Source organism: Pseudoflavitalea sp. G-6-1-2, assembly GCF_012927185.1.
In the GTDB taxonomy this organism is placed as follows: domain Bacteria; phylum Bacteroidota; class Bacteroidia; order Chitinophagales; family Chitinophagaceae; genus Pseudobacter.
Genome location: NZ_JABBGB010000003.1, coordinates 1671510 through 1719030 on the forward strand (window position 1 = coordinate 1671510; position 47521 = coordinate 1719030).

Here is a 47521-nt window from a genome sequence, read left to right on the forward strand (position 1 = left end):
AACTTCTGGTGAGCTGGGTAATGATGGCCAGTGGCCTTATTCCCAGCGTAAATGCAGGCAGAATCAGGTTCTGCATGCTCCAGTATCTTTCGCCTGTTACTTCATCGATGTCGAACCAGCTGCCGGTCATATGCAGTCCGGTATAATCACTGAGCAGAAAGCCGAAAACATACGCCACCACAATGCCCATGAAAAACGATGGAGCGGATATGCCGAGAACACTCGTGAAGATGGCGCTGGTATCCATCCACGTATTCTTTTTCACAGCTGCCAGTATGCCGAGCGGAATGCCGAGCAGTATGGCCAATACCATCGCTGCAATGGCGAGAATGATGGTGCCGGGAAGGGCTTCCATCAAAAGCGTCCATACATCTTTCTTGGTTTGATAAGATCTTCGGAGATATGGAACCTTCAGTGCAAATTTGGTTTCTCCTCCGATAAAGATGCCTCTCAGATTCTTTTGTTGGATGCTTTCTTTCGAGTGTATGGCGATGGGAGAAATATCATTGAGATAAAGCACAAACTGTTTCCATTTAGGCTGATCGAGATACAGTTCTTTACGGATGTTCTCCTGCGTGGATGCATCTGCACGCTGACCCATCACCAACCGGCTTGGATCTCCGAAGCCCTGGAAAAGAAAGAACACCACCACTACCACGCCGAGCATCACGAGAATGCCGTAGAGTATGCGTTTGGTGATGTATCTGATCATGCTTTATTATTTACTGCGTTAGTTAGCCGGCACCTGAAATTAGATTGCCGGAGGCATTTCCGGAAGTGGTGTTGCAGGACTTTGCGCCGGCAGTTCCTGCACCGTTTTCAGTGCTCTGTCGAAATCGGTATATCCCCATTTGTTGAGGATGATGCCATTCTTGATCAGGAAAAGCGTAGGATTGGCTCTGGCAGCGGTTTTGATGGCAACTGCATCACAGGCCAGCGGCGTCATTACCGTGAATACAGGCAGCGGCGTTGCGATCAGTGTTTCAAATGGTATGCTGGTTACCAGGAATCCTGAAATGTTCTTGTCGTTTGCCGATTTCATCACCATGCTCATGATGCCGGGCCATGTGCCGGTTTTGTAATCGTTCTTCACAAAGAGATAGAGCTGATAACGGTCTTCACTCAGCAGCGCTTGTGTAGTATCGTTGTTGTAATACGTTTTCAGTAAGAAGTCTTTGATCTTCGGAGAAGCATTGCCTTTGCGCACGATCTTGTCGTATCGTTTTACAAAAGTATAGAGGCTGTCGTCGAAATCTTCAGGGAAATTATCGGCTGTGAACTCGATATCGTTTCCAGCCTTCTTGTATACGAAAGTGATCACTGTGCTGTCCGGAATGGAGCCCGCAGGCGGTTTCATTCCTTCTGGAATGCTCTTGCCGATTTTGTAAGGGAGGCAATCCACTGTTGGCAGATGCGCCATCACATGAAACTGAAAGGCAATGGTGAATACGGTAGAGAAGAACAGAATCAGCAGGCTGGCTCTGGCATTGAGTATGGGTTTTATTTTATTCCGGCTGATAAAGATCACGCCGATCAGTACCAGCAAAAAGAGATCTTTCATAAAGCTTTGGTCTGCCGTGAGCGGAATACAATCCCCGAAGCATCCGCATTCTTTCACTTTACCGGAGAAAACTGCATAGCCGGTAAGGAAGGTGAAGAACAGAATCAGCAGCAGCAGCAACCAGCTGAACAAACGCATCTGCCAACCTACGAGTACAGCCACTCCTGCAACGATCTCGAAGGTGATCATGAGAATGGAGAAAGCCAATGTGTAATCGTTCAGGGCATGCAGGTTCCAGATCTCGAAGAACTCCTGCATTTTGTAGCTGAGTCCGAGCGGATCATTGGCCTTTACAAGTCCTGAGAAAATAAATAGTACTCCTACGATAATTCGGCAAATGTTCAGGAAGGTTTTCATTGCTATAGAAATTTTCAGTGATGGGGCGGATCGGTTGAGATATGGAACGAAAATCAGTGCTGAATAGTATGGTCTCAGCCCTGATGTTTGCCTTCACCGATAAGGATGAGGGCAAATATGGAATAATTGATGATATCTACATAATTGGCATCGATGCCTTCGCTGATGATGGTTTTGCCATCGTTCTGCAGAATCTGGCGGATGCGCATGAGTTTGGTGAGAATGAGGTCTGTAAAGCTTTCCTGGCTGAGTGCGCGCCAGGCTTCGCCATAATCGTGGTTTTTGGCGAGCATCACTTCTCTGGTGAATGCAGCTTTGGCATCATACAATTTTTCTACTTCAGCAATCGGCAGGTCTTCTACCACAGCGTCTTTCAGATCGAGCTGAATGAGGCCGATGATACCATAGTTTACCATGGCCTTGAATTCGCCGGTGATATCCTCTCCTACTTTCTGGGTCTTTTTTTCCTGTATGGTACGGATGCGCTGCGCCTTGATGAATATCTGGTCCATGATGCTGATGGGGCGCAGTACCCGCCAGCTGGTGCCGTAATCGCGTGTTTTCTTCAGAAAAATATCCCTGCAGGCGTTAACTACTTCGTCGTATTGCTGATTGGTCATAGTAAGAATGATGGTACCTTTGGGGCCAAAAATAACGAACATACGCTAATGTTTACGCTGAATTGTTCAGGCAGAATACTTGTTGTGGAAAAACCGGTGGTGATGGGCATCATCAATGTAACGCCCGATAGCTTTTACAGTGATAGCCGGATGGCCGGCGATGCGGTGGTAATGCAGGCGGAGTGCATGTTGCAGCAGGGAGCCACCATACTCGATATAGGTGGACAAAGCACCCGCCCCGGCAGTGAACGCGTTTCTGTGCAGGAAGAAACTGATCGTGTGGTTCCCGCCATTGAAAATATCCTCCGGTCATTTCCCGGAACGGTGATCTCTATCGATACGTATCAGTCCGCAGTGGCGGTGGCGGCTGTTCGTGCAGGCGCAGGTATCGTAAATGATATCAGCAGTGGCGATATGGACCAGCAAATGTTGCCCACTGTAGCTGGGTTGCGCGTGCCCTATATCTGCATGCACATGCAGGGCAACCCCAATACCATGCAACAGCAACCGGCATACGAGGATGTTACCCGCGAAGTGCTCGATTATTTTATCCGCAAAATGGAAGATTGCCGTAAGGCGGGTATTCATGATGTTATTCTCGATCCCGGCATCGGTTTCGGAAAAACAACCGCACATAATTTTGAACTGATCCGAAACCTCGATGTATTCAGTAAACTCGGAAAGCCTGTGCTGCTCGGTGTTTCGAGGAAATCGGTTATCTGGCGCTCACTGGATATTACTCCTGAAGAAGCGCTGAACGGCACAACGGTGCTGAACACCATGGGGCTGATGAATGGAGCCGCCATTCTTCGCGTGCATGATGTAAAGGAAGCCGTGGAGGCGGTGAAGTTGTTTGAGTTGTATCAGGGATGATCCTCTCCCCTCATCTATTCTCTGAAAGCCGCAGATTCGGCATACCGGAAAATGATCATATGGTTTCTGTGAACATACCGGTATTCTCTGCATCCATCCAGGTCCGCCAGTATCTTCTTTCTGTCTTCCATGCTGATGTGCAGCTTCGGCGCAGTATTCAGAAACTCATAGAATTTTTTATCTGCCTTACAGTAGCTGGTATCACTTTTACAGGTGTACTGAAGTAGCCGTGTTTCCGCCCGCATCATGAACAAAATTGGATCAAGCGGCTCCAGTTTTATGGAAGAATCGAGATACACCAGCGCTGTACTGAAGTTGAGTTTTTCAGTTTCTGACAAAGCCATTCGCCACCAGGTTTCAGGTAATCCCGGATATGTTTCCAGCGCCTTTTGAAATTCCTTGTTCCGTATGAGTGACCTGTATGCTTCCAAAGCCGGGGCCACATAAGGACTTTTCTTTTTTCGGAGATCATACACTGTAGAGTCTGTCATAAGCCCCGACGAAGTATAGCTTGTATGGATTTTCTTATTGCCTTTCTTTTCGGTTCGGAACATCACCTGTCCATTAGGAAAATATTTTTCCCATAGCATCAATTCATTGTCTTCTTTTCTCATTCGGCCGAGCATCCGGCCAGCAGAATCTACTGAAACATTCTGCATATTGTTGTGCTTGTCGTAGGTATAGGTGGTGAAGGAAGTGGTTCCTCCCCACTGCCCAAAAATATGTTCGCCCGTCATTAATCCATCCGTGATATATCCGGAATGCCTGAGAGTTCCATCCATGAAAAAACTGGCGGCTTTTCCAGTATAAGGCTGGCCGTTGCGATAATACCGGCCGCCGATATGATTCAGCTGTTGCAGTGCAGGTATATGTTTCAGCGAATCGGGTCTTTGCATATATGAGCGGGAAAACAAGAACACAACGCTGTCGTACTTTCTATAGGTTGGATAAGTTTTTATTGCCGGAGCCTGCAACACATGCATGCTTGCTACTTCAGACGGAATGAATTCGCTGTTGAAAAAATGATCGGTTACCGGCAGTGAATCCACTACATAGAGTACGCGGGAACTGGCTGAAATATTTGCGACCTGTGCAGAAGAAATGATAGTGTTACCAAGCAGAAAAATAAACAACAAAAAACGAAACAGCATAATCCGATAAGATGAGGTCTGAATAATACGCCAAGATACCAATTTCAGCTTTCAATCAAAACAAAAGCGGCTGCACCTTTTGGATGCAACCGCTTTTTATTTTTCAGTAACCTGAATTAGTGTTTGTGTCCATCACCAGCGCCATGAGGAGCTGCGGGAGCTACTACTGCAGGTGCAGCAGATGGTTTCTTCACGTCAACCACTTCGATGTCGAAGATGAGGTTTTCGTTTGCTTTGATAGGACCACCAGGACGTGGATTTGCACCATAACCCAGTGTAGAAGGGATCAGCATGCGGCCTTTGTCTCCTTTCTTGAAATGCAGGATAGCTTCCACCATTCCGGGGATTGCACCACCTCTGCCCGCTTCAAAAGTGAAGGGATCGAGCGGATGCGGCTGGAATTGTTTGGTGCTGTCCATATTCGAATCGAAGTATTTGCCATCAGTGTTGTAACCAGAGTATTTGATAGAAACCTGATCGCCTGTATCGATCGCCTGACCATTTTGGGTAGAAGTGATCTCGTAGAACACCCCACCTGCAGTTTTGGTAGCGTTGATATTGTTCTTTTTGATGTAAGCTTCCAGTCCTTCCAGATCTTTCACTTTCTGAACTTCTGCTGCAGCCTTCATTCTTGTTTCTTCTTTCTTGAACTCTGCTTCGCGGTCTACGCTGGCGAGGCTGTCAGAAGAGAACACGTCTACGATTTTCAGGCAGAGCATGATCTTGTCTTTACGCTTGATGTAAGCAGGCAGCTGAGCACCTTTCTTGATCAGCGTATCGGGGAGCATCACAATGGTAACACTGTCTCCCTTGCGCAACAGCGGGAACACTTCAGCCGGATTGTAATCGGGACCTACGCTGTCAACCGGAGCATACATAGGCATCTGACCCTGGTTGGTGCTGAAAGTAGTATCTGCAGTTTTCTGCACATAGAAGAGTTTCATGATATTGCCACGTTTCACTGTCGGCTGTGATTTGTCTGAAGACTCTATCTTATACAGCAGGCCGCTTTTGGTTTTCTTGAAACCGCCACCAGAGCAGGCTGCGAAACCGAGCGCTACTACCAGGCTGCTGAGAAGAATGGTTGTTTTTTTCATGCTGGAATTTTATTGATTACCTTCTTTAATGATGTTAATGTTATGATTTTGTTGATGAATGCTCTTCCTGAAGTGAGGCTGCATTTTCGTGCACCACTTCTATGAATCTGGCTACTGTATCTTCCAGCGAAGCACTGCTGCGGCCGCCGGCTGCATTGAAGTGGCCACCGCCTTCAAAATATTTGCGCGCGAAAGTGTTTACATCGAAGTCGCCTTTGCTGCGGAAACTCCATTTTCTTTCTTCGTCGCGGTCTATCACAATGGCCGCCAGACGGATGCCCTGAATGCTCAGCGGATAGTTCACCAGCCCTTCGGTATCACCTGTTTTGATCTCGTAGCGCTGCAGATCTTTTTTGGTGATGGCAATCAGTGCAGTGTTGTATTCGTAATAGATCTCCATCCTGTGCAACAGTACATGGCCGATAAAGCGAAGCCTGTTCTCAAGATAGTTATCGTAAATATGCTCATGAACTTTGGTATGATCAAGCCCCTGATCTTTAAAATCAGCAATCATACGGTGCACCGCAGCGCTGGTTGCGGGGAACCGGAACGATCCGGTATCCGTCATTACCCCGGCATACAGGCACTGTGCCACTTCTTTGTTGAGCATGTGTTTGTAACCTGCATCAACAATGAAGTCGTAGATCATTTCGCTGGTAGAGCTTTTGGATGTGTCGCTGATGCCGTAGGCAAAAGTGGGCGTATCGGGCTCTGCGTGGTGATCTATGAGAATCCGCGTAACATTCAGCGCTTTCAGTTTAGGCGCCATATGTTTGGTGCGGAGCAGTATGTTGAAGTCGAGACAGAACACCCACTCAGCTTCGTCGAGAATGCCTTCTGCTTTTTCGCGGGTGAGTTCAAAGTCTACCACCTTATCGCATCCCGGCATCCAGTTGAGCCATTTGGCCCAGTTGGTTGGGGAGATCACGGTCACCTGATGGTTCAGCTGAATCAAAAAATGATACAATCCCAGCGCGGAGCCCATGGCATCTGCATCGGGTTTCTGGTGCATGGTGATCACCACTTTGCGGGGCGTGGTGAGTAACGGGTATATTTCCTGGATTGCTTGCATAAAACGGAGGCAAATTTGCATAAATAAAGCGCAACGGCCAAAAGGAATATCCGGCCGCCGGATGCGCTGCTGTATTTGTTTTGATGGAACCCGGCCAAAAACTGCGGGCCGTCAATATCAGTTGGGGAGCGGCTTTACCTTGAAGCCCTTCTTGCGAAGCAGGCTGATCACTCCTTTTTCGCCGCCGAGATGGCCTGCGCCAACGGCGAACAGTACCGAGCTCCTGCCCTCCTGATTGATATTGGTGATATCGTGGCTCCAGTTGGCATTGCGGTTGTAAAGAAGGATGTCCATGTAATCGCTGATGCCAGGATCACTTTTTTTGATCAGCTCATCCATCTTCTCCAGGTCCTGCTTTTTGTATACTTCGGTAAGATCTTCGGTGGCTTTTTTGTAGTTGCCGATGCTGTCGATATACGTTACCAGATCCTGTGCCTGCTTTTTATAGGGAATGCTGTCGAACAGGCCGGCCTGATAAGCCACGGTTTCGATGCCCTTCACTTCTTTATTGTACTTGCGGCCTTCGCTCATGATCGCTTCCTCCATGCTTTTCTTCTTCGGGCAGTCCATCAGCCGCTCACTGAGAAGGCTGGTGATGAACAGTGGCTTGAATTTGGTGAGCATGGCCAGCGGCATCATCACCTTATTATCCTGAAAGTATTTTTCGATGCGGGCGAATTCTTCGGGAGTGATGAGATCCTGCAGTTTCTGATCGTTGCTCATTTTGGCGTATTTCAGAAAACCGAGGGTTTCTTCCTGATTGTCCATATCCAGCTCAAAGCAGATGGCATCGCAGCTCTGGATGATCTTTTTCAGGTTTTCGCTGAGGGTGGCGTCTGTTTCGCAGAGGATGTGCATGGTGCCATACAGGTAAGATGGCTTGGCCATTCCTTTGCCTGAGATTTCCCAGAGCAGGGTTTTTTGGGGCGATTGTGCAGGTTTTTGGGCAAATGTGAACAGGGTACCGATGGTCAGCAGCACTGCCAGTCCGGATTTCTTCATAAACCGAAATTTTCAGCAAATTACTGAGAAACTGCGGGGAACTATTATATTTGTTACGAATCAAAACCGAAAGAATATGTCGTTAACGAGTAACAACAAAGGGAAGAACGATAAAAAGGGAAAGAAGAACAGTACCGGTATGCAGTCTGCAAACGGATCTAAATTCATCAGCAAACCCGGCGGTAAACTGGGCGGCGGCTTTTCCAAAAAGATCACCAAAACAGGCGGAACCAGAGGAAGTTAAGTAGTATGAGCACAGCAGCCGAAGACGGATTTGAAATTCCTGTTACCTGGAAGGGTAAAGAAATGAGTTTTCCTGCCAGTGTACAATCATTTGGCTATACTCACAGAATTCTGGTAGATGTGGAAGGCGTTGAAATACAGCTCGAACCAGATGAAGAAAGGAACTACCGTGCAATTATTGTGAATCCCGATCAGCCCGGAGCCAATCAGCCAGATACCGCATTGGTAGCGTTGATTGTGCAGGTGGTTGAATCAATTGTAAAATAGCGCCGATACAATATTTAAAAGGTGTGCCAGTTTGCTGGCACACCTTTTAGTTTTAGGCAGTTTAAGCAATGGCGCAGTGTTGTTGTGTTTACTGGCGAAAATGGCTGAGGAATTCAGCCTTCTTTCTCACGGATACTTCTGCAGTTTTTCCATTGGTCAGTTCTACATATCCGCCCTTTCCATTGTGGTATTTTTTAATATGATTGGCATTCACAATATAGGAGCTGTGTATCCTCAGAAACAAATGTTCGGGCAGCAGGGCTTCAAATTTTTTCAGTGTTCCCGATACCAGCATATTCTTTCCGCTGGATAGCTCGAACCGGGTATACGATCCTTCTGCAATGCAAAGCACTATATCGGCATAGTTGAAAAAGTACATTCCTTCCTGCGTGTGCAGGGTGATCTTTTTTTGCTGCTGTTGTGCGGATAATTCCTGCAAAAGCCCTTCCAGTTTTTGGTTCAGGTCGGCGCCGGCTGTTCGCTGGAGCACTTTCTTTACGGCCTCCTGCAGATCGTCGATACTTACCGGTTTCAGCAGGTAGTCGATGGCGTTATATTTGAATGCTTTGAGCGCATAGCTGTCGAATGCAGTTACGAATATGATGTCGAAATTCACCGGCATGATCTCATCGAGCAGATTGAATGCGTTCTGGCCGGGCATCTGGATATCCAGAAAAAGCAACTGAGGTTTCAGCGTCTGCAGTAAACTGATGGTTTCCGCTGCATTGCCGGCCTCTCCGATCACGCGTACTTCCGGACAATAGCCTGCCAGCATTTTTTTGAGAATGGAAATATTTCTGGATTCGTCGTCTACAATTATGGCATCTATCATGCAGGTATAATGTTTGGAGTAGTGATCAATGGCAGTTGCAAAATTATTTCAGTTCCTTCTACAGCATTATTCTTTATTATGTCTTTGATGAGCAAACCGGCCGGTGCGGAAAGGCTTTTTCCGAGCAGGGCAATTCTGTCTCGCGTGAGTTGCATGCCTCTGGACTGATGCTCTATATGCTGATCGGTTTTTAGTGCCTGCACCGCTTCGAAACCCAGCCCATTATCGCGGACACTGCAGATCAGTTGATTGCCTTCGATGCTGAACTCCACTACTACCCTGCCTCCCGCTTTTTGAATTCTATGCTGAATGCCATGGCCGATCGCATTTTCGATAATGGGTTGAAGCAACAGACAGGGTATGAAAATCTCTTCCGGATTTACAGACTCCTGTATAATGAACTCATAGTCGAATTGATGCGAGAACCGAAGCTGCTCCAGCTTGAAGTACGTGGTAAGGTATTCAATTTCTTCACTGAGCGACAGATAAGGCCGCATCGACTGATCGAGGGTTTGCCTGATAAGGCGGGCAAAGCTGTTGAGATAACGGTTCGCACTGAGAATGTCTTTATCGAGAATGAACTCCTGAACGGCGTGCATGCTGTTGAAAATAAAATGCGGATTCATTTGAGCCAGCATGGCTTTTTGTTCCAGTTGCTGAATGCGGAGTTTGGTACTGCGTTCCTGTTCTTTTTTGTTGTGCTCGATTCTGTTTTTTCTTTTTACGAGATAGCGGGTAAGCAGAATGGCGGCGAGCAATACGAGCAGCAGGAACCAGCCTTTCTGCCAGAATCTGGGATAGACGGTCCAGTGAAGATGAATGGTGTCGCTGTTTACATTGAATTTATTGGTGGCAAACAATTCAAGTTCATATTCACCGGGAGGAAGTGAAATGAATTCGAGGGATTGCAGCTCGGTTTGTTTCCATACAGTGTCGAGTCCTTTGAGTCTGTAATGATAGGTGATGTGACCAGCTGATTTGAAGGAAATGGCAGTGTAACGAATGGTGAGATTGCCTGCACCATATTTCATGTCGGGTATGCCTGCAGATTCAACTGATTTGCCGGCGGAGATAACTTCCTGCAAAATCAATTTGCATTGCGAATTGATGGGTACAGCTTTTTTGTTGAAGAGAAATATCCCTTCGGGCGTACCTGCAAAAATGGTGTCGCCTTTGCTGGCAACGGCGTTTACAAAGCCTGAAACGATGCCATCTGCGTATAATCTGTTGCTGACATTCGGTTGTCCGCCGGAGAAAGTGATATGATCCACTCCTTTATCGGTGCCTAACCAGATAGAGCCGTCATCGTCAGGTTCAATACAGTGAACGGCATCGCTGCTGAGGCCATGATTGCTGTTGATACGGTAAACGATGCGATTGTTCTTCATCGCTACCACGCCTTTGCCGGCGGTTGCTACCCAGAACTGGCCATATTTATCGACTTCGATGGCGGTAATTCTATCCTGCAGTTCAGGAGTGAGATCACCCAACCAATGAGAAACAAGATCATGTCCTAATCTGTAAAGTCCATGTACAGTACCGAACCAGCAGGTGTCATTGTGAATTACAATTGTGGTGGTACGACCTTTGTAAATAGGCGGGTATTGTTTAGGTTTGATTTTGGGAACAAGATACACTCCCGATGAAGTAACTGCAATCGGGTTATTTTCTTTGTTAAATGCAAATTCCTTGATCGATCCAAAAAGATTGTATTCAGCAAATCCCAATTGAGGTGTTCCTACAAAGAGCAGGTGTCCGGCACTGATATAGAATTTGCCATTCCGTTGATCTATATGGGTCACTTCTCTGTCGATACTTGGAGGAAGCGCTACAGGACTGAGTTTCAGGTTGGCATCCAGTTCAAATACTTTTTTGTCTGCACCGATGATAAGGCCGTTCTTCTTTTTGAAAAAGGAGGTAACGGAAAGCGGTTTTCCTGAAGGGTCTGAAGTAATGCATCTAAATTGTTCGGAGTGGATTCTCAGCAGACCTCCCGGTAATGTTGTAAGCCAGATATTGCTTTCATTATCCATAAAATAAGAAGCAATGTTCATGTCTGGCATCAGATGTCTGATGATTTTACCAGTACACACATTCAGCAGAAGCGCTCCTTTGACAGTATTGATGGAGAAGAGTGAATCATTGATCTGAGTGATGGTATTGATAATGGGGAATGGAATACTGTAATGCAGTTTTCGCTTTTCAGAATTGATTATAAGGGTATTGCTATTGTCTTCCAGCCAGATTTCTAAATCGTTGTAAACATATCTGAAGGAAATGGCAGTGGGTGACGTCTTTTTCAGAAAGGATATTTGCCCATTTCTAAATGTGAAAATGCTATCCATTATGATGAACTCTTCAGGAGGCGTTAATTCCGTGATACGGCTATCAAAAAAGTGTGAGGGGAGGACGGAGATCCAGTTCAGCCTGCCATTGGGTTTTAATTCCAGCAGATCCTGAAAGCTGAAAAAAAGAAGGGAGCCGCTTTCGGTTTCCCGGATTTTCAGAACCGGATTTTTGAAATTGATGGATCGAAGCAAGGAGTCGTTCTGCTGATTATAGATTTTGCCTTTGTAGTAATAGCAGATCGATTTATTGAAAGGAATGAGCCAAACCCTTCCTCTGGAATCAGTGAAAACTTTTATGATTGCATTGTCTGGCAGACCATCTTTGATGGTGAAATTTTTGAATTTTGAACCGTCGAACCGGCTGACGCCGGTTTCAGTACCGAACCAGAGAAAACCTTGCTGATCCTGGCAGATGGAATAAACCTGATTGCCTGCGAGACCGTCCTTGATGGAATATTGGGAATAGGTCAGCGTTTGAGCCTTGAGAAAGGCAGGGCACAGAATAAGGAGGTAAATCAGAACAGGAATCAGGCGCATAAAAAAGAAAGAAAGGCAATATACAGAGAAGGATTGAATGGATACAGGGTGGAATTTTTTTTGAGTAAATGGCTGAAGTATAGGTTGGTTATGAGAATACCCCTATATTTGCACCCCCGATTATATCGTTCGGGTGGTGGCGCAGCCCGGTAGCGCACTTGCATGGGGTGCAAGGGGTCGCTGGTTCGAATCCAGTCCACCCGACAGTTTTAACAAAAGCCTTGGTGATTCGCCAAGGCTTTTTGTATGTATACACAATTCTGTTGTAATGGATACCTAGTTCGATGAAGTCAAAATTTGAGCCTTTTCAAGCTGTGCCTTCAAGAGTTGCTCTATCTTAGCAAAATTATTCTTCGTGATTGGGAAAAAGTGGTCAATCAATTCTTGTTTATTCCCAGAAAAAAACAATTCAATTATTACCTTATAAAGTGAAACAGTTTTACTTTTCATTTTGGTTGTATTAAAATTTGCGATTTCATTAGTGTCAAATAATTCTTCTAACCTAGTTACCTGGGTCTCCGAAATTGTATCTAACAGTAAGAATCTATTTGCTTCAGAAGGGCCAAAGAGTTCTTTAGCTTTCTGAATTCTTGCCCGTCCCTCATCATCATTATCCCATAAAGCCAAGTATTGTTTCCCTAGGAATACCATATAAGGGATTTGATTAATTATTGAAGAGGCACTCACACATGGAAAGTAAGAGAAGAAACTAGAGGTAAACATTTTGAAGGAATAATAGTCATAAATTCCCTCCACCAAAATGATATTATCGTAGTTGTATTCAAATACTGGAGGCTTTACTTCTAAAGCATCTAGTATTGGCTGAAATGGCGAATTTTTAGATGATCTCAGTAATTGAGATTCATCTAATCTGCGTAAAGCAATTTTTCCTTGATTAATCTTTTCTGCTATCCTAATTGAATTGATTGGAATAAAATCAGGGTTCAAGAGATTATGAAAATGCGTACAATAAATCACTTTATTATTGGTAGATAATCTTTTCAGTTGTTCTGCAAGTTTATTTAGTGCGAATGAATGTAAATACGAGCCAGGTTCATCAAGTAAATAAATCGTATCTATATCTGTTCTATTTCTTTTATTAGGATTGAAATGCAATTTGAACATAAAATTAAAATACCAGTAAAACCCCTTACTTCTATCATGCAAATCGAAATATCGTTCTTCCCAACTACCATTAATTAATATTTTTTCTACTACCTTAAATTGAAGATATGGAGTTTCCAAACTCTGATACTCCATTTTAATTTGAATATCATCACTATTGTCAAACTGATATTTCGTCCACTCTGCTGTTAAAATCTTATTAAGCTTCTTTTCAACTTCTTTAACAATACTACGCCTGATGCTATCACTTTTGATTGGCAAATCATAGACCGAATAACCTTCATTTGTTTGGATGAATAACTCTTCAATATATTTTATCCATTTTGAATACCTACTTTCATCCTCTTCTTGTACAATGTAAACCCTTTCAGGAATTCTATCCCGAAAATCATCGAAGAATAAGATGTAGGGCAAACGAACAACAAACTCTATTGCCAACTCATTTAATTCATCTTTACTTAACAAGTTTCCTAATAAGTCAATAGTATACTTTTGAGATCTCAAATCTCTAGTAATTTTCACGCTATTTTTTGACCCGATAACATTTCCATGCAGTAATTGATATGCTTTTACAAAATGTCGATTCGTTATTTCATTTTCTTCTTCAACTTCATGACTTAATACATCAATAATTGTATCAGGAAAACGGGCATTAAATTCAGATTCGTAAATCTTTAATTTGTTCTGAAAAACTCCGATTAATTTTTCTTCATCATCTATATAAATTTCAGCAACAACTGCCACTGGAGTTTCAATAGTTGAATATAGATTTTCAAAATTCTTCAAATGCTTTCCATCATTTTCGTCATCATTAGAGTAGTCAAAAGAAAAAATTGCCTCAAGGCAAGTCGTCTTACCACTTTCATTTTTTCCAATAATTGGAATAATTGACTCCTTTGCTATATTGAATTCTATATCTTCACTTATTCCCTTAAACCCCTTTATAATAAATTTTTTGTAGCGCATTTCAGTTGTTTATCATTAAGTTGTAATTCTTTTTAGGAAAACCTTCTGTCCCTTAAATTACAAAATTTATTTATGCTATTTAAAGAGATAATTATCAAACTTCTTCTGTGAAAAGCTAATTTATCAAGGTAATGTTATTAAAACAAGGAGGCTATTTGATAAACACAATATGCTAATTCACAATAAATAGATACGTGGAAAGTTAGAAGCTTGTCGTTTAAAGAATTTAGGAGCTGTTTGGTTATCGACGATTCTCCTTTACTTGATTGACTCCTTTAAGAGATCAAATCTGTTAGTATGCTTTCGTATTTTCATAGCAAATGTGGAATTAATGCCTCTGTCCGATTTGAGTATTCAATATACTTTGTACCAAAAATTTCTATCAGCAATTTTTCTGCTTTTCAGCTTAATCATAGCGACACAAAAACTATTGATACAGTTATTATTGCTCTATAGTCGCCAACAATTAAAGAATTTTCAATAAATAGGGGCAAAAGTCCTGTATATGGCTGCAATTTTGACTTTACAATTGTATCAATGAGAAAATATTCAAAACCCCGAAATCTCAAGACTATTCAATGGCTTCATCATTGATTTAAAATATGTATCTTCATCCCGCCTCGGTTTATTGCGTCAAATAAAGCCTCCTTTCTATTGACGTTTCATGATTCAAGCTATTTATAAGATGCCGGTGGAATGTATCCGGTTTTGCCATTTGTTATGTACAGCAATTATTGAGTCTCAGCTTTTCTTAGTTCATCAGATGTTTTCAAGTGTAAGCAAGCCTTTGTTAGTTAACTTTTAAAATTAACGTTATGAAGCTTTCTGAATTTATTCTTTTAGATGAGATGGATAAAAAAAACGCTGTAATGAACAATGCAGTTGTTTTAGCTCAGAGAACTTATCCGGACATTATTGTTTTCCTTTTTCAGCTTGATTGTTATTATGTGGAAGCTTATTGCAACAAGGCCGATCATAGCATTGAAGAATACCGGATATTGCCGGATACAAATGCAATAAGGCATTATCTGGAAGCCATTCCAATCAATGGATTGCTCCCATGAATAGCTTGAAAACAATGGCCTTCCTGGTTGCAAAACCAGGAAGGCCATAAATATTAATTGGGAATTGATAAGAAAGTGTTATCTTCAGTTTGTTAATTTGAGCCTCGCATCAGTATTCATTAATTACATTGCTTAGTTTACTGCATTATAGTTAGTTCCTTACTTTTTGCCTTCCTCGAAATTTTTTTAATCAGTTAACTTTACAAATGAATATTTTTGTTTCAAACCTAAGCTTCAACGTACAGAATGAAGACCTGAAAGATTTTTTTACTCCTTATGGAGAAGTTGTTTCTGCCAAAATTATCACAGACAGAGAAACCGGTAAATCAAGAGGGTTCGGATTTGTTGAAATGGCTGATGAAGCCGCTTCACAAAAAGCAATTGTTGAGCTTGATGGCGCTACTGTGGAGAACAGAACAATCAGTGTTTCCGTGGCAAAACCTAAGGAAGAAAGATCTTCCCGTGGAAATGACAGAGGAAACTTCAATAATGGTCGTAGCTATAATCAAAATAGATACTAAATTAATTTCAGCCATAGGTCAAAGCCCCGAAAGGGGCTTTTTGCTTTTTTACACGCCATTGATCCTACCTGAATTCGGTTATAACAAACTGATACCAGAATCCAAACATACACCTCCACGTGTTTCATGACTTCTTTTATCACTTAAGAATTTCGTGGAAGCAGTCATTGCTTATACAAACCTACATTCAAATAAGAGAAACGATAATATACAGCTTATAAATAGCATACAGCTGATAATAAGTATGTAAATGGATGTAAGTTTTACAGACAGCTAATTTTTCACAGTGGAGTATAACGATCGGGTATTTGTGAGCCGTTGAATTCCATCAAAACGTCCAGGTACTGGTTCGGAATTTGCCCCCATACCGACAACAAAACCCGCAAGAAAATTGACTTTCAATTTTCTTGCGGGTTTTCTATTCCAATCTTTCCGGTATCGTTTCTTCAACACTCCCCTACACTCCTCCAGACGATACATTCACGGAATGAACCTAATAAAAAATACCTAACCGTGAAAACGCTCACGCCAGGATGTATAATGAATAGTGCTTACCTCTTCATTCTTGACTCGCTTCATTCACTTTGATAACGCGATTGTCTAGCATTACTCCATTCAATGCCCGAATAGCATTTTTCGCTTCTTCTGTTTCTTTCATGTCAACAAAAGCAAAACCTCGGCTCCGGTTGGTCACTTTGTCCATCACAATATTTACTGAAGTAACCTCGCCATACGTTGAAAAACGCTTTTGCAGATCTTCATTTCGCACGTTGAGGCCTAGATTTGAAACATAGATATTCATTCCTTAAAAATTTTACGTGAAGTTGATCAGATGAAACAGCAGGAATAAAGAAGCCGACTGATTTGATGTCAGGAAGGAAATGATATCGTACCTGATTTGATATCGGATGGAAGGTACGATCAAATATCGGGTTATTGTTTTTTATTTACCTGACTACCTCCGAAGTGCAAATCCCCGGAAATGTGATGCACAACTTCAATCAAACCAGCTGTATCCATATTTTAATAGCTATTGCCGATTAAATAAGGTACCTTTAATTACTTTCAGAAAGCATCTCTTACTGCTTCTTCTATTAAGTCCAGTCGATTTGAGAACAACGCCAACTACTGACCGTGTTCATTGTTGTTAAGATCAGTTAATTATCTATTGCGCTGTAAAGTGCATTAGCATGCTATGCTGTCTTCTCAAGCTTTTAGTCACACTCTTCTTCATCTTAAAAACACAGCTGCATGATAACATCTTCTCATCAGTCAAAAATCCTTTTCATCAGTACCTTTCCTCCTTCAAAATGCGGAATAGCCAGTTTTACAGAGGATCTGCTGAATGCAATCACACCTGCCAGCAACAATGATTTTGTGATCAATATTTGCGCTCTTGGCAACCCAAAAGTTTCCAATCACTTCAAATACCCTGTAACGATGGTAATGGATGCACATCAACTTGCATCTTGCATAGATACTGCTCAACTGATCAATAATGACAGTTCTATCGAACTGGTTTCCGTTGAACATGAATTTGGCTTGTTTGGCGGCGAAATGGGAGAATATATACTGGGCTTTCTCTCCATGCTGGAAAAGCCGTTTATCATTCGATTCCATACTGTACTGCCCGACCCCGATCAAAAAAGGCTGCAGATTGTTCGGGCGATCGCCATGCTGGCAGAAAAAGTAATTGTAATGACTGGAAACTCTTCCCGGTTACTGATTGAAGATTACCAGATTGATTCCGACAAGATCACTATCATCCCTCATGGAACACACGCCCGAACAGGACTGAGTGAAGCGGAACTGAAAATCAGCAATAATCTCGAGAATAAGCTTGTACTCACCACCTTTGGTTTACTGAGCCCCAACAAAGGAATAGAAAAAGGCATACTGGCAATGAAAGAGATCTGTGCCCGGATTCCCGAAGCCATCTATATTGTTATTGGGCAAACCCATCCTAATCTGTTGATCCGGGAAGGAGAGGCATACAGGAATTATCTGCAGCAGATAATCGACGAAAACAATTTACAGCAAAACGTACGACTGATAAATGAATATGTACCCACTAAGAAATTGATGGAGTATCTGGCTTTGACCGATATATATCTGTTCACATCAAAAGACCCCGATCAGGCAGTGAGTGGTACGTTCCTGTATGCAATGAGTGCCGGCTGCGCCATTATTTCCAATGCTTTCGTCCTTGCGCAGGAAATGCTCGATGAAAAAACAGGCATTATCCTTCAAACCAATGAAGTGCATGAATTGGCAGAGAATGCCATTGGCCTGCTTCAGGATAAAAATTCAAGAACTCAAATGGGCATCCGTGCCTTCATAAAAACAAGAAACTCCAACTGGAAAAATGTGGCAGAAAAACACATCGAGCTTTTCAACAAAACACTTGCAAGACCGTTGACGCCGGCAAAAGCTTTTTCCATTTTGTCTGTTAACCAGTAAAAAAAATATTAATGGCAACGAAAGAAGTTTCCGGTCCGGATACAACAATTTCTCTGGTCACAGCACAAATGCCGGATCTGAATTTTAAACATATCATTGAGTTGACTGATCTCACAGGAATTATCCAACACGCTGTATTTGCAACCCCAAACAGAAAAGAAGGGTATTGCATAGATGATAATTCACGCGCATTGCTGTTGACAGTCTGGGCATGCAAAAACAGCAGGAATCAGCTGGCAGCAGAATTACTGCCGGTATATCTCAGCTTCATTCATTACATGCAGACGAAGGATGGATATTTTCAGAATTTTCTTACATACGACAAGAACAGACCGGAGATTCGCGGATCCGAAGATTCTTATGGAAGAACGTTGATGGCCCTGGGGTTTCTGATCAATGATGGCACTTCACCGCTTCAGGTTAAAACAGGACAGGAAATTTTTGCAAAGGCCTACCCTCACGTTAATTCCCTTACTTCATTACGCGGTATCGCCAATTCGATCGTTGGCATTTGTCAGTTCATAAAATATCATTTCCCGGACGATCTTAAAAGAAACATGGTGATCCATCTGGCAGATAAGATGGTCAGGATGTATAAGGAGAATAAGAATGATGCCTGGCACTGGTTCGAACCCATTCTCACTTATGATAATGCAATGCTGCCGCTGGCTTTGCTGAATGCATACGAGATTACGATGCATGAAGAATATCTCTCCATCGCTTTTGAATCACTTCAGTTTCTGGAATCGAAAGTATTCTTCAATAATGTTTTTCGTCCGGTTGGCAATCAGGGCTGGTGCAAAAAAGGTTGTCCGCCTGCACAATTCGATCAGCAACCCATTGATGCGATGGCAATGATCCTGTGTTACCAGCAGGCTTTCAGATTAACGCGCGAACCAAAATACCTTAACCTCATGTATGCAAGCTACAGGTGGTTTTTAGGAGATAATGATCTGGGACATTCATTATACGATCCAACTACAGGGGGATGCACAGATGGCTTGCACAGCGACGGCATCAATTTAAATCAGGGTGCCGAAAGTACATTGGCATTCTGGATATCTCACCTTGTTGTTTCAGCGGCTTTATCCGAATGAAAGTAGCCATCCTCTCCCCCATCACATGGAGAACACCACCGGTAAGATACGGCCCCTGGGAACAGGTAGCTTCGGTTCTTACAGAGTCATTGGTAAAGTTGGGAATAGATGTTACATTATTTGCCACAGGAGATTCGATCACCGGGGCCAAACTGCAATCGGTTTGCGCGAAGCCATTGGGAGACTATCCGGATGATGCAAAGGTTTGGGAGTGCCTGCACATCTCCAACCTCATCGAGCAGGCATCAGAGTTTGACATCATACACAATCATTTTGATTTTCTGCCCCTGACCTATTCAAGACTGATACCAACTCCACTGCTTACAACAATACATGGGTTCTCATCCGATCAGATTATTCCGGTATACAGAAAATATAACGGGCATGCATTGTATGTTTCCGTCAGCAATAGTAACCGACATCCCGATCTCACTTACCTTGACACTGTTTATAATGGCATCAACGAACAACAGTTTCATTTTGGTGATGGGGCGGGAGAATATTTGTTGTTTTTCGGACGCATACATCCGCATAAAGGAGCATATGAAGCTATTCAAATTGCCATTCAATCGAAAAGCAGGTTGAAACTTTGCGGGTTGATCCAGGATGAAAATTATTTTAAAACCATGGTTCTTCCTTTTCTTGATAATACATACATAACTTATGAAGGAAATGTAGATCCGATACAGCGAAATCACCTGCTGGGAAATGCGAAAGCCCTGTTGCATCCTATCAGTTTTGATGAACCTTTCGGACTCAGCGTAGCGGAAGCCATGATGTGCGGAACTCCGGTAATTGCTTTTGAAAGAGGTTCCATGAATGAGCTGATCCTACATAAAAGAACAGGATTTCTGGTGCACACTATCGGAGAGGCAGTTGCTGCTGTTGGCAAACTAAATAATATCAGCAGAGAAGCGTGCAGAGCACATGCCCTTCACAAATTCAGCAGCGAGGTTATGGCAAAACATTATTTGAAACTCTACGAAAGGTCAACGAGAAGATCTGGATCAATAAAAGATTATTGATCTGTCTGCATAATTGCATCGAGCAAAGAATTAAGATGAACAGTGAGAAAAGCAGTTTTGTAATCCGAAATGGCATAAGGTATAAACAGATTCTCATTATGGATGATCGCTCCGCAAGTATATACGGCATTGGGAACATATCCGTGCCGTTCATGCTCATCAGGTATCAGTAATGGTTCTTTCAAACGGCCTGATTCCTTTGATGGATCATTCAGATCAAACAAACTGGCCCCCAGACAATACTTTCGCATGGGGCCTACGCCATGCGTAATAACCAGCCATCCTCTGTCTGTTTCCAGTGGAGAGCCTCCATTACCAATCTGAACAAATTCCCAGGAATACGCAGGTTGCTGCAATAAATCTGCCTTTTCCCAGAGGTAAAGATCTTCGGAGAACATAAGATAATTATTGATGCCATCAATTCGGGACAGCATTGCATATGATCCATTGATCTTTCTGGGAAATAATGCTAGGTTCTTGTTTACTGCTGCTTTCCCGTGAAGCGGAGAAGATTTGAAATGAAGAAAATCTGTTGTTTCAATCAAGTGAGGCAAGATGAAAGTTCCGTCGTACGCAGTATAGGTTGCAATATATCTGGAGGTTCCGTCATCTTCGGTGAACTTCACAAATCTGGCGTCTTCAATGCCATTCTTTTCAGTGAAGGTTACAGGAAAAATAACACGCTCGGAAATCTTTGAGTCAGGCAGAAAATGTATTTCATAGCTGGTATTTACCATACTGAGGATATCATACTTCAATTTATTCCTGCCCGTTCCGGGTTTTAGTTGCTGAAGGGCTGTTTTTAATATTGATTCAATAGACTGATAGGAAAACGTATCCTTCAGTTGATTCAGTATTTCCTGCTGGATAACAACCGGTAAGACCGTTTGAGACAACAGGTTTTCAAAATCGGATTTGCTGTTCAGTTTTTGTTGAGTAATCCTCCCCTCGTACATCAGGTTTCCGGATGGTTCAATATGGATCATGCTGTCTTTGTCCAGTTTCGCCCGTTTGAATACCAGCGATGAGATATGGCCCTCCCCTGCAGCTCTGAAACTCATGATTACTTTTTTTTCACCAGGCTCAGCGCCTGACTGATCAGGATCCTCAACAATGGATGGATTGAAAAGTGCAGCATGTTGCAGAGAATATTCCATTGTAAAATAAGCGCCGATCAGCAATTTTAGATCCGGGGTTATCGTCAGTTCTGCTTCAGGTGGCAATAACTGTTTTATCAACCTGAAATGTTTTTCGAAAACTGCCGGGAGATCCTTGTGGAATTGGGAGAATTCATGAAAGATCTGATTCAGTAAACTCTTTGCAGTCTCCTGAGGTATTTGGAGCACCCTGTTGATCAATATTATTGATCTTTCATTGCCAGGATTAAAATATCTGGTGATCACCTTTCGGTTATCTGGTGTCAGCTGCAGGTTTATCTTATTGATCTGAAGGCTCATAATGAATGGGAAGTTGTATTATAGAAGAAAAATTGAAGGTAGATCAATTCTGCTGTTAACCTGCTTCAATAATCATCGGAGATTCGATCAAATTCGCAACAGTACTGAATAGCATAGCATTATGTAATGGTTGAAAGAACTCCTGTTTCATATGTAAAATTAATCTGGTGTCAGCTATTCGATTGTGCATTTATTAACAATTATAACAGTACCTTACAACATATAGAAATGACGAATCACTAATTATGTAGTTCCTGCCCTCCGCTCGCTTCTTCAATATCAGTCTTCCGCATTCTATTAATTAAAATTCAAACTATGTGGACACTGATCTTGTTTATTCTTATTTGGTATTCTTCACTTTTCTGTCAGACTTTTTTCCAGCACAGATATGCAGCTCACAGAGCATTTAGGATGAGTAGATCCTGGGAGAAGATATTTTTTGTATTTACCTACATTGCACAAGGGTCTTCCTACATGAGTCCGAGAACCTATGGTATCATGCACAGAATGCATCATGCCTATACCGATACAATAAAGGATCCGCATTCTCCGGAGTTCTCAAAAAATGTTTTTGAAATGATGTTTCGCACGAGGAATATCTACAATCGTATCCACACAGGTAAATTTGAAGTAGAAGAGCGCTTTACACATAATCTTCCGGAATGGAATTCCTTCGACAGGTTGGCCAGTTCGCCTTTGTCGCGTATCCTGTGGTCGGTTGGATACCTCGCTTTATTTCTTCTTCTGTCTTCCTCACTTTGGTATTTATTGCTACTTCCTGTTGTAATTACAATGGGGGCATTTCATGGTGCGATCATTAATTGGTTCGCACATAAATATGGTTACCGGAATTTCAAATTGAAGAATACCTCTCAGAATCTTTTGGTAGTGGATGTGCTGATGCTGGGCGAATCTTATCATAACAATCACCATAAGAATCCCAGTGCAATCAACTTTGGAAAACGATGGCACGAATTTGATCCGGTTTTCCCTTTGATAAAAGCGCTTGCATGGTTCAGGATCATAAAAATTAGTAAGTGATAGTGCTGCCGGGAAACTACTCGTTATTTGTTAGTGGGAGACACAGAAATGATCTTCCCTTCAACAATTGATCTATCCAATAATTGTATAGCTTTTTCACCATCTTCTGTCTTCAGCATTTCAACCATTCCATTTCTGTTGGATCGCCCGTTGAATGGATTGCGTGAAACCTCTGCATTCAGAACAGTTCCAAAGGCTTCAAATATTTTCCGAAGATGTTTATCAGTGAAGTCGGGACTCAGATTGTAAACCTGGATAATCATACTATAGGTTTATTTTGAGGGAGGCATCTTTTGAAAAACTGAGACAGCAATTGCTATCCGGGGATACCGATTGCTGTCTCAGCAGTAAGAATTACCACCTGCGATTTTCACCGCTGTTGTTTCTATTGAAAGGTTTCTTATCAAAAGATCTTTCTGTTTTTGGTCTGGCTTCAGAAACTTTGATCTGTCTGCCATCTATAGAAGACTGATCAAGTTGCTGGATAGCTTTCTGGGCCTCATTTTCATTTGTCATTTCAACAAATGCAAAGCCCTTTGAACGACCTGTTTCCTTATCTGTTATTATTACAACAGAATTTACTTCGCCACAGGCTGCAAAACAACTCCTTAGATCTTCTTCCCGTACATTAAATGACAGGTTCGATACATAAATATTCATTGATGCGTTTTTTGAGTGAAATCTGAGAAAGGCAAGAAGTATAGGAATTAAATGCAGATGCTGGCAGATAAATGGCGATACTGATGCGAGGCTCAAACGAATTCATTGAAGTTAACTCTGATTACCAAGCCTGCCAATTATATTTTACAACTATTGCGACTTTATCTCTCAATAACAGTGTATTCGGCTGATCAGATACATATTAGCCTCCATAAATATTCGATTTATGTCACAAATTCTTCGCATTGGCTGAATGCCTGCGATTCTATTGCTTCCATCAAATACCATTTTTATGATCTCTATTGGCGGGTTGTTTGTGTCGCTACTGTATTTGTATTGCAGAATGTAAAAGGAAGAACCGTCATTATTCTTCGGACTGGCCGGTACTGCTGCTGATTAAAGTTGGAATAATTCAATTTAGCATCCTCAATATTCCCCGTTAACAATAGCGATTGTTTTTCCATCATAAACGAACATATTTTCTCCTTGTGCACCAAACCAAAGTTTGCCGGTTTTGTCTTCAAGGAGTAAACGAATACTGTTACCGGGGAATCCATCTTTTGCAGTAAAAGTTCGAAAAGATTTCCCATCGTAACGGCTAGCGCCAAACCAAATATTGCCGGCTTTATCTTCATAAATATGAAGAGCTGAATTACTGGCAAGCCCATCCTTTGTTGTAAAATGCTGAAAGGTTTTGCCATTGTAATAATAAACGCCTGAATCTTTGGAAGCGAACCAAAGATTTCCTTTTCGATCTTCCAGCACATCCCAGAAACTGGATACGCCGGGCGGAATTATTTTCCTTGTTAGATTGATAAAAGATGTTCCATCGTATCGAAACACGCCTAAGTAAGAAGCAATCAAAATGTCTCCGTTCCTGGCTTGCTTTACATTCCGAACCATACTCATAGGCACTTTGGCAGTGTCCGCCTCTTTAAGCTGAGACTCGGTGTAGTTTGCTCTATTTGCTCTGTTATTATTGGATGGTGCGTTTGTTTGGTTTTGCCCACAGGAACTGTAACAAACGGATACCATGAACCAGGCATATACGATTGCGTATTTCATAATTTTTTTTAATCACTTAAAAATTTCAGGAAAGCTGACTGTGCTTATCCAAACCTACGCTCTACCAGGGAATGCGGCGGTAAACAGTTTGTAAAAAGAATAAACGGATGTAAATTTTCGCAGAAACCGCTTGCAAAAGACTTAATGTTGCTGCTTCGCCACCAGAATAAATTCACCAATCTTCCGGAATTGATCAAAACGCTTATCAGCACCGGTAAAATCAAACAGCGTGAAATCAGCCTTGCAGTACTTTACCAGCAACCGCAGGATGTCTTTTTCTACGTTGCGTAGCTGCCAGTTCGAGACTGCTTCTGCTATAGTAAAATGGGAGTGGCTGATGAGTTTTTTTTAGCAAAGTAATGCCTCAAAAGAAATTGAAGGACTGCTTTGTTTTATCTTATCTGGTTGTTGTGAAAGTTCCTGAAATTTTGGATAGATAAAAGCCCTGTAGTTCTTTACAAATAAGAACTACAGGGCTTTTGATTGTGCTACAAATATCAGAACCAAAATGCTTAACTCTTTTCCAGCTTAACCACTTTCACTTTACCATCGTTCCAGGTTATTACCAGTACATAGTTGCCTGTTGGTAAACCACCCAGCGATAAAGGAATCTGGTTACTGCCGGGCTGTATGTTTATTGATTTTCCCTGCAAAAGCGCTCCCCTGCTGTCGTATAAGCGTAACGAAACCGGACTGGCAGTTTCTGATTGTATGCTTACCCAGCAATTATTCCGCACAGGATTGGGATATACTTTAATGCTTTCCGATTGTCCGCATTTGCTGATGAGTACCGGTGAATAGGTTTGGCGGCCATCAATATCACGCTGCGCGATCTGGTAATAATTGGTGGCTGCCGGTGTCTGCAGATCGGTAAATGTGTAGGACAAAACCGTCTGGCTGTTGCCGGCTGCAGGCATGCTGCTAATGTCAGTCCACTTGATACCATCTGTGCTGCGTCGTATCACAAAAGTAGCGGTATTCTGCTCCTGCTGTGTTTTCCAGGTAATGCGTGTTCCGTTGCTTATACATTGTGTATTGAACGAAACCCATACGAGCGGAAGAGCGTTGGAGGATGATGAAATTGTCCACCACGAAAAATCGGCCAGTCCTGATTTGGAAACGTAATTGGTAGCTGCATCGCGTGTATCGAATCCCTGACTATTCCAATGAACATTGTCCGTACTTTTATAAAGTACCAGGCTGTTTTCATCGAGTCCATTCAGCTCTGCATCAAAATAATTTAGCTGCAGCGTGGCATTGAGCGCAGCATTGTTATTTGGAATTATTTCGTAGTAACGCAAAATACTGTTGCCCGCGCCTAAAGGATTGGCTTGCGATGTATGTCCCCGCCGAATTATGGTGCTGCCAAGATTCTGCGGTGAAGTAATCACAGCTCCGAGATTACCGGCGTTCACCAGAGATGGTGTGTTGAGGTTATTGATGATCTGCACATAACCGCCATTGGCGCCTGTAATACGACTGGTTTCAGATTCACCATTCAATTGAGCAGCGGATTGCAATAAAATATTCTGTGCATTCAAATCAATGATGCCCGAAGTGAAAGTAATCTCCGAACCTATTTGCAGTCCCTGTTGCAGCGTTATTCCGGCACTGCCGGTTTTGGCAATTTGCAGTATATCGAACAAGGGAACGGAGGATCCGGAAATGGTATTATTGGCGTTGCCGTTAAAAATAAAAGTGCCTTGCCCGGCCGACAGGCTAATGGTTCCATCGTTGATGAGGTCTGCATTGTTCAGCGTAATAATGGCATGTCCCGAACATGAAACAATAGCGCCGGATTGCACTTTTAATTGAGCCTGCACACAGGTAGCGGTAAAGCTAACCATGCATAACAGCGAGGCTAATTGAGTAGCGTATTTTTTCAGATTCATAAGATTATTTTTTACCTAACTCTTCCAAACGTTTGAGCAGGTTAGCCATTTGTTGCTGCAGATCTGTTTTCAGTTTTACGTTTTCTGCTTTCAGGTTTTCTATTTCTTTTATCAATTGCTGCGTAGCGCTGATGTTCAGCGTGGTCAATGCATCGTAGTCTACATTCAACAGATCATTTACTTTTTTGCCATATACAAAAACGCCTTCAGCGATTGCTGCGGGGATTGTGAAACTATCGGGAGCAGTAACAGTTACAGTATAGATTTTTTCACCGCTTTTATCCAGGATCAGTTTTACTTCATCGCCTGTTACAAAGCCATGTGGCTTACTGGTAGTAATAACTGTGGACTTATCAATGATTTTTACCGACTTCGCTACTTCAAAAATATTGGGGATGCTTCCAGTGCTTTGGCTCACAGCAACAGGGTAAATTTCTTTTACCTGCTGTGCTATCACTTTCTTTTGCCGGCCACTGCCCTGGCTTATTTCATCTTTATAGGTGTAATCTGTTATCTGTATCTTTTGAAGCGTAGCAAGATCTGCCTGATTATTGGTAATGCCTATAATGTTTTTGATCCTCGCATCGGAGGTAGCCAGATAACCACCACCATTCGACCAGAACCAGCCATCGGCACGTACAACAATACCACCTGATGAGCTTACATCCTGAACGATATTTGAAGTGTTCACGTGAAAATAAGAACGTTGCTGATTGGGGGCTCCGGCTGTTGATCCTCCTGTAATATGCAATTGAGCGCCTGGGCTGGTTGTGCCGATGCCTACCCAGCCATTGTCGGTAATGGAGCTGTTCACTAACTGGCTGCCATTCCATTTGGCAACCTGGTTGCCACTCATGCCGGCTATTTTGGGATCTGCTTCCAGCCAGTTTATTGCGGCCCAGCTTGCGTTACCAGCTGCGTCTGTTCTTAATACATAATTATTAACTGCGCCCGCTGTCATTTGGAAATTGGTGGTTTTGGTAGTACCCAGCACATCGAGTTTGGTAGCTGGAGTGCCGGTACCAATTCCTACATTTCCTGCTCCTGACACATCGGTGTTGATAGCATAGATTACATTGGCGATACTTACCTGGTTGCTGGCTGAAGCACTCGGCAGCTGGGCGTTGTAACCTATAGCAGTATTGTTTGAACCGGCAGTAAGCAGTTGTCCTGCCCGGTTACCCAATGCAGTGTTATTGTTCCCTGTTGTGTTGTTGGCTAATGTTCTATCACCGATCCCGGTGTTGCTGGTTCCTGTAGTATTTGAGTATAAGGCCTCGGAACCTAACGCAATATTGTTGTTCCCTGATGTGTTTGCATTTAGCGCTAAACCGATGGCGATATTAAGACTACCGGTTGTGTTTTTAGCCAGCGTATAACCTCCGATAGCAGTATTGGCGTAACCAATAGTGTTGAGCTTTAATGCTTCCGCACCTATAGCCACATTACTCCAACCAGTAGTATTTGACAGCAATGTGTTGTATCCAAGGGCGGTATTGGATTCTCCGGTAGTAGTGGCTTTTAGAGAATTGGTTCCGGTTGCTGTGTTGTATCTCGCGGTTGTATTTGCAGCCAATGCATCTGCTCCGATCGCTACATTATTCCAGGCTGTGGTATTTGATGCTAATGCACCAGCCCCAACGGCTGTATTGAAGCCACCGGTGGTATTGAGCATTAAAGCATTTGTTCCTATCGCCGAATTGGAATTTCCATCAACATTTGATGCCAAAGCTCTGTAACCTACTGCTGTGCCGGAAGCTCCAATGGTGTTGGTGGACAATGCCCACATGCCAATAGCCGCATTGTAGAGTCCTGTTGTGTTGGCTGCCATGCTTTCGAAACCTACAGCCGTGTTCCCTGCCACTGTAGAGAGTTTTAAACTTCTAACCCCAACGGCAGTATTCTGACCGCCTGTTATATCCTCCGATAAAGCATCTGTTCCGATAACAGTATTTTCATGGCCAGAAATAATATTCTGCATCGTTCTGGTACCAATTGCAGTATTTGAAATACCTGTTTTGTTGAGGAACAGTGCACGGTAACCAAAAGCCGAATTCTCGGAAGTAAACACCTGATTGGTCAACGCTTCGTTACCTACGGCAGTGTTATAGCTTCCCGTTTGGTTAAACCTCAAAGCAAAAACGCCAATAGCGGTATTATAGCTGCCCCCTGAATTGTACTCCAGAGCACTGAAACCATTGGTCACATTCCCAGCTCCGGTAGTATTCTTATTCATGCTATATTGTCCCATCGCAGTATTTCCGTATCCGTTTGTATTCGAGTAGAGCGTGCGATGACCGATGGCCGTATTCCCGGATCCATCGTAATTTGAAAATAACGCTCCATACCCGACAGCAACATTATAAGAACCATTTCTTGTGTTGGCCAGGGCATCAGCTCCTATTCCGGTATTTTCTCCACCGTTAATGGGATTTTGTAATGATCCCCTGCCCAATGAAGTGCTTGAATAACCTAGCCTGCCGGATAATACTCCGTTCCTTTTTAAAAAGAAATCCATATCATCCGTTGTGCCAATAAAATGTGCGCCTGCACTGGTGCCTGCGTTACCATTGAGATTCCATACGGTACCGCTGGTGGCGCCTGTTAGCGATACCCAGCTGCTGCTGTTATTGTTCCAGTAATAAAATCCTGGCTGATTAGCCCCTGCTGCTGTGGTCAGGTATACCATCATGCCATGTTGAAGTATTGTTGGGTTCACTGCCGGAAATGCATCTATTCTGGGAATGATGATCCCATCCGAATTGGCTGGTGTGGCCGGGTTGGTTGCCTTGATCTCTAATGTGGCATTTGGCGTGCTGGTGCCAACACCTACATTCTGTGCAACAAGACCGCCGGAAAGCAGCGAACAGAAAAGAAACAGGTACAGTTTTTTGGGTCTCATGTTATTGGTTTTCTATGTGTGATTGGTTGTTATAGTGGATAAAGAATGTCGTACCGGCATTCTGCCTGTTCATCACTGTTTTTAAGAGAGAGATGATGAAAATAGAACCAGCGGTGTATGAAATACAAGGCTGGTTCTCCACCCTACAGTCATCATTCTAAATGACCGTTATGCGCGCAAAACTAATGGAAGAGGTATATCCTGTTGAATTTCAACGGTGGACAAACAACTAAAACACGGTGGACAAACGAAGAATTCGGGGTTGAGTGGACATATTTGAACTTTTTCCTGCTTTATCTTTGAGCATGTCCACCACTTTTCTGAAAAAAATACCTGGCTTTGTTTACACTCAGTAAAATTAATAAGAGGCACTGGCTGATTGTTCTGCTGAGTCTGGTGATGCATATGCCGGCTAACTCTCAAACTCAGTCCGCCTCTACTCCATCTGTAGGGGTGATACAACACCCCGGTGATTACGACAGCCTCTATACTGTCTGCAGTGAGGCAGCGCCCGACAATGTGCATCGCATCTGTACTATTTTCTTACGCAGTCATGGAATAAGGAAATTTCCCGAAGAGCTTGCCCGGTTTTGCAATTATGTAAAAGATCGTTGCAGAAAAGAAAATAATCAATCGCTGTACCGGAGAATGGCACTGGTTGAAATGTCCGAAAAACTGAAATGCCAGAAAGCCCCGTCTGAGCTGGCGGACAAAGAATTCGAAGCACTGTATAACGATTACACAAAGGAAGGAGATCATTCAGCCGCATTGGAAATCTTGTTTGAGCTGGCTCAATACCAGCATCGCACATCACGCAATATCCAGGCAATAAAAGTGCTGTTCTTTGCAGAGAAGAATGTTGTTAGATACGGATTGCAGCAGGATATCTCCTTTCAGGCAATCCTGCATAAGATCGGTTATATCTTATGGGAGCTTGATAAACCGCAACCCTCTATTGAATATTTTAAAAGATCATTGGCAACAGGCAAGGGTATACTGATGGATTCTCTCGTTTCACTGAATGGTATCGGTATCAATTACCAGAAAATGGATAGCCTGGCAGAATCGATGCGCTATTTCAATAAAGCATCGGCAACGGCTATCGCATCGGGCAGTACCGATTTCAACACTGTAGTGCTGGGCTGCGCCGCTGTTACCCTTTATAAAATGGGAAGTTATGCGGAAGCCTACGATAACATGATGAAGGAAAAAGAGCTGAGCTTTAAGGAAAAACTTTGGGGAAATGCGTCGGAGGATTTTTATTGGCTGATAAAAATAGAATTGCAGCGAAATCATTTGGCACAATGTAAATTATTGCTGGATTCATTCAATGCCATCATGCCCGCTGTCCGGATCAACGACTATGCTTCCCATAAAAAAAGACATGAAGCAGCTTACCTCTACTACGAAAAATTGCAGGACTACAAAAATGCATTGACGGCGTACAAAGCATTTGTTCATTACGATTCCCTGTTCCAGGATCATGGCAATAAAAACAAAATTTCAGAACTGGAACTGGATGCAGCAGTTCGTGTGTACGAAGATGAAATGGTTCAGAAAGAAAGAGCCAGAAAAAACAGCGCTATTGTAGAATTCATCATTGTTGCCGCAATAACCATTCTTATCGGCATCATTATCTACCTGCTCTACAAAAGAATAAGACGAATAGAAAAAGATAAGACCAACACGGAAAAGATTAGTCTTCAACGGGCGGCTGAAATTGAAGCGCTGAAAATTCAATTGCTTGCACAGTTGGAAACCATCAGAAATGATAATACGAACCTACATGCTCCCGCTGCAATAAAAAGTAATGGCAGCTCCGGGAAAGTTGCATATGATGAAGTAACCGTAGCATCACCAGAAGAAGAAGAAACTGATCAGGAACCAGAAAGCATTCTTTTCCTCAAAGAGTTCAATCTTACACAAAAGGAACAGTGGAGCGAATTCAAAAACTCATTCATCAGGATATACCCTGATTTTGAAAAAAGCATTGTTGACAGAATCGGCCCTGTTTCAGGTGCCGAACTCAGGTTGATGATGCTGCATAAACTGGGGCTCACCAACAAAGAGATCGCCCAGACATTACTCATATCCCCCGATAGCGTGAAGAAAGCAAAATACAGGTTATATAAAAAGATCGGCATCAATTCCGCAGAAGAGCTGGATGCTTTTCTGGAATAAAGTGAATTATCTGTTGAAGTAAAAGAAAATGACGGTGTGTTGGGCGATGTGTTTGCAGGAGGCGCGGTAGCAAAAGTTGGTCACGGTTTTTTGCAGGCAACCATTAGGGGCATACGCCCAGCAACTTAGCCGATGTAATACAAAAAACAAAGACACCCTTGTTTGCGTTAATTTCTGAGCTGAAAATAGTTTATTTTTCACGGCAGGATTGTCTAATTTCTATTAAATCGCGTCTCATGGAAGGCCTTATTAACTACTTATGCCGGTTCGGTCAGTTAAACGATCAACAAATTGAGTTGGTCAAAAACAAAGTCAAAATCATCCATCTCAATAAAGGCGACTCTTTTTCGGAAGCAGGTAAAATAGCCCGTCAGGTTGCATTCGTTTCTGCGGGTATACTTAGGGTATTCTATTATAACAACAAAGACAAGGAAATCACCCGCTACTTTATCGATGAACAAAATTTCGCTGTTGATCTGCACAGCTTTTCAGATCAGGTCCCTTCTTCTGAATACATTCAGGCAGTAATGGATTGCCGGCTGCTGGTATTTACCGCAGCCGATCTAAAGGAGTTGTCGCAAACAATAGTTGGCTGGGAAACCTTAATCAATAAGATCTCTGCAACATCTCTGCTCGAAAAGGTAAACCGCATCAGTCCAATGCTGGGTGAAGACGCGAGCTCCAGATATGCAAACTTTCTGGAACGATTTCCAACGCTTGCCAATCGCATCCCCCTATCCTTTCTCGCCTCCTATTTAGGCATTACCCAATCCAGTTTAAGTCGGATCAGAAGAAACTCCTGAGTTGCATTTTTTGCCAAATGGCAAATCTTTTCTGTTTCCGGTTTGTGAGCTTTGGGATAGCTTAAACCGAAGCTCAATGACCACATTTGGAATAACTTTATTACTGGTTGCAATCATCATAACAGGATGTATCTCCACTGCCATCGCACAAACCAACAGAAGAATACCATGCGTAAGAATTGAAGCAACTGTTATGGCTCCCGCTGAAAAAGCATTTAATTACATTGTGCCCATTAGTTTACCGCACATCTTTAAGCGATACAAGAAATTGCCAGCCGTCATAAAAACCGATGAATCTGAAAAGTGGAATAAACAAGGCCTTTCGAGAACTGTTTATTTTGAAGATGGATCTACAGCCAAAGAAAGTTTGTTAACGGTTATTCCTGATCAGTCGTTCTCTTACAAAATTGAAAACTTCACTTCGCAGTTAAGGTTTCTGGCAAAAAGAGTAGATGGAGAGTGGAAGTTTACGGACATAGGAAATGGGCAGACAAGAATCGAATGGACTTATAAAATATTTCCTAAGCATTTTATAGCACGCGGGATAATAAATCTGTTTTTGATAAGGGATGTGAGGCAACTACTCGAAAATGCGTTGATGATTATAAAAGCGGATCTGGATCCGATCTGAAATTTGAACCTGCATAGCAAATCTATAGATCTAACAAAGGTTTCAGCTCCGAAATATCCACTCTGTTAGTGTGCAGTCAGCGCATAATAAATCAGCGCGAATGTAAGTGCAGGATCATTCACATTCATTCCTGCCAGCTCCTTACGAAGAAACTTCAATGCTCGGTTCATCTGTGTTTCAATTGTACCGGTGGTTATTCCCAGCTGGTCTGCAATCTGTCTGTAACTTAGGGCCTGTTCTTTATGCATCCTGAATATCTTTTTCTGCTGTGCAGGTAATTTTTCAATGGCAGACTGAATGATAGTGCGTCTCTCCTTTTCTATGGCCAGCTCTTCCGCCGAAGCCACCGCAATATTCGTATGCAGGTTTGCCAGCAGAGATTCCCTTCTCGATATCCTGCGCATTTCGTCGAGAAACAGATTTCGGGTGTAACGCTTCAGCAGATAGATAGCAGTATCATCATCCTTTACCTGCTCCATATTGTTCCAGAATCTCACATACGCTTCCTGCAGTATGTCTTCACAAAGATGACGGTTGCTGGTAAATGAAAGTAAAACAGACAACAGCTGATCATGCGTCTGATCTATAACCTTCCTTAATCTGTATTCTTTTTCTGCTATCAAAAAAAATCGGCTTAATGGCGCAAATATAGTTTCACATCATTAAGAAACGGTTAAGCAATTCTCTCCGTGATGTATTTGATCTTCCATTGTTAACTAATTATTAAGTGCAAAATACCTGTACAGGCATTTTTTCTCCCGATCGTTTTTAATGCAGATGATTTTACTTCTATCAAACTACACAATATGAATACAGATATCATCAGGCGATATCTGAATGGAGAAGCCAGTGAGGATGAGATCGCACTTATCGATAAATGGATTGAAGCCGAAGGCGAATCCTGGCTCGATGATCATATCGACAAGATGTGGGATCAACCAACCATAGCGAGCCGCCAGGAAACCAAAGACGCCATGGCGTCGCTAGTGTTATCGCGTGTGGGTGCTGTTGGCAGGGTGAAAAAAATGAGCAGCAGAAAACGGCTCCTCCCCTGGGTGGCTGCCGCCAGTGTGCTGCTGGCTGTAACACTGCTGTGGCGGCAGTTTGCTGAACCTGCACATAAATCACTCAGTTGGGAAGTGTATCGAAACGATCAACCGGGGATTGTGAAGCTGCTCAGGCTTCCGGATAGTTCTGTCGTGTATCTCAATGCTGCTTCCAGTCTCTCCATTGCCAGTAATTTCAACGACAGTACCCGTGAAGTAGCATTGCAGGGGGAAGCTTTTTTTGAAGTTAAACATGATGCTGACCGGCCATTCAAAGTGAAAGTGGGATCCCTTACCACAAGAGTGTATGGCACAGCTTTCAATATCGAAGGTTATTCTGCATCCTCGCAGTTGCGTGTTGCGCTGAAGAATGGAAAAATTGGAATCAGGCAAGCAGCCATGCCTGAACAGTTGCTGAAACCCGGAGAGATGATGCTCTACCACAAAGCAGACAGTACCACCGAAATACATCAGGTGACGGAATCCAGCATCGGAGACTGGGCAACCGGACAGATCAGTTTCTACAAGACTCCGATACGCGATGCTTTCACCATCATCGAAAATAAATACGGAGTCAAATTCAAGTATCCGGGCTCCCTGCAAAATCAAACCATTACTGCCAGTTTCGGAAAAGAGTCCTTGCAAAAAGTATTGAAGCATTTATCGTTTGTATGGGATCTCCGCTTCCAACAGGAGAAAGACACAGTGTACGTGCATTGAACTATCCACATAAAATAAGAAGCGCCGCCTGGCCGGGCAACGCTTCAGTAACAAATTACTTAACAGAATAAATTGTTCAATTCAAAATTATGTCAAAAAAGTACGACGTAAATCATTTCCCTGCGTTTTACCGGCAAAAATGTTTCAGGAAATTTTTTCCGCTATTGATCATCCTGCAGTTGATGCTTCCTATAACATTATCTGCACAACAGGTAGAACTAAGCATTAAGAACGGCACCCTTGCCGGCGTAGTTGCTCAATTGCAGCAGAAGCTGCCACAGTACCGGTTTTCATTCCAGCAGGAAGTACTGGAAAAGGTGAAAGTAGCAGACCTTAATCTGAAAGCACCCACATTGACCGATCTGCTCGATCGCCTGAAAAGCCGATTCGGACTTCAGTATTGGGTGGATGGGATGTTCGTTTCATTCAAATATTCGTCGCCCAAAGACAGCTCCGCTCCTGACCCGAAAAACGAAAACGGATTGGTTACAGGAAAAATAATCGATGAAGAAACCAGTCAACCGGTATCTGGTGTGAGCATTCGCATCAATAAAAAAGGCACTGTTACAGGTGATGATGGATCTTTTACGCTGTCCCTCCCTGCTGGCAGCTATGCGGCGCAGATCAGCTATGTGGGATATATCGGAAAAGAAGTGAGCGGCATTCTTATCAAACCCAACGAATACTTTACACTGAACATTACGCTTAAACGTCAGAAAGGGCAGCTTGCCGAAGTTGTAGTGAAATCCTCCGCAAGAAAAGAAAGTGTAAATGCACATTATGCCCGGCAGAAAAATGCGGCATCTGTTACCGATGGCATCAGTGCGGAGCAGATTGCACGTACTCCGGATAATGATATGGGACAAAGCCTGAAAAGGATTTCAGGGCTTACCACAGTCAGCAATAAATCTGTAGTCGTGCGTGGAATGTCCGACCGCTATAATCAGGCGATGCTCGATGGTGTTGTAATTCCCAGCACATCGATGAACAAACGGAACTTTTCGTTCGACATTATTCCTACGGAAATGGTAAGTAATGTAGTGGTGAATAAAACAGCTACACCAGACATGAGTTCCGAGTTCTCAGGAGGTCAGGTTAGCATCAATACATTAGACATTCCTTCTGCAAACTTTACCAGTATCAGCAAAGGTACCGGCATTAGCAGCCAGGCTATCGGAAAAGACTTTTACAGAATGGGCGAACGCAATACCAGCGAAATGTTCGGCTTCTTCCACCATTCAGCTAAAAAACCAGCTGATCTGATGCCATGGGTTTGGAACAATGATGCTATCCGGTTGGATGCACCTCCGGGAGCCAGCAATGATCCCATGCTGGATAACTGGAAACTGAATTTCGAAAGGCCCGATCTCAAATACAATGATCTCGATGCCATTGCTCAATCGAAAAAACTGAATGCCGATGCATTGAAGATGCACAAATACAAAGTGCAGCCCAATCAAAATTACCGGTTCGCTGTGGGGCGTGTATACCGATTGAAAAACAATATGCAGTTCGGTTTTTCTGCCAGCGCCAATATTCGCAACGAACAGAATATTGTTGATTACAATAATGTTCGCGGACAGAATTACACCAATAGTTATATAGACAGTTCCACCTTTGGCCAGAACGGTGCCGGGAAATCTTACCGGTTCAGTAGTAGCAGTGGTCTTGTAGGTAATCTGGGATTGCAGGGAAAGAGCTTCAGGATAGCCCTGAAGAATATGTATGCAAGAACCTACAGCGATAATTTTAATGAAGCAGTAAGGCTGGATTACAGAGATGAAACTAATAGGATCCGAAAGGAATTGTATCAGCTGCCGGAAGCGATGTGGTTACAGCAACACCAGCTTACAGGCGATCTGCAATTGCCCGGTGGTATCAAGTTTGAAGGATTGATCGCCGTTAATAAGATCCATCAGGAAATACTGGATGAAAGAAAATTACAGTACCGCCTCTCGACCCGCATCGGTGACAAATATTATTTTCAGACTCCCAACCTGTTGAAACATTCAAGCTACTCGAACAATACCGTAGCATTGGATTCACGCATGTGGACCAACATCGATGAAATGGATTACAACTGGGGAGCCAACTTCTCTAAAATCATTGCAAAAGAAAGCTCATTTAAAACACTGATAAAAATGGGTTATCAGGGATGGACAAAAAAACGTTCACTGGACGTTTTCCGCATGCTGCCCATGACGCGCTCCGCTAAGGCCGGAGAGATACTTCCGGAAATTCAATTGCCATATGAAGTGCTGCTCAGTCCTGATAAAATCGGCGCAGGCACAGGCCAGGCATATTATTATGCAGAAAACATCGGTGGCCGGATTTTCAATGGCAGCATGAACTCGCACGCCATGTACCTGATGGCCGATCAGAAACTATTTGGCAAATTAAGATTGGTATATGGAGCGCGGCTCGAATACTACGATCTCAGCAACCGACAGGCTGAACTGCTGAGAAAAAGGTATGGCGATAATGTTCCCGACTACATGAAATTTCAGGAAGGAACCAAAGAGCAGGACTGGCAATTGCTGCCTTCCATCAATGCCACTTATAGTTTCACGAATACGCTCAATCTGCGCGCCAGTTACTCCAAAACCGCCATCAGACCCGATTTTAGAGAAACGTCCTTCTTTGGATTTTACGACTACGAACTGGATGCGCATGTATCCGGACAAGACGTAGTATCTACCCTTATCGACAATTATGATGTAAGGCTCGAATGGTATCCTAGTCCCGGTGAAATAATTTCGGTAACAGGTTATTACAAGAACCTCGACAAACCGATTGAACTGGTGAACAATCCTGCGTTTCAGGATGGCAGCTATTATGTGTTCGCCAATATGGCTGCAGCAAAGAACTACGGCGTGGAACTGGAGATCCGAAAGAATCTTTCGTTCGTTGCCGACAAATCGTGGTTGTCTGATTTTTTCGTGTATGCAAATGGCACACTGCTCAAATCAAAAGTAGACTTTGAAGGTCCATGGCAATTCAGAACAGTAGATGGGGTAATAGAAAGATTCAAAGACAGGTTACCTGGAATGGATCGGCCGCTCATTGGCCAATCGCCCTGGTTACTGAACCTCGGTATCGGTTACTGGGGAGAATATTTCGGTGCAACGGGTAGTTACAATCATCGTGGATATCGAAGTAACCTCATCAGAGCGGAGCCTATGAATATCGAATTTGAACAGGCACCCAGGCTGCTCGACTTTCAGGTATATGGCCGAATGATGAAGAAGAAACTGGAAGTAAAACTGAACATCGCCAATATTCTCAATGAATGGTCTAATTACTATGTGAATGCGAAAGGATATGAAACGACCACCACAGGGAGCGGTCCCCGCGAGTTCAGAAAACTGAACGGCAACAACGGTTATAACAAAAAAGATGGAGACCTGATAATGTATCGCAGCCGGGAAGGTCAGCGATTCAGCCTCACGGCCACCTATAAATTCTAACGCATAAAAACAGCAATAATGTTCACTAAGAAAATATATATCATTTCTTGTTTGCTACTGCTATCGTTCTTCGGGGCCTGTAAAAAAGGAGAACAGGTAGAAACCTGGACTGAATTCGTTGATGTACTTTTCGATGCCCGGAAAACCGCACTCGCCAATAACGGGAATGGAATATTCATTGCCGCCAAATACAATGGCTTCCCTATCGAATGGAGCATACCGGAACAAAAGATCAAAGTGGTGGAAGGAAAAGCGCAATTCGCATTCTATGATACCAGAAGCGGTAAAACCGTTGCAGAGAAAACCATCGAAGCAAAAGCAGGCAGCAAAGAAGCGTACACGCTTTTTCAACCAACAATAGAGTCTCCGGTGAGCTTTGTTGATCCCAAAGAACAGGAAAAGGAAGAAGCGGCTCCTGCAGGACATATCAAAGTAAAAGTTGCCAATTATGCGCAGATGCTCATTCCATTCAAAAAGGTAGATATGACTCTTTCTATTGTTTACTTCGATGAAGAATGGAATCAGCAGGAAGAAGATTTGGGGATCATCCGAAACGTAGCTGCTACTGTAGGTGAAGCTGACTATCAGATTCTGCCCAATGGTTTACGGGAAGGGATCGAGATATACTCGTATGTTTTCAAATTTACCGATCATGAAACAGGAGCGCCATTGCTCAATCATGGAGGAACCGCCTACAGTTCTTCTCCATTTACCTTAAGTGATTTTCAACCTGCACCTGTAAAGAATGTCTATACGCTTTTTGTTACACCATTTAAGGCATGGGGTGAGACACCGGCTTTTATCAAAAACGGGGAAGATTTCTATGAGATAACAACCAGCATATTATTTGCGAACTGATCGCAATTGAATTGATGGAAGTTTAGTGCACCAACGAATAGCGATCAGATTTTGGGTCGCTATTCGCTTTCACTGCATCATGTTTGTAATTATCTTTCAAGCCTTCTTTTTTTGCGTGCTTTTCTGTAAGCTGTAATAGAACCGAATATCACAATCAAACCTGATATTATTCCAACGAGTTCATTGAATCTGGTTAGCTTAATGTCGAAGAAGAAAGTATCCATCTCCGATAAATACTCCTTTGCACCTGCAAAGAAGCCTTTTTTAGACAGTTCTTCTTCAGAGTAAATGCGATATTCCATGCCTACATTGTAGCTCCAACAAGGACAAAAATCTGAAGCTTTCGCTGAAGTAAACAGGTCTTTAAACTCAAGGCCCCGGTAAGTATATTCATAAGTACCGCTGTTCATTTTTTTAGCTCTTATTCCTACTATATCGGAATCCGGAATAAAAGTAGTTTCATCATCAGCACTGGACAGTGATATGCAGGGAACATACTCCGGAGTAAACTTAACCTTCAGCAGCAAGGAATCGTGGGGAGTAACAGATGCATGTGAGAGCGTTACTTTTATGATGTTTTGTTCACTTCCATCGGCAACAAAAGAATTGATTGAATGGAAAAAGGCTCTGGCCTTTTCAACACCTTTTATCTTACTTACAATAAATGCTTCGGATGTGTCATGATCGCATTCGATACTGCAGTCGATACCTTCCTTAATACTCTTCGCAATTGCATCTCTGAAGTTATATCTGAGGAGGTTTCTGAAGTTTTCTCCAGTACTATTCTTATCAGCCCTCAATAGATGAATGGTAGTCCGAAAAAGATCATTATCCGCGTGGATGCTGAATTTGCTGATCTTGGCAGAGGAGCAGGATGAGAATGAAAAAATAATCCCTGATAGTAAGAGAGGCCAAAATAAAAGAGGTCTCAAACAAAAAAGTGAATTTTTCAATTCCGGATGGTTAATGGTTAGCTATGGTGAAAAATCCTGATACAGTTTAATACATTTCTACGAAATTTTTTATCGGGTTTGGAAAAACATTGGGGTAAAAATGCTCTTTGGGGTCAAACTGTGAAAATCTTGATTTTTATTAATGCGCATGAAGGCGAAAACTCCTTCATGCGCAGGTCTGCTATACAAGTAGGGAAAGTATTGCCGGTAGCTGCACTGCTCTAGTCCCTGAAATAATTACTGGCGGTTCGTGTTTTGTTTACCCAACAACCGGTTTGTGATCGCAATACATACTCACTTAGTCCTACTTCACGGCCATTCGGCACCCAGTCGTACGTATATCCCAGTCTGGTCCACGGATAATGAAAATCAGTGGCACCGGTAAGCGTATGATAATACGCGTAAATAATATAGTTGTTGAACCAGTTGCTATATGTTGCAGTGGCTCCGCTGATCAATATCTCATTTGCTGATGTAGTTTGAATATCCGGATTGCCTGCCGGACGCTGCAGGCTATCCATCGGAACCCACATTTCTGAAATATGCGTATTCGTGCGACTGTTCACGGGAGGTAATCCCAATAACTGACATATGCGCATCAGGGTATCTGACCCTGGTTTAAAACTACCGCCAATGCGCATTTTCATTTGTTGCGGAATGAATAACCAGGCTTCACCCCAGGTGGTGGTAATAGAATCGCCTTCGGGATAACTGGAAGGGAAACGCATAAAAGTAGCCATCAATACATATTGCCTGCCTTTTATTGTTTTCCATTCCAACCTGCTATTGGTATTTGAAATAGGCCAGAGTGTGTCGATCCTTTCTGAGTTTTCGGCAATCATTCCATCTGCAATGGCATTGGCATATAGCTGGTTGAGATCTGGTGCAGGAGGTTCCGGATTGTCCATGTCTTTTTTACATCCTTCGAGTGTGAGGAGCGAAACTATCGCAAATAAGGCCACGAAGCATTGGCTGGTTAGTCTTTTCATTTCTTAGATTAATAGTTATTGGATTTTGGATGGTTTTCTTTAACCCGACCATCCTGTTGAGTTCAATCATAATAACCACCAAACCGATTTACGGTACTAATGGATGTTGAACTTTTTTTTGAAGAAGAAAAATAACTACATTGATCTCATGAAATTATTAATGGAAAATGAGTTGGTTATGTCTGCTGTTGTTGCCAATAACCGCATGAATCGGGAGCGGAATGCTACCGGGGTTAACAGCTATGAAAACGACCTCAGTTTCCATCCGGAGCAGGTTATGCGTCACTATCTGGATCAGTTTGGGCACGTAAAGTGGATGGACTTATGCTGTGGTGAAGGAAAAGCCTTGCTGCAAAGCGCTGTTTATTTAGCTGAAAATAGCCTGCAACATAGGGCCGCACTTATAGGCGTTGATCTGATAGATGGATTTCAGTCGATACCTGAGAATGTAACCTGTTTGCAATGGCAGGTGGGGTCTGTTGTAAATTGGATTGCTGATGATCGATATGATATCATCACATGCGTTCATGGTCTGCATTATGTCGGAGATAAATTAAGTGTAATTCAGAAATGCTGTAAGGCACTGACAGAACAAGGCTTTTTTCAAGGCTCACCTGGATCTGCAAAATATTAAGATTGCGAACCATTCCGGTCATAATCTGTTAAGAAAATTGCTGAAGAAAAATGGTATTGAATACGATGCCCGTAAAAAAGTAATTTACTGCAATGGGCCGCGGGACGTGGACTTTGAGCTGGATTATGAAGGAGCCAGCGATCTTGCTGGCCCTAATTATACTGGACAAAACGCCGTGGATTCATTTTATAAAATCATCATTGCTTCTTTGTAATCCCAGGGCTTGGACTGTTGTCTGATCAGTGTCCTGCCCGAATAATAATTTCAGGTATAAACGAAACGAGGATAAAGAGGATTGCAGCAAATAATAATTGTAATATCCAAATGATCCATGTTATCTGAACGAATCTTTTCTTCTTGTTTTCCGCTTCAAAATACTTTTCCCATCCCAACAGGCCCAGGCTATCTTGTGCATCGCCTAAAAATTGATCTTCAATTCGCCTTAAATAAATTCCTATCCACTTAATATTATCGTAAAGCGCCTTTGTGCTAATACCATAAATCAAGGTTGTGATGAATGGAACACCACTTACAGCTTTTAGTAGTGTAACGTTTTGATTGTTCAGATGAGTAAAAACCCAAACTGCAACAGCAGCCATTATGGTCAATGAATATTTTTCCCGTGATCGGGTTTCTGCCAGGAGTTTTTCAACTTCTGCATTAAGTTTTGCTGCTTCGCTTTTCAGATATTCGCTTTGTGAAGCTGTCAACGATACCTTGTTTGTAGTAGAAAGATTGATCATAAACAGTTTTATCACCCAAAATAACCTGGTTTCACTTTTGTTGAAACCGTTTTTTCACCCCCAAAAAGTATGTTGGATTGATATTACCGGAACTTTCGACGATCAGTCTATTGTATGCGCTTGAAAACAGAAATCGGGGTAGCTCCATCTGGTCGCGGCGGCACCCTCCAGCTTAACGTATCGCCTTTTATGGTGAAATTGCGCACCTGCGTAGTCTCATCCCAATTAGGATAAGAAGCCCGGTCGATATTGAAGGAGATGGTTCCTTTGCTACTATCCAAACCATACGTTCCAAAATGTACGCTGTGACTTAAAGTTGCACTCCTGTACTCTTCCGGTGTCCCGGTAGTCGCATTCCCTGATGCAAATTTTGTACGAACTGTCCCGAAAATTTCTACCACGTAATTTCCTTCGGTGGTAAAAATTGCTATGCCATGCGGAGCTGTTCCATAATCTGATACGCGCGACCCATCGGGCAGAATCTTATCGGCAGCGATCAGACGCCAGGAACCAATAAGTGGATTAGTCTGGGATGAGGCAGGTTTTGCAAGTAATAAAATCATCATGCAGAGAAGACCATTCTGTAAGATTCTTTTCATAAAAATGTTTTACGATTGATGGAATTGATGCAAATCTGCAGCTTACTATCCTCCCATAAAACTATTTTCAACAAACCGGTGTTTTCTCTCAACACAACCTGGGATCTGCTTAGAACGTTTTTTTGCGAACGAGCTCCATCAGACTGTCCCGGTACTTTTCTCCGATCGGTATTTTTGTTTCACCAATGTAAATATGATTATCCTGTATCCTTGTCATTTGCCGCATATTCACGATATAGGATTGATGCACTCTTGCGAAATCTGTTGAAAGCTGCACTTCTATGTCTTTAAGACGTCTGTAGGTAAGCAGGCTGAAAGTTGAAGCCACAACCCGTACATATTCCTTCTGGCTTTCAAAGAAAAGGATATCGTTCAGCAATATCTTTCGATGTTCTTTGCCTGATTTTATGAAGAAATAATCGTCACCCGGGCTTTCGTTCTCTTCCTTTGCTGTTATGCGTTTTACTTTGAAGTGTTCTTCTGTTTTTTGTACTGCTGCCAGAAAGCGCCTGAGTGTAATGGGCTTCAGCAAATAGTCGATTGTATGGTATGAATAACTTTCAGCAGCGTATTCGCTATGCGCGGTGGTAAACAGAATGCCTGTTTCCGGAGGTAACAATGCCGCCAGGTCCATTCCATTTATCAGAGGCATATTGATATCGAGAAATACAATGTCTGCTTCGTTGTTTTTTAAGAAGCTGATGGCTTCAAGCCCGCTGTAACATTTTGCAACCAGTTGCCATTCTGTTGCCTCAGCGATGAGCGCTTCAAGAAGGCTTACTGCTTTCGGTTCGTCGTCAACTATCATGCATCGTAGCTTCATGTGAGTGGGATTTTTAGAAGAGCTTCAAAATGTTCATCCTGTACTTCAGCTGTATGAAGGTGAAAGTTATTTCCATACAAAATTGTCAGCCGTTGACGAAGATTGCTTAATCCTGTCCCCTGCTTTCGCATTGGTTCAGCATTTCTGTTGAGAGAGTTTCTGGTCTGGAAAACAAGCTGATGCTCATTTTCGGATAACGAAATGCAGATCTTATTGTTTCCCGATATTTTATCTATGCCATGCTTGAAAATGTTTTCAACGAAAGTCATCAGCAACATGGGAGGTATTTTTTGCTGATCGTTTATGGTGCAGTGAAATACTATTTCGGGTTCAGGTTGTATGCGCATTTTTTCCAGTGCAATGTAGTTGTCGAGAAATTGAATCTCGGTTGCCAGTGGAACCGTTTCGTGTGTGCTCTGATCAACAAAATACCGTATCATATCAGACAGCCTATCGATGAGCAATGCAGTTCGCGGAGCTTCGAGAAACGCTTCATAATAAATAGCATTGAGCGTATTGAACAGAAAATGCGGCTGCACCTGCGCTTTCAGGAGTTTCAGTTCAATCTGGCTTTGCTGCAATAATATTTTCTCCGATTGTTGCTTTAGCGAAAAATAAGCCATTGCCAGTCTGAATACAAAGCTGAGTACAAATACAGTGGTAACGGCAAGCAGAAAGGTGAAATGAGTTGAGGTTCCTTGCCATTGAGGGGATGCAGCAAAATTTTCGTTACGTATAAACAATGACAAATATCCGCGACCAAGACCTGCCACGACCAGCAAGAAAATCGAGCTCAGCAAATAAAGGAGGTACTTTTTCTTTTGATAAAAACGGGGATACAGGAAATTGATATTGCCATATACGATGATCGCATAAAAAGCGCAACTGTTAAGAGCTGAGAGCGCTGATTTTGCTGGGCCGTCTGCCTGCAACATGGAGAAGAAACTGATAATCCCGATTGATACCCACACCAGGCAATGTAACCAAATCAATCGGGCGTTTTCGGAGAACAGTTTAGGTACCATCGCCAAACTAAGTTAAATGATTTTTGCTTCCTGTTGTCCCTATTCAATAAACAGGGGTAAAATCTGGCTCAAAGGCCGTAGTTTCTCAATGTTTACTGTGCAGGTGAAGGGGCCCTTTCACTGGTTCCAGGTCTTTGTTTGTAAAGAAGATTTATCGGACAGCTCCTGATAGCAAAATCGCTACCAGAAACTCGGGTCGCGATTTTGTATGTACTCAGCACATTCAAACAATATTCGATCATTTACCAGAAGGCGCATCGCCACTGAACGAGTCTCTGAACATCTTCCAGCCTTTTGCAGTCTTCTTCCAAAGCACAAGTATCTTTCCTTCACTCATCAGTTCTTTCTTTTCATTAAAAATTCTGCCAATTACTTCTTCTGTAACAAACTCTCTCCCATCGCCATATACAGCTACAGTAACAAACTCTCCGCCTCTGTATCCTTTGTTGTATGTTTCCCGAAAGAATCTGGCAAGTGCCTCTCTCCCACAGGTTTTAGGCGCCCCTGCCGGCATCAGGCAGGCATCCTCTGCATAGCGATCGATAAACAATGCTGAATCGTTGTTTGCAAATGAGGTGAAATAAATGGCGTTGCTTGCTGCGATGGCGGCCTTTGCTTCTTTCAGATAATCCTCAGTAGGGTTATTCTCCGGTTGAGCACAGGAGCCCAAAATGGGGATAGTGCATATCAATGCTTTAATTAAATTTGATAAAGACTTCATTTTACTACCTTTTTTGAGAAATGAAGATCAGGTAGTTTACTTAGCAGAAATTGTAAAAAAACGAATTGAATATTCAAACCTACTTGCCCTCTGAGGCGCTGCAACCTTATATAAAACACTATTGGGTTTTATATTCCCCTGCTAATCTGGTGAATGAAGTATTGTTCCCTTCTGGTTATCTGGAGCTTTCGATCAATATCTCCGACAAAAAAGTGAAAATTCAGATAGGCGAACAATCAGAAAATATGCCTGTGATTGAAGTGCTGGGGCATCTGCTGAAACCCACGCGGGAAACCGTCGAAGCCGGCACAACCATCCTGATCACCCGGTTTTATCCGCATGCCAGCTCTCTCTTTCTTCACAACTCAGCAACAGAATTCACCAATCACTCTACAGATCTTGGTGATGTGCTGAATCAGAACCTCTCAGGTTTTTACAATCAGCTGATGGAACAGCCAACCATAGGTAAAAAGATCAAAGTGCTGGAGGCGTTTTTATTGAAGCAATTAGCCAGAAGTCAAAAACGATTGAAAGCCATAGAACAGGTAGAGCGTGTATGTAACTACATTTCTGCCAGGCAGGATTCGTTCGATATAAAACGTATTGCGAAATTTGCTCAGCGTTCCGAAAGGCATCTTCAGAAACTATTCCTCGATCATGTGGGACTAACACCCCATGCATTGTTTGCAGTGCAGAGATTCGCCAGAAGTGTGCATCTGATAAGGACGAGTGCTGCTTCTTTAACCGATATCGGATATGAATGCGGATATTATGATCAGACGCATTTCATAAAGCAATTCAAGTCGTTTACCGGCGTTACTCCTTTGTATGTTAAGAAGGAAACGAAAAAGAGCTGGTAACCCGTTCTTGCCAGCCACTGTTTTCATCTGGTCGGCAGATCAGCAATAGTAAAGACTGTTGCGGTGGATTCACTTACCCGAATAGGCGTTGTGATTTTTCAGGTATTGCAGCCAAAAGAAAACCGCCGGGCTGAGATCGACGGTTTCCAATGCATGAAATCTGCATTGTTTCTTATGGCTATTACTTTCTCCTGCTACTGAGCTGTCAGCATACTAGGCATTCAATAATTCCAGAATTCCTTCATTGTTGATGATGAGCATTCCCTGTCTGTCTTCTGTAATGCCCTGCTCCAGTTTGTACGGATAGCGTGGGATACTGCCTTCCATGATGGTAGGCATGTACATGAACTGAATATTTTTCTTACCCTTCAATGCATCACCTACTTCAATGATATGGGTGGATACGATAAAGAGGCAATTGCTGTAATCTGCAAAACCTTCTGTCACTGCCAGTGTACCATCATAGGCATCTTTCACATTGGTGCCTTTGAAGAGTTCATCGAACATGAGCAGCAGCCGCTTACCACTGGCTGCGGCTACTGCTGCCTGTTTCACGCGTACCACTTCTGCATAAAAATGGCTATACCCTAAACCGATGTTGTCGGCTACATTAATGCTGGAATACAATCCTTCTCTTACAGAAAACTCCATGCTATTGGCTGCCACCGGGAAGCCCATATGAGCGAGGTAGAAGTTGATACCGATGGCTTTCATCAGGGTGGATTTGCCGGCCATATTCGCTCCCGTTAAGAATAATACATTGGCGGTTCCATCCATGGCGAGGTCATTGCCGATGGCTTTGTCTACACAGGGATGAAAGAGATTAGTTGCTTCGAGTTTGTTTATCGCTGGTGGTAATGCTGTAGCGTAATTAAAACCTCGGGTGGCGGCTGTGTTGCCGACGGCGATGTTCACATCCAGCTCGCTGATGAACTCCAGTATGTCGGTCAGTTTTTCTTTCAGTCGGCTTTTGAGCAGGTACTCATAGCCCGAGAGGGTGTTCACTGTGAGAGTCTGATAGATATCTACCATCCGCAACTGCTCCAGCTCCGGCGTAACGAGGATATTTTTGATGCTGCGGAAGCGGCTCTGGTATGGCCCTGGTTTGTCTGCCAGAGGTTCTACAAACTGGTAGCATTTGTTCAGGGTTACGATGGTAGCTTGTAATCCCTGCATCATCTTCTTATATCGCTCATCGCGGGTAACGGAGGCAAGTATTTTTTTGAGCAGCGT

44 protein-coding genes and 1 tRNA gene (1 of these 45 running past the window's edge) are annotated in these 47521 nt (G+C 42.9%); 19 read left to right on the forward strand and 26 right to left on the reverse strand.

What is annotated here, in order from left to right; genetic code table 11:
- From HHL16_RS24015 to HHL16_RS24025, 3 genes are all read right to left on the reverse strand, one after another.
- Nucleotides 1–712, reverse strand: partial view of an ABC transporter permease gene (locus HHL16_RS24015; RefSeq protein WP_169427873.1) — the 5' portion only. It extends 338 nt beyond the left edge of the window; 712 of the gene's 1050 nt are visible here — the first part of the coding sequence; its start codon is at nt 710–712; its stop codon lies off the left edge, out of view.
- 39 nt (nt 713–751) lie between these two features.
- A complete protein-coding gene (locus HHL16_RS24020; protein ID WP_169427874.1) occupies nt 752–1918 on the reverse strand; it encodes a BT_3928 family protein in 1167 nt (388 codons plus the stop codon).
- 74 nt (nt 1919–1992) lie between these two features.
- Nucleotides 1993–2580, reverse strand: coding sequence for a DUF1599 domain-containing protein (locus HHL16_RS24025; protein ID WP_169427875.1), 588 nt, complete (start codon nt 2578–2580; stop codon nt 1993–1995).
- Between the two features lie 6 nt (nt 2581–2586).
- On the opposite strand from HHL16_RS24025, the gene folP reads away from it, so the two are divergent.
- Complete coding sequence (folP, locus tag HHL16_RS24030) at nt 2587–3411, forward strand: dihydropteroate synthase (RefSeq protein ID WP_169427876.1); 825 nt, start codon at nt 2587–2589, stop codon at nt 3409–3411.
- A gap of 14 nt (nt 3412–3425) precedes the next feature.
- Here the strand turns inward: folP and HHL16_RS24035 are convergent, their stop codons facing one another.
- The 4 genes from HHL16_RS24035 to HHL16_RS24050 form a co-directional block, all read right to left on the reverse strand.
- Nucleotides 3426–4562, reverse strand: a complete 1137-nt coding sequence (locus tag HHL16_RS24035; protein WP_169427877.1) for a hypothetical protein — start codon at nt 4560–4562, stop codon at nt 3426–3428.
- A gap of 116 nt (nt 4563–4678) precedes the next feature.
- Entirely contained in the window at nt 4679–5659 is a 981-nt protein-coding gene (locus HHL16_RS24040) for an FKBP-type peptidyl-prolyl cis-trans isomerase (RefSeq protein ID WP_169427878.1), read from the reverse strand.
- A 40-nt stretch (nt 5660–5699) separates the two neighbouring features.
- Entirely contained in the window at nt 5700–6731 is a 1032-nt protein-coding gene (locus HHL16_RS24045; RefSeq protein ID WP_169427879.1) for a bifunctional oligoribonuclease/PAP phosphatase NrnA, read from the reverse strand.
- 117 nt (nt 6732–6848) lie between these two features.
- Nucleotides 6849–7733 (reverse strand): TraB/GumN family protein, encoded by an 885-nt coding sequence (locus HHL16_RS24050; protein ID WP_169427880.1) that lies wholly within the window; start codon nt 7731–7733, stop codon nt 6849–6851.
- 76 nt (nt 7734–7809) lie between these two features.
- Here HHL16_RS24050 and HHL16_RS24055 point away from each other — a divergent pair, with 76 nt between their 5' ends.
- Both HHL16_RS24055 and HHL16_RS24060 read left to right on the forward strand, forming a co-directional pair.
- Nucleotides 7810–7977 (forward strand): hypothetical protein, encoded by a 168-nt coding sequence (locus HHL16_RS24055; protein WP_169427881.1) that lies wholly within the window; start codon nt 7810–7812, stop codon nt 7975–7977.
- 5 nt (nt 7978–7982) lie between these two features.
- Nucleotides 7983–8243 (forward strand): hypothetical protein, encoded by a 261-nt coding sequence (locus tag HHL16_RS24060; protein ID WP_169427882.1) that lies wholly within the window; start codon nt 7983–7985, stop codon nt 8241–8243.
- Nucleotides 8244–8331: 88 nt separating this feature from the next.
- Here the strand turns inward: HHL16_RS24060 and HHL16_RS24065 are convergent, their stop codons facing one another.
- Nucleotides 8332–9075 carry a LytTR family DNA-binding domain-containing protein gene (locus HHL16_RS24065; protein WP_169427883.1) on the reverse strand — a complete coding sequence of 248 codons (744 nt, stop codon included), beginning with the start codon at nt 9073–9075 and terminating at the stop codon, nt 8332–8334.
- The gene (locus HHL16_RS24070) at nt 9072–11960 is read right to left on the reverse strand and encodes a sensor histidine kinase (protein WP_169427884.1); all 2889 of its coding nucleotides are present in this window, start codon (nt 11958–11960) and stop codon (nt 9072–9074) included. The genes HHL16_RS24065 and HHL16_RS24070 overlap by 4 nt, the downstream gene beginning before the upstream one ends.
- Nucleotides 11961–12090: 130 nt before the next feature.
- On the opposite strand from HHL16_RS24070, the gene HHL16_RS24075 reads away from it, so the two are divergent.
- Nucleotides 12091–12164 (forward strand) — tRNA-Pro (locus HHL16_RS24075).
- Nucleotides 12165–12236: 72 nt separating this feature from the next.
- Here HHL16_RS24075 and HHL16_RS24080 read toward each other — a convergent pair.
- Nucleotides 12237–14051 (reverse strand): AAA family ATPase, encoded by a 1815-nt coding sequence (locus HHL16_RS24080; protein ID WP_169427885.1) that lies wholly within the window; start codon nt 14049–14051, stop codon nt 12237–12239.
- A gap of 815 nt (nt 14052–14866) precedes the next feature.
- Here HHL16_RS24080 and HHL16_RS24085 point away from each other — a divergent pair.
- Complete coding sequence (locus HHL16_RS24085; protein WP_169427886.1) at nt 14867–15115, forward strand: hypothetical protein; 249 nt, start codon at nt 14867–14869, stop codon at nt 15113–15115.
- Between the two features lie 206 nt (nt 15116–15321).
- Nucleotides 15322–15636, forward strand: coding sequence for an RNA-binding protein (locus tag HHL16_RS24090; protein WP_169427887.1), 315 nt, complete (start codon nt 15322–15324; stop codon nt 15634–15636).
- Between the two features lie 559 nt (nt 15637–16195).
- On the opposite strand, the gene HHL16_RS24095 is transcribed toward HHL16_RS24090, so the two are convergent.
- Complete coding sequence (locus HHL16_RS24095; RefSeq protein WP_169427888.1) at nt 16196–16438, reverse strand: RNA-binding protein; 243 nt, start codon at nt 16436–16438, stop codon at nt 16196–16198.
- Between the two features lie 449 nt (nt 16439–16887).
- Between HHL16_RS24095 and HHL16_RS24100 the strand changes: the two genes are divergently transcribed.
- Genes HHL16_RS24100 through HHL16_RS24110 form a run of 3 tightly spaced genes read left to right on the forward strand, consistent with a single transcriptional unit; the run spans nt 16888 to nt 20218 of the window.
- Nucleotides 16888–18096, forward strand: a complete 1209-nt coding sequence (locus HHL16_RS24100) for a glycosyltransferase (protein ID WP_169427889.1) — start codon at nt 16888–16890, stop codon at nt 18094–18096.
- Nucleotides 18097–18107: 11 nt separating this feature from the next.
- Complete coding sequence (locus HHL16_RS24105) at nt 18108–19193, forward strand: glycosyltransferase (protein WP_169427890.1); 1086 nt, start codon at nt 18108–18110, stop codon at nt 19191–19193.
- A complete protein-coding gene (locus HHL16_RS24110) occupies nt 19190–20218 on the forward strand; it encodes a glycosyltransferase family 4 protein (RefSeq protein ID WP_169427891.1) in 1029 nt (342 codons plus the stop codon). Before HHL16_RS24105 ends, HHL16_RS24110 begins: the two co-directional genes overlap by 4 nt.
- On the opposite strand, the gene HHL16_RS24115 is transcribed toward HHL16_RS24110, so the two are convergent.
- On the reverse strand, nt 20212–21675 hold the full coding sequence (locus HHL16_RS24115) for a glycoside hydrolase family 130 protein (protein WP_169427892.1): 1464 nt from the start codon (nt 21673–21675) through the stop codon (nt 20212–20214). The two genes, HHL16_RS24110 and HHL16_RS24115, sit on opposite strands and share 7 nt — an antisense overlap.
- Before the next feature lie 315 nt (nt 21676–21990).
- On the opposite strand from HHL16_RS24115, the gene HHL16_RS24120 reads away from it, so the two are divergent.
- A complete protein-coding gene (locus tag HHL16_RS24120; RefSeq protein WP_169427893.1) occupies nt 21991–22716 on the forward strand; it encodes an acyl-CoA desaturase in 726 nt (241 codons plus the stop codon).
- Between the two features lie 23 nt (nt 22717–22739).
- Here the strand turns inward: HHL16_RS24120 and HHL16_RS24125 are convergent, their stop codons facing one another.
- From HHL16_RS24125 to HHL16_RS24145, 5 genes are all read right to left on the reverse strand, one after another.
- Entirely contained in the window at nt 22740–22979 is a 240-nt protein-coding gene (locus tag HHL16_RS24125; RefSeq protein WP_169427894.1) for an RNA-binding protein, read from the reverse strand.
- A gap of 91 nt (nt 22980–23070) precedes the next feature.
- Nucleotides 23071–23376 (reverse strand): RNA-binding protein, encoded by a 306-nt coding sequence (locus HHL16_RS24130; protein WP_169427895.1) that lies wholly within the window; start codon nt 23374–23376, stop codon nt 23071–23073.
- A gap of 426 nt (nt 23377–23802) precedes the next feature.
- Nucleotides 23803–24441, reverse strand: coding sequence for a two-component regulator propeller domain-containing protein (locus HHL16_RS24135; RefSeq protein WP_169427896.1), 639 nt, complete (start codon nt 24439–24441; stop codon nt 23803–23805).
- A 512-nt stretch (nt 24442–24953) separates the two neighbouring features.
- The gene (locus HHL16_RS24140; protein WP_169427897.1) at nt 24954–26333 is read right to left on the reverse strand and encodes a T9SS type A sorting domain-containing protein; all 1380 of its coding nucleotides are present in this window, start codon (nt 26331–26333) and stop codon (nt 24954–24956) included.
- 4 nt (nt 26334–26337) lie between these two features.
- A complete protein-coding gene (locus HHL16_RS24145; RefSeq protein ID WP_169427898.1) occupies nt 26338–29235 on the reverse strand; it encodes a tail fiber domain-containing protein in 2898 nt (965 codons plus the stop codon).
- Nucleotides 29236–29574: 339 nt separating this feature from the next.
- On the opposite strand from HHL16_RS24145, the gene HHL16_RS24150 reads away from it, so the two are divergent.
- The 3 genes from HHL16_RS24150 (at nt 29575) to HHL16_RS24160 (ending at nt 32850) form a co-directional block, all read left to right on the forward strand.
- Nucleotides 29575–31416 carry a LuxR C-terminal-related transcriptional regulator gene (locus tag HHL16_RS24150; RefSeq protein ID WP_169427899.1) on the forward strand — a complete coding sequence of 614 codons (1842 nt, stop codon included), beginning with the start codon at nt 29575–29577 and terminating at the stop codon, nt 31414–31416.
- Nucleotides 31417–31652: 236 nt separating this feature from the next.
- Nucleotides 31653–32219, forward strand: a complete 567-nt coding sequence (locus tag HHL16_RS24155; RefSeq protein ID WP_169427900.1) for a Crp/Fnr family transcriptional regulator — start codon at nt 31653–31655, stop codon at nt 32217–32219.
- 76 nt (nt 32220–32295) lie between these two features.
- Nucleotides 32296–32850 (forward strand): SRPBCC family protein, encoded by a 555-nt coding sequence (locus HHL16_RS24160; RefSeq protein ID WP_169427901.1) that lies wholly within the window; start codon nt 32296–32298, stop codon nt 32848–32850.
- 65 nt (nt 32851–32915) lie between these two features.
- Here HHL16_RS24160 and HHL16_RS24165 read toward each other — a convergent pair whose 3' ends face one another.
- The gene (locus tag HHL16_RS24165) at nt 32916–33473 is read right to left on the reverse strand and encodes a sigma-70 family RNA polymerase sigma factor (protein ID WP_169427902.1); all 558 of its coding nucleotides are present in this window, start codon (nt 33471–33473) and stop codon (nt 32916–32918) included.
- Nucleotides 33474–33656: 183 nt separating this feature from the next.
- Between HHL16_RS24165 and HHL16_RS24170 the strand changes: the two genes are divergently transcribed.
- The 3 genes from HHL16_RS24170 (at nt 33657) to HHL16_RS24180 (ending at nt 38941) form a co-directional block, all read left to right on the forward strand.
- Complete coding sequence (locus HHL16_RS24170) at nt 33657–34616, forward strand: FecR family protein (protein WP_169427903.1); 960 nt, start codon at nt 33657–33659, stop codon at nt 34614–34616.
- Nucleotides 34617–34798: 182 nt separating this feature from the next.
- A complete protein-coding gene (locus HHL16_RS24175; RefSeq protein WP_169427904.1) occupies nt 34799–38083 on the forward strand; it encodes a TonB-dependent receptor in 3285 nt (1094 codons plus the stop codon).
- A 51-nt stretch (nt 38084–38134) separates the two neighbouring features.
- Nucleotides 38135–38941, forward strand: a complete 807-nt coding sequence (locus HHL16_RS24180) for a hypothetical protein (RefSeq protein WP_169427905.1) — start codon at nt 38135–38137, stop codon at nt 38939–38941.
- An 89-nt stretch (nt 38942–39030) separates the two neighbouring features.
- Here HHL16_RS24180 and HHL16_RS24185 read toward each other — a convergent pair whose 3' ends face one another.
- A complete protein-coding gene (locus HHL16_RS24185; RefSeq protein ID WP_169427906.1) occupies nt 39031–39873 on the reverse strand; it encodes a hypothetical protein in 843 nt (280 codons plus the stop codon).
- Between the two features lie 242 nt (nt 39874–40115).
- On the reverse strand, nt 40116–40883 hold the full coding sequence (locus HHL16_RS24190) for a hypothetical protein (RefSeq protein ID WP_169427907.1): 768 nt from the start codon (nt 40881–40883) through the stop codon (nt 40116–40118).
- Nucleotides 40884–41031: 148 nt separating this feature from the next.
- Here HHL16_RS24190 and HHL16_RS24195 point away from each other — a divergent pair, with 148 nt between their 5' ends.
- The gene (locus HHL16_RS24195; RefSeq protein WP_240966301.1) at nt 41032–41517 is read left to right on the forward strand and encodes a class I SAM-dependent methyltransferase; all 486 of its coding nucleotides are present in this window, start codon (nt 41032–41034) and stop codon (nt 41515–41517) included.
- A 37-nt stretch (nt 41518–41554) separates the two neighbouring features.
- Nucleotides 41555–41731 carry a hypothetical protein gene (locus tag HHL16_RS25140; RefSeq protein ID WP_240966302.1) on the forward strand — a complete coding sequence of 59 codons (177 nt, stop codon included), beginning with the start codon at nt 41555–41557 and terminating at the stop codon, nt 41729–41731.
- 25 nt (nt 41732–41756) lie between these two features.
- Here the strand turns inward: HHL16_RS25140 and HHL16_RS24200 are convergent, their stop codons facing one another.
- The 5 genes from HHL16_RS24200 to HHL16_RS24220 all read right to left on the reverse strand — a co-directional run bounded on the left by HHL16_RS24200 (nt 41757) and on the right by HHL16_RS24220 (nt 45428).
- Complete coding sequence (locus HHL16_RS24200; RefSeq protein ID WP_169427908.1) at nt 41757–42260, reverse strand: hypothetical protein; 504 nt, start codon at nt 42258–42260, stop codon at nt 41757–41759.
- A gap of 107 nt (nt 42261–42367) precedes the next feature.
- Nucleotides 42368–42859, reverse strand: coding sequence for a lipocalin-like domain-containing protein (locus HHL16_RS24205; RefSeq protein ID WP_240966303.1), 492 nt, complete (start codon nt 42857–42859; stop codon nt 42368–42370).
- 109 nt (nt 42860–42968) lie between these two features.
- Nucleotides 42969–43682 carry a LytTR family DNA-binding domain-containing protein gene (locus HHL16_RS24210; RefSeq protein ID WP_169427909.1) on the reverse strand — a complete coding sequence of 238 codons (714 nt, stop codon included), beginning with the start codon at nt 43680–43682 and terminating at the stop codon, nt 42969–42971.
- Entirely contained in the window at nt 43679–44431 is a 753-nt protein-coding gene (locus HHL16_RS24215) for a histidine kinase (RefSeq protein ID WP_206022554.1), read from the reverse strand. Before HHL16_RS24215 ends, HHL16_RS24210 begins: the two co-directional genes overlap by 4 nt.
- Nucleotides 44432–44945: 514 nt before the next feature.
- Nucleotides 44946–45428, reverse strand: a complete 483-nt coding sequence (locus HHL16_RS24220) for a DUF4440 domain-containing protein (protein WP_169427911.1) — start codon at nt 45426–45428, stop codon at nt 44946–44948.
- Between the two features lie 83 nt (nt 45429–45511).
- Between HHL16_RS24220 and HHL16_RS25385 the strand changes: the two genes are divergently transcribed.
- On the forward strand, nt 45512–46288 hold the full coding sequence (locus HHL16_RS25385; RefSeq protein ID WP_346766855.1) for an AraC family transcriptional regulator: 777 nt from the start codon (nt 45512–45514) through the stop codon (nt 46286–46288).
- A gap of 213 nt (nt 46289–46501) precedes the next feature.
- Here the strand turns inward: HHL16_RS25385 and HHL16_RS24230 are convergent.
- Nucleotides 46502–47521, reverse strand: a 1020-nt coding sequence (locus HHL16_RS24230; RefSeq protein ID WP_169427913.1) for a DNA mismatch repair protein, incomplete at its 5' end; no start/stop codon positions are given.

What these genes read in the sequence shown, in the direction of transcription:
- HHL16_RS24020 (WP_169427874.1), bottom strand. Translation starts at nt 1,918, where the DNA reads ATGAAAACCTTCCTGAACATTTGCCGAATTATCGTAGGAGTACTATTT.
- HHL16_RS24025 (WP_169427875.1), bottom strand. Translation starts at nt 2,580, where the DNA reads ATGTTCGTTATTTTTGGCCCCAAAGGTACCATCATTCTTACTATGACC.
- folP (WP_169427876.1), top strand. Translation starts at nt 2,587, where the DNA reads ATGTTTACGCTGAATTGTTCAGGCAGAATACTTGTTGTGGAAAAACCG.
- HHL16_RS24035 (WP_169427877.1), bottom strand. Translation starts at nt 4,562, where the DNA reads ATGCTGTTTCGTTTTTTGTTGTTTATTTTTCTGCTTGGTAACACTATC.
- HHL16_RS24040 (WP_169427878.1), bottom strand. Translation starts at nt 5,659, where the DNA reads ATGAAAAAAACAACCATTCTTCTCAGCAGCCTGGTAGTAGCGCTCGGT.
- HHL16_RS24045 (WP_169427879.1), bottom strand. Translation starts at nt 6,731, where the DNA reads ATGCAAGCAATCCAGGAAATATACCCGTTACTCACCACGCCCCGCAAA.
- HHL16_RS24050 (WP_169427880.1), bottom strand. Translation starts at nt 7,733, where the DNA reads ATGAAGAAATCCGGACTGGCAGTGCTGCTGACCATCGGTACCCTGTTC.
- HHL16_RS24055 (WP_169427881.1), top strand. Translation starts at nt 7,810, where the DNA reads ATGTCGTTAACGAGTAACAACAAAGGGAAGAACGATAAAAAGGGAAAG.
- HHL16_RS24060 (WP_169427882.1), top strand. Translation starts at nt 7,983, where the DNA reads ATGAGCACAGCAGCCGAAGACGGATTTGAAATTCCTGTTACCTGGAAG.
- HHL16_RS24065 (WP_169427883.1), bottom strand. Translation starts at nt 9,075, where the DNA reads ATGATAGATGCCATAATTGTAGACGACGAATCCAGAAATATTTCCATT.
- HHL16_RS24070 (WP_169427884.1), bottom strand. Translation starts at nt 11,960, where the DNA reads ATGCGCCTGATTCCTGTTCTGATTTACCTCCTTATTCTGTGCCCTGCC.
- HHL16_RS24080 (WP_169427885.1), bottom strand. Translation starts at nt 14,051, where the DNA reads ATGCGCTACAAAAAATTTATTATAAAGGGGTTTAAGGGAATAAGTGAA.
- HHL16_RS24085 (WP_169427886.1), top strand. Translation starts at nt 14,867, where the DNA reads ATGAAGCTTTCTGAATTTATTCTTTTAGATGAGATGGATAAAAAAAAC.
- HHL16_RS24090 (WP_169427887.1), top strand. Translation starts at nt 15,322, where the DNA reads ATGAATATTTTTGTTTCAAACCTAAGCTTCAACGTACAGAATGAAGAC.
- HHL16_RS24095 (WP_169427888.1), bottom strand. Translation starts at nt 16,438, where the DNA reads ATGAATATCTATGTTTCAAATCTAGGCCTCAACGTGCGAAATGAAGAT.
- HHL16_RS24100 (WP_169427889.1), top strand. Translation starts at nt 16,888, where the DNA reads ATGATAACATCTTCTCATCAGTCAAAAATCCTTTTCATCAGTACCTTT.
- HHL16_RS24105 (WP_169427890.1), top strand. Translation starts at nt 18,108, where the DNA reads ATGGCAACGAAAGAAGTTTCCGGTCCGGATACAACAATTTCTCTGGTC.
- HHL16_RS24110 (WP_169427891.1), top strand. Translation starts at nt 19,190, where the DNA reads ATGAAAGTAGCCATCCTCTCCCCCATCACATGGAGAACACCACCGGTA.
- HHL16_RS24115 (WP_169427892.1), bottom strand. Translation starts at nt 21,675, where the DNA reads ATGAGCCTTCAGATCAATAAGATAAACCTGCAGCTGACACCAGATAAC.
- HHL16_RS24120 (WP_169427893.1), top strand. Translation starts at nt 21,991, where the DNA reads ATGTGGACACTGATCTTGTTTATTCTTATTTGGTATTCTTCACTTTTC.
- HHL16_RS24125 (WP_169427894.1), bottom strand. Translation starts at nt 22,979, where the DNA reads ATGATTATCCAGGTTTACAATCTGAGTCCCGACTTCACTGATAAACAT.
- HHL16_RS24130 (WP_169427895.1), bottom strand. Translation starts at nt 23,376, where the DNA reads ATGAATATTTATGTATCGAACCTGTCATTTAATGTACGGGAAGAAGAT.
- HHL16_RS24135 (WP_169427896.1), bottom strand. Translation starts at nt 24,441, where the DNA reads ATGAAATACGCAATCGTATATGCCTGGTTCATGGTATCCGTTTGTTAC.
- HHL16_RS24140 (WP_169427897.1), bottom strand. Translation starts at nt 26,333, where the DNA reads ATGAATCTGAAAAAATACGCTACTCAATTAGCCTCGCTGTTATGCATG.
- HHL16_RS24145 (WP_169427898.1), bottom strand. Translation starts at nt 29,235, where the DNA reads ATGAGACCCAAAAAACTGTACCTGTTTCTTTTCTGTTCGCTGCTTTCC.
- HHL16_RS24155 (WP_169427900.1), top strand. Translation starts at nt 31,653, where the DNA reads ATGGAAGGCCTTATTAACTACTTATGCCGGTTCGGTCAGTTAAACGAT.
- HHL16_RS24160 (WP_169427901.1), top strand. Translation starts at nt 32,296, where the DNA reads ATGACCACATTTGGAATAACTTTATTACTGGTTGCAATCATCATAACA.
- HHL16_RS24170 (WP_169427903.1), top strand. Translation starts at nt 33,657, where the DNA reads ATGAATACAGATATCATCAGGCGATATCTGAATGGAGAAGCCAGTGAG.
- HHL16_RS24175 (WP_169427904.1), top strand. Translation starts at nt 34,799, where the DNA reads ATGCTTCCTATAACATTATCTGCACAACAGGTAGAACTAAGCATTAAG.
- HHL16_RS24190 (WP_169427907.1), bottom strand. Translation starts at nt 40,883, where the DNA reads ATGAAAAGACTAACCAGCCAATGCTTCGTGGCCTTATTTGCGATAGTT.
- HHL16_RS24195 (WP_240966301.1), top strand. Translation starts at nt 41,032, where the DNA reads ATGAAATTATTAATGGAAAATGAGTTGGTTATGTCTGCTGTTGTTGCC.
- HHL16_RS24200 (WP_169427908.1), bottom strand. Translation starts at nt 42,260, where the DNA reads ATGATCAATCTTTCTACTACAAACAAGGTATCGTTGACAGCTTCACAA.
- HHL16_RS24205 (WP_240966303.1), bottom strand. Translation starts at nt 42,859, where the DNA reads ATGAAAAGAATCTTACAGAATGGTCTTCTCTGCATGATGATTTTATTA.
- HHL16_RS24210 (WP_169427909.1), bottom strand. Translation starts at nt 43,682, where the DNA reads ATGAAGCTACGATGCATGATAGTTGACGACGAACCGAAAGCAGTAAGC.
- HHL16_RS24220 (WP_169427911.1), bottom strand. Translation starts at nt 45,428, where the DNA reads ATGAAGTCTTTATCAAATTTAATTAAAGCATTGATATGCACTATCCCC.